Source organism: Brucella sp. 22210, assembly GCF_052045675.1.
GTDB lineage: Bacteria > Pseudomonadota > Alphaproteobacteria > Rhizobiales > Rhizobiaceae > Brucella.
Map to the genome: position 1 here is coordinate 57672 of NZ_JBQEPD010000010.1, position 56822 is coordinate 114493.

The following is a 56822-nucleotide window of genomic DNA, read 5'->3' on the forward strand; positions in this document are numbered from 1 at the left end:
TGAGCGGGTTCATGATCGGCAGAAGGCCGATGAAGACGATAGAAACATATTTGATGAAATCGATAACCAGACTCACAGCCTTGGTGCTCCAGCCTTGAAATTGAGGTGAACTTATTCCTCACAACGGGTTTGCTGCATATATACAACGCGCTTTGCTGTAAATACACGGCCAGATAACTTTCTTTTGTCTCGTCTAAGCTCGATGAGCGTTTGTTGATTTACTGAGACTTACATTGGGTTAACCATAAATCTGGCCAGAAAATTCCAGTGTTGTGTTCGAAAGCCCAGTTCGTGCATTTGATCTAATTGGTGCGGCGTTGTGCATTCAGCGCGGCCATCATCATCGGCTTGATCGAGAAACCGCTTTCGGCAGCCTTTTCCGTCAATATACGCAGATATCCGCCTGCTGAACGAATTTGATCGTAACGCTGGAGAATATAGGCAATTGCGATGGCCGTATTATAGTTTCCTAGCGTCTTTTTGGCCAAATCATAGAGCTTGGCGTCAATCCCGATGAAACTGCGTACAGTCTCGGCAGCATTAATCAGTTCATGCCATTGCCGTATAGGGCTCGATGAATAGGCTTCAATCTCTGGGCAGGCCCGCAATACCATTTCGAGCGTTACGGTCGGTTCTGCTTGCGTCTTGTCGATATTCATCTCGCGCTGGTCGATTTGCGAAACGCTGTCCTTTTCAAAATAGGAATCTGGATTCGATTCAATTTGCTGCCGCTCATTTTGAGACTCATTGCCGCTCAGAATTTCGGTATTTTGGTGAATATTCAACAGCTTATCGATTTCAGCCGACAGTGTCTCCATTGCAGTGACCAACAAGGCAAGCTCATCACGCTCTGCACGGCGTGGAATCGCATCGACTATGGCCCGAAAGCGCTGATTGATGGCTGACCAGTCACCGGAAAGTTCCTCGACCATGGCAAATTCAATCAGCTTGGCGATATCACGACGTAGCAAGGTCAAGCGTTCACGCTGCTCGCGCAATGCAGCCTTCTCCGCCTTCACCTGTTCGGCAGATGCTTCAAGTTCGTCTGCGCGCAACAGCAAGGGAGCGAGCGAAAAGCCAAAGGCAATCTGCAACTCACCCCCTTTGGTGCGACGCGCATAACGCTTGCCGTTCGGGCTATCCTGACGGGTGATGAAACCGGCATCGACCAGCGCGCCAAGATGACGGCGCAAGGTTGCGTCTGCCATGCCGTGGGCACGCAGCACCAACTGCTTGTTGGATGGGAAGACGATTAGGCCTTCATTGGCCTTGAGTTGATTGTCCGGATGAAAGGACAGCAATGCTGACAGGACTGCCAGCGAGCGATCATTCAGACCATAGATCGTCTTTGCTTCACACAACCAACGATGCAGTTGCCACTTATCGACCGTCAGGTCCTGTGGCATTTGCCGGGCATTGCGTTGCGCTGCCAACAAGGCAGTCGTCATCGGTCGACTACCAAACGGCGTCGAAGCCAAATGCATCTCCATTTTCTTTCACCTTCCACAAGGCAAAAGAAATCCACCCGCCGAAATGACGCTAATTACACTTGACAGTGATTCGTGGATTTGCGATTCTCTAGCTGCTAAACCAATGAGAAGGGCTTCCACGCGGCGACGTTTGGGGGCCTTTTTCTTTTGCTATCTCGTTCCTTTTGCCTAGAGCGAACCGGGATCAACGGAATCGTTGAAACGGCTCCTCTCTTTTTGTCACACATTTTCCAATGCAAAGCCGTTTCAGACTTCTGCTGAAATAGCTTTCAATCACGCGATACAGATACGCAGATAATCGTACTCAGATACTTGACCGGGCTGCGGAAACCGCTTTCCAATCCGAATGCTTGTTACTTCTCGTCATTCTGGAATGACGCATAAAGCGTATCCAGATTGCGAGAGAGCCATTCGGCAAAACGTGGTCCGTTGGCTGCGCCGAGAGCCAGCGTTGCCGATTTGCCGTTCTGTTTGATAGTGGCGCTGACGGACTTGTCCGAAGCGGTCCATGTCGAACCTGGGCGTAACGCTGCCTTGGTAATGGACTTCTTCTGACGCGCGCCCTTCAGATACCCATAGAGCTGTTCGAAGCGCTCACTGGACGAGGCTGCATTGAAAGCATCCGTTGCCATCAGTTCCTCGGCAGCATCTTTCTTACCGGGAATCTCGACAAGCTTGCGCAATTCAAGCCAGCGATCACGACCGATACCTTTGGCCGGACCGATGGCCAGAAGAATGGCTTCCGGTATGGCCTTGGGAATGGTCAGCATCTTCGAAAGGGTTTGATAATCGATGGTCAGAGCAGCCTGAATAGCCTCACGCTCAAAACCAAGCGCTTCCAGACGCGCTGCAAACAGAACACGCTCAATGAAGCTGAGATTGGCGCGCGCCGAGTTTTCCTGACCTTGGCTCAGAATGTGTTCCAGATCGGCAAGTGGCTTAATAACGGCTTTGACCTTCAGGCCCAGTTCACGGGCCACGCGGGCACGACGATGGCCAAAGACGATCATATAGCGGCCGCTGGCCTCAGGGTGCGGTCGCACAAGAATAGGACTGTCCTGCCCGCGATCACGAATGGCTTCAAGAAGCTCCTGATACTCCAGATCGTCGGCTTCAGGCAGACGGTCGGCTACGAAAGACGCATCGAGACTGTTCGGATCAAGTTCAACGACGGTTTCGCCATCCAGTCTTTGCGAAGCCTGCTTGGCGAGTTCATCGATCGAAGCGGAAAGCGACTTGGCAGCGCCGAACCGACGCGACGTGGCATCGACCGGCTGGGAAGGCTGTTCCGCTGCCGGTTCGTTCCGCATCACGCTGTCAAATATGTTCTTCCGTGCCATTCTCTATTCCTCAAGCCGGTCATAGACCTGATTTTATTGCGTATTTACCGTTTTAGACGGCAGTCTAACGTCCCCATGCTTCGTGGATAAGGCCGCGGATCTCCGAATTGACTGCTTCCATGGCTTCCATCGCGCGATCATAGGTGCCGCGATTCATGGAAGAGCGTTCGACTTCATAAAGCGTTTGTTTGGTGAGGCCGGCATCCGAAATGGCCGTTGATTTCAGCATCTGATGCTTGAGCATATGGGAGGCAAGCATGCTCTGCATGAAGCCCACCATCTGCGCCTGTGGCACGTCGGTCGGCTCATAACGGGTAATCAGATAGCGGAACCAGTCGAGCTGTACCGCACCACCAGCCTGGCGAACGGTTTTCAGAATATCGCCCAGCATCAGGAGGAACTGCGACATCGACATGAGGTCGAGCATCTGCGGATGAACGGTGATCAGCACTGACGTGGCGGCGGACAGGGCCGTCAGTGTCAGATAGCCAAGCTGGGGAGGGCAGTCGATGACGACGACATCGTAGGAATCGTCAACTTCGGCCAGGACCGATGCGATGCGATTCCAGAACATCTTCCCCTCGCCGCCATTTTGCATGGCCAAAGGCGTATCGTACTCATATTCCTGAAGCTCCAGCATGGCTGGAATAATGTCGAGACCGGGGAAGTTTGTCCGACGAATGACTTCGCGGATAGGCTTCTTTTCGGAATCGTAACGAATGGCTTCATAGAGCGACGGGAATTCATCCAGCTCGGGTTGAATACCATGCAAAGCCGACAGGGAAGCCTGCGGATCAAGGTCGATGGCAAGCACGCGATGACCGGTCAAGGCGAGATGCTGCGCAAGATGCGCTGCTGTCGTGGTCTTGCCCGAACCGCCCTTGAAGTTCACAACACCGATGACCTGAAGTTTTTCATGGGCCCGGCGATGCGGAACATAACGCTTCACTTCAGCGCGGCCGTTCTGATCGAGCCACAAACGCAGTTCATGCAGCTGGTCCACGCTATAGGCGCGGCGTCCACCTGTCAGAATGGTCGGCTCGACGCCTTTGCCTTCGAGATGTAGCTTCTTTAGATTGCTGGGGGAGACGCCAAGAAAGTATGCAGCTTCAGCCATGGAAAACTGGCGCAGGTTTTTCCGCGCATCCGGAGGGAAGTTTTCATGGCGCAGCAGATTGAGCTTGCGAGAGATTTCTCTCCCCTGCGTCAATATCATGTCGTCAAACGACAATGCTGCTGTTGAATTTGCGATATTCATTTACTTGGGATCCCTAGTGACGGCATCGGAACTAATACCGCCTAAATACCGTCATTATGTCCGATTCTTCTTGTATCGCAAGTGCTGCCCGGATTAACAAAGGGTTAGCAGGCAATTAAAAATTACAAAGAATTTTATCTTTCCGAATCGAATTCTTTTATCGAATTGTTTTTAAAAGCTTTTATTGGAAATAGACCGCAGTCTACCATCTCATGCGGCATGCTGACGATCATAGGTGGAGTCATTTATTGTCATCGTCCACGCTTTTAGGCGGTGGATGAGCCTTCCGAATCGTCAATCGCGCTTCCAGCGACCTGATTAACAGAAATGGAAAGATTCCAGAGGTTGGAAGTCTGGGGCGCTGTTGCGGACGTGAAATGATCCGCGCCGGTTCCGGCAGAGGTTCTGGCCAAATTATATCGGGCGAAGGGAGCTGGATTTGTGTCGGAAAACCTGCTCAACTCTAGCAGTGCACGATTTAGTCCTTAGCTGGGGTTTGTGTGCGGATTGGCAAGGAACGATGTTTTTTGTGCTTTTATGGGTTGATGCTGTAGATTTTTTAACTTCTTCACGGTACCATCTGAAGCATCGTTACAGAGATTCCTTTTATGAGCTTCCGCCTCGCCTGAACGATAAAATCTCCTCTGAAAGATTGGTTTGTGCACAGTCGCGCTAAGAAAACCTAATGCCGACTTAGCTTTCGTTTGTCGAAAAATATCGTTTAATTTCAGGTTGTTGAATTTTACCATTCCGCACTCGAAACGACCCGCTTTTCAGCCGATTTGACGCCCTACGAACGCGGCTTCGTGTTCTCTGATTTAGCTTAGACCTGGAGGCGAATCTGTACTGCCGCGCGCTATGAAAATGGACCGCATGCGGTTGCAGTGATCAACAAATGCGAAACCGTTATACGCACGTCATCTAGCTTGCTTATGGAGGCCTGATACTCTTAGGAAGGGGTTTCTATCATGCGTAAGCTTTTGCTCACTCTTGCATCCGCAACATTTCTTAGCGGCGCTGCCCATGCTGCCGATATCTATCCGCTCGACCGGGCGACCATTCTCGTCGGCTCTCCGTTCGATTTCAAAGTGGAACTCGACAAGGTCGTGAAACCGGAAGAGGTCAAGGTGACCGTCAACGGTCAGGACTATGAAGCCCTGTTCGGTTCCAAGGCCGAGTTCGTCGCAGAAGAAAAGGGGAGCGAGGACAAGGTTCTGGGTTTGGCCCTCATCCTGCGCGATCTGAAGCTCGCAGAGCCGGGCGCTTACAAGGTTGAAGTTTCGGCAGGGGACGAGACGAAGACCGTCACCTGGGATGTTTATCCGACTGCAACTGAAGCGAAAGCCAAGAACATTATCTTCCTCGTCGCGGATGGTCTTTCGGTCGCTCACCGCACCGGAGCGCGCATCATGTCCAAGGGCATGACTGAGGGCAAGGCCAATGGTCGTCTGAATATGGATGATGTCCCGCCGGTTGCCTTTATCGGCACATCGTCGACCCATTCCATCGCAACCGACAGCGCTAACACCATGTCGGCTTATATGACGGGCCACAAATCACGCGTGAATGCGCTTGGCGTTTATGCCGACCGCACTCCGGCGAGCCAGGACGACCCGAAGGTCGAAACCATTGCCGAAGCGCTGCGTCGCCAGACGAAGAAGTCTATCGGCATCGTTTCCACGGCGGAAGTGGAAGACGCAACGCCTGCTGCACTGGTTTCGCATACGCGCAAGCGTTCTGACAAGGCGGACATTGTCGGCATGTTCTACGAGGTCAAGCCAGATGTGCTTCTGGGCGGCGGCTCGGCCTATTTCCTGAGTAAAGAAGTTCCGGGCTCCAAGCGCAAGGACGACAAGGATTATATCCAGCTGTTCCGTGATGCGGGCTATGCTGTCGTCACCGACAAGAACGAGCTTGCCGCTTCCGGTCAGTCCAACCAGCAGAACCTGCTCGGCCTGTTCCACACCGGCAATATGGATGTGACGCTGGATCGCGAGTTTCTGAAGAAGGGAACCATCGACAAGTTCCCGAACCAGCCGGGTCTGGTCGATATGACCAAGGCCGCGCTCGACAAGCTATCCAAGAACCCGGAAGGGTTCTTCCTGATGGTTGAAGGCGCGTCGATTGACAAGATGAGCCACCCGCTCGACTGGGAGCGCGCGCTGGTCGACACGATCGAGTTCGACAAGGCTGTCGGCGTTGCGCAGGAATTCGCCAAGAACAACCCGGATACGCTGATCGTTGTGACCGGCGACCACACCCATGGCGTGGCAATTATCGGTACGGTCGATGACGACAAGCCGGGCGATGAAATGCGCGCCAAGGTTGGCACCTACGATGCGGCTGGCTTCCCGAACTATGAAGACAAGGACGGCGACGGCTATCCGGATCGCGTGGACGTTTCGCGCCGCCTGTTCATGGCTGCCAATAACGGTCCGGACCATTATGAAACCTTCCGCCCGAAGCTTGATGATCCGTTCGTTCCGGCCATCAAGAACGAAAAGGGTGAATATGTCGCCAATGAGGCCTATAAGAATGTGCCGGGCGCAGTGTTTGTGCAGGGCAACATCCCGAAGGACGAGGATACCGGCGTTCATGCGGTAGACGATATCGTTCTTCAGGCGACTGGTCCGGGCTCCGAAGGGCTGCGCGGCTATATGGAACAGAGCGACGTGTATCGCGCCCTTGCCGATGCCTTTGCTCTCGGCAAGCCGAAGTCCGAGTAAGCACGGTCTATCCTGAAACAGGGCAGGCGGCTTGCGCCGCTTGCCCGCAATTGATGGAGCGTCCGATGTCCAACCGGAACGATTTCAGCCGCCGACAGGTGATGCTTGGCGCGCTGGCCATGCCGCTGGTGGCAGGTCTCCCGCAAGCGCGGGCTGCCGAGCAACTCGGCTTCAACAATCTCTATAAGAGCTTCGGCGTGCTGGGCCTTGAGTTTTCCGATCAGGTCAAGCAGTCGGCTGGCAAGCAAGTTGCCATCAGCGGCTTTATGGCACCGCCCTTGAAGGCTGAAGCCAATTTCTTCGTGCTGACCGAAATACCAATGTCGATCTGCCCGTTCTGCTCGTCGGATTCCGACTGGCCAGACAATATCGTTGTGGTTTATCTCGCGGCGAAGCAGACTTTTGTGCAGTTCAACGCGCCGATCCTCACGCGCGGCACACTTGAATATGGTTCGTGGACTGATCCTGAAACGGGGTTTGTTAGCCAGCTACGCATGCGCGATGCTTCATTCACAACGGTCTGACATGCTGACTGAACAACGGTCCGGCTTGTCGCTGGACATTTCTGCGCTGGAAGTCCGCTTTCCCGGCCTTCCTGAGCCTGCGCTCGCCATTGAGACGTTTCATCTGCCGCAAGGCGAACATCTGGCCGTCGCCGGTGCGTCGGGGTCCGGGAAAAGCACACTGATCAATGCGATCACAGGCCTTGAAGGTGTCAAAAAAGGGCAGGTCTCCTGGAATGGCGAAGCCTTCAGCAGCCTATCGGCTTTTCAGCGCGATGCGTTTCGAGCCCGCAATATCGGGCTGGTCATGCAGGATTTCCATCTCTTTCCGGGCCTTTCGGCCATTGCCAATGTTCTGCTACCTGCAAAATTGAGCCGGGCGGTGAAGCCGGTACGGCGCGATCGGGCGCTCGAACTTCTCACAACAGTGGGGATTGCAAGACCCGACCAGCATATCGAAACGCTGTCCCGCGGCGAGATGCAGCGCGTGGCTATTGCACGTGCGCTGTTCCCCGCGCCGCGGGTCATCATTGCCGACGAGCCGACCGCCAGCCTCGATCAGAAAACCGGCGCGGAGATTGCGGAACTTCTGGTGCAGCTTGCCGGTGCGCAGGGGGCCACGCTGATTGCCGTCACGCATGATCCGCAATTGATGAAGCGCCTGCGGCGTCAGATTTTTCTGGAAGGCGGACGCATAACGAAAGACACCACAGGACACGGCGCGACATGATCACATTCATTCTTGCCGATCTTCGCCGGTTCTGGAGCGGAGCCGTTGCGGTGATTGTCCTGCTGGCGCTGTCCGTGGCCTTGAGCACGGTGGTGACATTGCAGGAGCGGGCCGTGCGTCTTGGCACCGCGCGCGCATCGGAGAAATTCGATCTCGTGGTGGGTGCGGCCGGAAGCGACACGCAGCTGACCTTGTCCTCGGTGTTTCTGCAGCCGTCGCCTCTGCCGCTGATGTCGGGCGCGATGCTTGGCAAGCTTACCGCCGATCCGCGCGTGGCCTTCGCCGCGCCGATTGGCTTTGGCGATAGCGCGATGGGCTTTCCCATCGTCGGGACAACGACCCAGCTCATCGCGGCCTTGTCGCCCGAACTGGCGGAAGGCAAAGTTTTTGCCCGGTTGGGCGAGGCGGTTATCGGATCAGCGGTGGATCTGCCGATAGGCAGCCGGGTCAATCCGATGCATGGCACCGTTGAAACCGGCGGTCATGCGCATACGGAACTGAGCTATCATGTCAGCGGCAAGATGGCCCCGACGGGAACCGCGTGGGATCGCTCGATCCTTGTGCCCATTCGTGCGGTCTGGCAATTGCATGGCATGAAGGGTCATGACGACGATGATGCGGATGCCCATGTGGAAACGCCAAAGGCGCAAGGCTCGCTCGCGGTGATCGGACCGATCGATACACACGATCACAATGCCCGGATTGATGTCGATGCGCCGCTTGATGAGCATTTCGATGCCAGCAGCCCCGGAATTCCGGCGGTTCTGGTCAAGCCGAACACCATCGCCGATGCCTATCGGCTGCGGCAGGAATATCGCTCTGAAACGACATTGTCGATTTTCCCTGCGGAAGTGCTAACGCGGCTCTATTCCACGCTGGGCGATGCCCGCAAACTTTTGCTGGGGATCGCCATCGGCACGCAGGTGATCGTCGTCTTCGCCTTGCTGCTGGTTGCCGTCATGCATATTGGCGCGCGCAAGCGCCAGATCGGCGCTTTGCGGGCCTTTGGTGCACCGGTCAGTGCGGTGATGACAATTGTCTGGGGCGAATTGTTCTTCCTGTTGGTGCTTGGCATCCTGCTGGGTCTCGCCATCGGCTACGCAGCCGCCCATGTCATCACGGCATGGCTGACGGCGACAACGGCAGTGAGAATGCCTGTCGAGTTTTCGATGGATGATCTTTACGGCGCTGGTGGCTTTATCCTTGTCGCGGCCATCGTGTCTCTGGTGCCAGCACTGCTCACATTGCGTATGAGCCCGGCAACGGCGCTGCGTTCCTAACGTTTGATTAAAAGAAAAGCCCCCATCCGGATCACCCGGATGGGGGCTTTTTTCGTTAGCGCTCGTGGATGATCTTACGAGCGGGGAGGCAGGATCGGCAGAGGCTCTGCACGTCCAACAATGAACGCGTAGGAGAATGCACCGACAACAGCCATGATGGCGGCCATCAGGAAGGACGGCGTATAGCTGCCGTTGAACTGATCCAGCAGGAAGCCGAACAGGAACGGGCTGATGATGCCTGCAATGTTCGAAGCGAAGTTCTGGATGCCGCCAATCGATGCCACATGGCGCGAGCTTGGTGCAACGTCGGCTGGCAGGGACCAGATCGCGGTCGCTGCGATGGCAAGGCTGCTATAGGAAATCGCCAGGAAGAACAAAGCTGCATAGAGCGATTCAACCAGCGCTGCCGGAAGGATAGCTGCGCCGCCCAGCATGCCGCCGACCATGACGATCTTGCGCACGGTGGTGACATTCGCGCCGCCGCGGATGGCGCGGTCGGCCAGAAGGCCGGCGATCCAGGCGGTGACGACAGCAGCGATGCCCGGCAGCATGCCATAAAGGCCGAGTTCTGCGAGGTTCAGGCCGCGTGCGGTCTTCAGATAGGTCGGGAACCAGGTCAGGAAGAAGTAGATGACGAAGTTCAGGCAGAAGAAGCCGAGCATCATGCCCCAGACCGTGCGGTAGCGGAACAGGTCTGCCCAACGGATTTTCTGTGCTTCTTCGCTGTCATTGTCGTCGGTGCGGGCGCCGTTCTGGATGATGTATTGACGTTCCAGATCATTGGCGCGCGGATGTTCCGACGGATCGCGATAGGTGACGTACCAGAAGAAAGCCCAGACGAGGCCGACAGCACCCAGAATGACGAAGGAATAGTGCCAGGTCGCAAAAGCGATGATCGAGGTCACGATCGGCAGCGCCAGAACTGTACCAACGCGCGAGCCGGAATCGATCACTGCCGTTGCAAAGGCGCGTTCGCTTCTCGGGAACCAGCGCGAAGCCGCCTTGGTTGCTGCCGGATAGGCCGGTGCTTCACCAGCGCCGAGGAAGAAACGGACGGTGAAGAACGACCAGAAGCTGTTGGCGAGCGGGGTGACAGCGGTGAATATCGACCACCAGATGGCGGCGAGCGAGAAGCTCTTGCGCGCGCCCAGCTTGTCGGTGATCCAGCCCGCAAACAGCATCATGCCGTCATAGGCCCAGAAGAAGGCGCCAAGGATGAGGCCCTTCTGCGTGTTGGTCAGGTTCAGGCCCAGTTCGGAATCGATGAAGGGCAGAGCCACGCTCATATTGGCGCGATCGAGATAGTTGATCGCGATGCCGATAAAACACATGAAAAGTATGAAATACCGGAAGCGGCTGGCGCCGAAAGGCGCCTTGTTTGAAGTGTTCATTCCCAATGTCCTCCCGGGATATGTCTTCGCGGTTCGAATGGTAATCAGAGCGGCTGCATTGCTGTAACCGCTCTGACGGGTTGTTTATGCGTATGTGATCTGCAAGGTCAGGCGGGCAGGGCCACGCCGTATTTTTCAGCCATTTCGCCGAATGACTGCCATGTTACCGGGTCGATGGTGACACCGGTGTGTTCGCGCTCATCGGCAACGCGCCATTCGCGGTCGCCCGGAGCCATAACGGTGCAGCCTTCGCGCGCTGGTGAGTTGCGCAATGTTTCGAGATAACGGGTCATGCCTGCGTCGAACACATCGCGCTCGATAAAGGCTTCCGGCTTGATCGCCAAAACGAAAGCGCCCATGCCGCGCGGCGTCGCAAAATCCGGGCCGCCCATCGGGGCAATATCGAAGCTGAGCTTCATGCCGGTCAGAACGGCACTGAGAATTTCCGCAACACCGGCAAGCGCTGCACCCTTGAAGCCGAATTCGCCGCCCAGCGGCGCAAGCATTTCGACCGCTTCTGCGTCGCGCGTGTCCACACCGTTGAGATCGGAGGCAACGCCCTGCGGCAGCTCGACGCCGAGGCTACGATAGAGCATCACGCGGTTATAGGGGATCGAGCTTGTGGCCATATCGAGTAGCCATGGATTTTCATCGGTGGTCGGCACGCCAACTGAAATCGGATTGGTGCCGTGAAACCGCATTGCGCCATCGTGAAGGCGTACGAAACTGTCGGAATTGCAGACCGCCACACCGATCCGGCCCTGCCGCGCGGCTTCCAGCGCATAGGCTCCAGCGGCAGCGAAATGCGAGCTGTTCTGAATGGCGACCGCGCCGATGCCGAACTGGTCGGACAGAGCGATGGCGCGATTCATGGCGGTATAGGCCGCCAGAGCGCCATGGGCATCGTCGGCATCAAGCGTTTCAATCGCGCCGAAGCTGCGCACGGCCTTGAGATTGGGGGTCTTGTTGACGCGACCGCCAACGAGAGCCGTCACATAATGCGCGAGAAGGCGAACGCCGTGGCTATCCACGCCGTAGCGTGTACCGTGCATCATGGCGCGCGTCGCCGCATCGGCGGTCGCGGCATCTGCTCCACATGCCGAAAAAACCTCACGGCAAAACCGTTCCAGCGATGCGAGCGAGAACGTGGCCTGATCAACTGCCTGTTGCACTATGAAACTCCTCCAGCCATAATGTATTGTGCATGCACTATACGAATTAATGGGGAGACGCAATCCGGGATATATTAGCGGGCAGCGCTGGTAGGGAGGATTGGAAGAATTGGGGCCTCTTAGAGTATCCCTTCACCGTTCACGTAGATGAACCATCAATCCATAAACCATACTGGACTCAATGGGTTGTGTATGAGCTTATCCGTCCCGACATAGGCGGGAGCATGCCTGTGTGTAGTTGGGGGTATCTGGGGGATATCGCGGGGCTTGCCGGACAAAATAACAAAAAGCCGGAAGCATTCAGGGGAGGAAATCGACATTATGCGGAACATCGCACCAAAACTTTATCAGCGCGCGCGTGACAGTCTGGCGGCTGATATTGCCAATGGCGCCATCCCGGCGACCAGGCGACTGACGGAAAGCTGGGTCGCGGAACTGTTCGGCATCAGCCGGGCACCAGCGCGCCAGGCCTTGGCGGAACTGGAACAGCGCGGCCTCATTCGCAAGGCGGATGGGCGCGGCTATGCGATTGCCGAGGAAGCGGCGACGAACAGGTCTGGCCGTTCAAACGGCGACCCCCTTGTCAGGCAGAGCAAGAACAGCCGCATGCAATTCATGCCCAGCTGGCAGCTCATCTATACCGAAATCGAAAGCGAGATTTTCGCCCGCACATCGCTGGACGGTTGGCGCGTCAACGAGCTGGCCCTGGCAAAGCACTATGGTGTCAGCCGCACGGTCGCGCATGACGTCATGGCCCGGTTGCAGCAGCGCGGCGTTATCCAGAAGGATGCGCGTGGCCGCTGGCTGGCACCGGCGCTGACTGACAAGCACATCCACGACCTGTTCGAGTTGCGATGGGTGCTTGAGCCGCTCGCGCTTGAAAAGGCTCTGCCGCGTTTGCCCGAGGGACTTCTGGAAAGGGTCCGCCGGAATCTGGATGAAGCGGTCGCCTCTCCGTTGGTTGCAGGCGAAACGCTGGATCGGCTGGAACAGGAACTGCATGTCGAGCTGCTTGGCCATTGCGACAGCGCCTCCCTGCTGGAGGCGGTGCGACTGCCGCAGACCCTGCTCGTCGCGCACCATTTCCTGTATCAGTGGACCTCAGGACTTTTCGCGTCGGAACCGTTTCTGCCGGAGCATGTTGAGATCGTCACGTGTCTTCAGACCAACAATCTGGCCGGGGCACAGCGCGCGCTCGTGCATCATCTGCAAATCTCGCACGAACGCGCTATGCTGCGCATCAATACGCTGGCCAGCACAATCCGGCCGCGTGAACTGCCTTATCTCGAACGGCAGTCAGGATGCTGATTTAGCCCTGAACCAGCGCCAGCGCCCGCACTGGCGATCCCGTACCAGCAACGAACTTCAACGGTGCGGCGATCAGGATCGCGCCTTTTGCCGGAAGCTGGTCGAGATTGCTGAGGCTTGCGAGGCCGTAGCGATTGGCTTCATGCAGCAGATGGTGTGCCGGGAAGGGCGGGGTCATGCCGCCAGCCGAACCAGCATCGGTGCCGATGGTTTCCTGACCCCAACCGATGATCCCCTTGGACAGGAGGTAGCGGATCGCTTCCGCTGTCGGTCCGGGCGAATGCGGACCGTTCTCGTCGGCATTCAGGAATGTCTCGGTCGAGCCATTGCGCTTGTACCAGTCGGTGCGCAGGATCACCCACGAGCCAGCTTCAATCTCGCCGTGCTCAGCTTCCCATTGCTGGATGCTTTCCACCGTGAGGAGATAATCCGGGTTGGCGGCTGCTTCCGAAGAGCGGTCGATCACATTGACCGGCGCGACGAAATTCTGCGGCGGGATGGTGTCGGTCGTGTTGTTGGAATGATCCTTGCCCGTGACCCAATGGCTCGGCGCGTCGAAATGGGTTCCCGTGTGTTCGCCCAGCTCGATCCAGTTCCAGGCCCAGAACGGACCGTCCTGATTATATTTGCTGATCTCGTGGATCTTCACATTCGGTGTGTTCTTGCCGAATTGCGGCGGAAGATAAAGCACCGGCGTGTCGGGTCCGAGCGGCGCGGTAATATCCACGACCTTGATCGATTGCGATACCAATGCGGATGCGAGACCGGTGAGAACGGATGTCTCTTTCATAGTTTCCCTCGTCTTTACCGCGCTCGACCCAGTGTGGGCGGAACTGCGGATTTGTGTAATGGCTTCTGTGAGCCTTGAGAGGAAAGCTATGCAATATCATATGACTTTGCAAGTAATTAAGCGGTCCGAAACGACTTTCCGTACAGGCTTATCGAGCCTGTAATCCTGCTTACTAGGACATTTTCTTGAATGCAGAAATCGCGGCTAGAACGAGAAATATATGCATTTAGAAATAAAATGCCGCTTGTGCTGCATTTCGTGCGGATGAAGGACAGTTTCCCCGTCCTCAATCGGCTGTCAGGTCAATTATTTAAGGCTTGAAATATTTTTCGGCAAACGCGAATCTTAAAGCATGGTGTGGCTCGATTCCTGAGCCTGACCAGCGTGCGGTTGAACAAAGGAAATTGGCGTGTCGGTGGATTTCGAGATCATAGTCAGCGAGGATCATGAAAGCGAAAAGCCGGAATTGCGCCTTTGGCTGCGCATGTTGTCCACGACCAAGCTGATCTCGCAGGAAATCAGGCGGCGTCTGCGCAACGAATTCGGTGCAACACTCCCACAATTCGATTTGCTGGCGCAGCTCTATCGCGAGCCGGACGGCTTGCGGCTGGGGGAATTGTCACGCCGCACGATGGTGACGAACGGCAATGTCACCGGGCTGGTAGAGCGGCTGGAGACCGAAGGTCTGGTCAAGCGCGAGACACCGGGTGCCGATCGCCGCGTCACGGTTGCCCGTCTGACGGATCAGGGCATTTCGGTTTTCAGCCAGATGGCCAGCGCCCATGAGGGCTGGTTGCGGGAAATGATGGCCGACGTCGATCACGATGTCATCCAGATCCTGCTGGCCGATCTCGATCCGCTGAAGAAGTCGGTGCGAAACCATCTTTCCGGAGCGGAAGACGAGTAAGCCGCCTTCCGCCTGCCGGTTTTTTACTTCGCCTGATCGCCTGTTGCGAACATTGTTGCAAACAGGGGGCCGCCCTTGATCGAGGGAAAGCCGTAGCCGTTGACCAGAACGAGATCAATGTCGTCGGAATGGCGTGCGATGCCTTCTTCAAGCAGCGCTTTTCCTTCATTCGCCATGGCGGCGAGCAGGCGCTGCATGATCGCTTCATCGCTGAAACTGCGAGGAACTATGGCGTTGCGCGTGCGGTAATCGTCGATCAGCGCGTGAACGTCCGGGTCGCTGGTGCGAACACCGTCCGCATAGCGATACCAGCCGAGACCGGCCTTGCGCCCAAAGCGCCCCGCTTCGCATAATTTGTCGGCAACGTCGAAATAGGGCAGGTTGGGATCGCGGTTTGCCGCCGCTCTCTTGCGCCGCGCCCAGGCAATTTCCAGCCCGGCCATGTCGTAAACCGCGAAGAGTCCCATCGGAAAGCCATAGGCTTCCATGGCGCGGTCGATATCTTCGGGATAGGCGCCTTCGGCCAATATTTTCTCGGCTTCGGTGCGATAGGCCGAAAACATCCGGTTGCCGATAAAGCCTTCGCAAACACCGGTAACGATGGGCAGCTTCTTGATCTTGCGGGCGAAGGCGATGCCGGTTGCCAGCGTCTCGTCGGAGGTCTCCGCGCAGCGCACCACTTCCAGAAGCCGCATAATATTGGCTGGCGAGAAGAAGTGCAGGCCCAGCACCCGGTCGGCGTGGCTTGTCACGGCGGCCAGTTCATCCGGATTGAGATAGCTTGTATTGGTCGCGAGAATGGTTGTGGCAGGCAGCAACGCATCAAGCTCGCGGAACAGCGATGCTTTGACGGTGAAATCATCGAACACGGCCTCGATGACGAGATCGGCATCCGCCAGTGCAGCCATATCGGCGCTGACAGTGAGCTTTGCACGTTGAGCGTCTGCGGCTTCGGTGGAAAGCCTGCCCGTATCGACGGCCTTCTGGATCATGTCGCTGATCCGTGCCTGGCCCTTGGCTGCTGCTTCCGCAGTCGTTTCATAGCCGATGACCTTATAGCCAGCGGCAAGACAGGCGACAGCGATGCCAGATCCCATCAGGCCGGTCCCGGCAATGCCGATCGCGGAAAGCGCCCGAGGCTTCGCCTCAATACCTTCTACTTTTCCAGCGGCGCGTTCGGCGAAAAACAGATGCCGCAAGGCGGCTGCTTCCGCGCTGTCGCGCAGGCGAATGAAGGTTGTCCGTTCTTCGGCCAGACCGTCGATAATCGCGTTCGTTGTCGAGAGTTGGACCAGCCGCGCCGCTTCACCGGGAGCGGTCGCGCCGCGCGCCTTCTTCAGAATTTTGGCCTTGGCCTGTTCAAAGGCGGCTGCATCGGGCGCGGTAACGGGCAGATCGCCGGTCCGGCGGACCGGCTTGCCGACCAGCGCATTGGCGAGCGCGATAGCGTCGGCCAAGAGATCGCCGACCGATATCTGGTCGATGAGGCCCAATTGCAGCGCTTCATCCGGGGCAATCTGGCGTCCGGTGGCGATCATATCGAGTGCTGCGAGCGGCCCGATTAGTCGGGGCAGGCGCTGCGTGCCGCCAGCGCCGGGCACGATCCCAAGCTTGACTTCCGGCAAGGCGAAGGAGGCGCTGGTCGATGCGACACGGGCATGCGCCGCAAGCGTAACTTCAAGCCCGCCGCCCAAAGCGGGGCCGTTGATCGCGGCCACCACGGGCTTGTCGGCGCTTTCGATGATCGTGATCACATCCGGCAATGTCGGTTCAACCGGCGGCTTGCCGAATTCGCGAATGTCCGCCCCGCCGATGAAAATCTTGCCTGCACCGCTTAGCACGGTCGCACGGATCGCCGCTTCGGCAGAAGCATAGCGAATGGCTGCGGCAAAACCTTTGCGCACATCAGCGGATGTGGCGTTGACCGGCGGGTTGTCGACCGTGACGACAAGAATGCCGTCGACAACTGTGCCTGTCACAGCGGGGGAGAATTCGCGTCTATCGACCATGGTTGCCTCAGTCCGGTATAACGGCAAAAGCCTGTATTTCGATCTTGGCCCGGTCTTCGACTAGCGCGACAACCTGCACCGCCGCCATTGCGGGGAAGTGCTTGCCGATCACATCGCGATAGGCGCGACCGATGCCTTTCAGATTGGCGGTATATTCAACCTTGTCGGTGAAATACCAGGTCATGGAAGCGATATGCTCCGGCTTGCCGCCAGCTTCCGCCAGAATGGCGACGATGTTCTTCAATGTCTGCTCGGTCTGCTCGACGAAATCGTCGGTCTCGAACTGTTGCTGTTCGTTCCAGCCGATCTGGCCGCCGATGTAGACGGTGCGCCCGCGGGCTTCAACGCCGTTGGCATATCCGATAGGGCGGGCCCAGCCTTGCGGCTGAAGGGTCTTATGCATGTCGTGTCTCCAGAAAATGCGCGCGGTGGCGGGCTTTAATTTGCCTTCAGTAGTTCGCGCGCGATAATGAGTTTCTGCACTTCCGTTGCGCCCTCATAGATGCGAAGTGCGCGGATCTCGCGATAAAGCCGCTCGGCGATTTCGCCACTTTTCACACCGCGACCGCCAAACATCTGCACGGCCTTGTCGATGATTTGCTGGGCGTTTTCCGTCGCAACCATCTTGGCCATTGCGGCTTCCTTGGTCGTGTTCAGCTTCTGAACGTCGCGCCGCCATGCTGCGCGATAGGTCAGAAGCGCAGCGGCGTCGATATCGGTCGCCATGTCTCCAAGCGTGGCCTGCGTCAGCTGCAAGTCGGCCAATGCACCGCCGAACATCGGGCGCGACCGCGCATGGGACAGCGCCTCGCTGGCTGCACGGCGTGCAAAGCCAAGTGCCGCTGCCGCAACCGATGCGCGGAAAATATCGAGCGTGCGCATGGCGATCTTGAAGCCCTCGCCCGGCGCGCCGAGGCGACGCGAGGCCGGGATGCGGCAATTGTCGAAGCGGATCGTAGCCAGCGGATGCGGCGCAATCACATCGATGCGCTCCGCGATGGAAAAGCCGGGATCGGTAGCAAAAACCACAAAGGCCGAAATGCCCCGTGTTCCGGGCGCTTCGCCCGTGCGTGCAAAGACGGTGTAGACATCGGCGATGCCGCCATTGGAAATCCAGGTCTTTTCACCGTCGAGCACATAATGGTCGCCATCGACTCTGGCGGCGCAGCTCATCGCGGCCACGTCGGACCCCGCCAGTTTTTCCGAAAGGGCAAAAGCCGAAATCCATTCGCCGCTTGCCACTTTCGGCAGCACGGCCTGCTTGAGTTCGTCCGATGCCGTCAGGCTGATCGCGCCGGTGCCGAGGCCCTGCATGGCAAAAGCGAAATCGGCCAGACCGTCATGATAGGCCAGTGTCTCGCGGGCAATGCACAGCTTGCGGGAATCGATCCCTTCGCCGCCCGTCAGGCTGACCGCCGCTTCCAGCAGCCCGGCTTGGCCCAGCGCTTTCACCAAAGCGCGGCAGGCATTGTCGGTATCGCTGTGATCGACATCGGCCAGCGCCGGGCTCGCTGCAAAGGCATCGAGCTTCACGGCCCAGTCGGTGTGATTTTTTTCAAAAAAAGGCCAGTCGAGATGCTCCCGCGCGAGCGGTTTTGCTGCGGAACTATCCATCGTCAGTTCCCCTCGAAAACGGGCTTCTGCTTGGCTGCGAAAGCCTCGAAGGCGCGACGGAAATCCTGCGTCGCCATGCAGATGGCCTGCGCCTGTGCTTCCGATTCCACCAGCTCTTCAATGCCCATCGCCCATTCCTGATTGAGCATGGTTTTGGTCATGCCATGCGCGAACCATGGGCCATCGGCGATGTTGCGCGCCAGCGCTTCGGCCTTGCCGATGAGGTCGCCCTGCGGATGCAGCGCATTGAAGAAGCCCCAGCGCTCGCCTTCGTCAGCGCTCATGAAACGGCCGGTATAAAGCAGTTCCGATGCGCGGCCCTGACCGATCAGTCGCGGGAGAATGCCGCATGCGCCCATATCTGCGCCCGCGAGACCGACGCGGGTGAAGAGGAAGGCTGTCTTGGCTTCCGGTGTTGCGATGCGCAAATCCGATGCCATGGCCAGAATAGCGCCAGCACCAGCGCAAATGCCGTCAACGGCGGCAATGATCTGCTGCGGACATTTGCGCATGGCCTTGACGACATCACCCGTCATGCGCGTGAAAGCCAGAAGGTCGGGCATCGCCATTTTGGTCAGCGGTTCAATGATCTCGAACACATCGCCGCCCGACGAGAAGTTTCCGCCAGCGCCGGTCAGCACGATTGTGCGCACGTCGGAGGCATAGACGAGATTGCGAAACAGGTCGCGAAGCTCGGCATAGCTTTCGAATGTCAGCGGATTTTTGCGGTCCGGGCGGTTCAGGGTCAGCGTTGCAACGCGCCCGTCTTCGCTCGTCTGCCACAGAAAATGCTCGGCCTGATAATCCTTGAAAGGCTTCAGATTGCTCGCCATCGAAATTGTGCCGTCGTTCATCCTGCCATTACCTCCCCACCGGCGATTGCTATCGCCTGTCCAGTTATCGATTGCGCGCCGGGCGATGTGAGCCACAGCACGGTTTCAGCCACTTCCTCCGGCTGTATCAGGCGTCCCTGCGGGTTCGCCTTGACGAATTCTGCCAGGACATCGTCCTCCGACCGCCCGGTCTTCGCGACAATGGCCTGGATCGAACGAGCAATGATCGGCGTATCGGTAAAGCCCGGGCACACGGCATTGACCGTCACGCCCTTACGGGCCAGTTCCAGCGCCAGCGCTCTGGTCAACCCGACGACCCCATGCTTTGCAGCGCAATAGGCCGAGACATAGGAATAACCGCTCAGCCCCGCCGTCGACGCGATATTGATGATGCGCCCGCCTTTGCCGCCCGCCTTGATGTCATCGAGGGTCGCCTGCGTCACATTGAAGACGCCGGTCAGATCGACGTCGAGAACGCGGCTCCACATATCGAGACTGGTTTTCTCGAAAGGTGCGCTCGGCGCTTCCCCGGCATTATTAACAAGAATGCTGACAGGCCCGAATGCGGCGCGCGCACCGTTCAGGCCGGTCTCAATGGCTTCGCGGTTTGTCACATCAAAACCATCGGCAATGAAGCATCGCTGCCAGTCCAACAGGGCGGCAGTTGCTTCCAGCGGTTCGCGGCGGCGGCCCGCCAGGGTCACATTCGCCCCGGCGCGCGCAAGACCGACCGCGATAGCAGCGCCGATGCCGCTACCGGCACCGGTAACCAGCGCATGTTTGCCAGAAAGGGCAAGGTCAACAGCCGGATCGTTCATCGCAATCTCTCCGTTATCTCACCGGCTCTATTTCGCGCCTTGTGGTGCTGCGGCTGCGCGGGCGAGATTGGCTTCATACTGATACTTGCTGGAGCGATATTGCTTCGGCCACGCGATGGAGTTGATACCGATCTTTGCCGCCTCATGCAGCGCCCATGCCGGATCGGCAAGATGCGGGCGTGCCACGGCACAGAGATCGGCGCGTCCAGCGGCGATGATCGAATTCGCATGATCAGCTTCCGAAATCGCACCGACGGCAATCGTCGGAATGTGGATTTCGTTGCGGATCTTGTCGGAGAACGGAGTCTGGAACAGACGGCCATAGACCGGCTTTTCTTCCTTCCAGACCTGACCCGACGAACAGTCGATCAGATCGGCGCCTGCGGCCTTGAACATATCCGCGAAGATGGCTGCATCTTCCGGCGTGTTGCCGCCTTCAAACCAGTCGTGGCAGGAAAGACGAACCGAGATCGGCTTATCCTGCGGCCAGACTTCGCGGACCGCGTGGAAGACTTCCAGCGGATAGCGTGCACGGTTTTCATAACTGCCGCCATATTCGTCGTCGCGCCGGTTGGTGAGCGGCGACAAGAAGCTCGACAGAAGATAGCCATGGGCACAGTGCAGTTCGAGCCAATCGACGCCAGCTTCTGCCGCGCGTTTGGTGGCGGCGACGAAGTCCGCTTTCACCCGATCCATGTCGGCGCGGTCCATCGCCTTCGGCGTCTGGCTGTGCTTGAGGTAGGGGAGGGCGGAGGCAGACAGCAGCGGCCACGCGCCGTCGTCCAGCGGCTGGTCAATGCCTTCCCATGCAAGCTTGGTCGCGCCTTTACGTCCGGCATGGCCGATCTGCATAGCAACCTTGGCATTGCTGTTGCCGTGCACGAAATCGACAACGCGCTTCCAGCCTTCGGCCTGTGCGTCGTTCCAGACGCCGAGACAGCCGGGGGTGATCCGCGCATCTGGTGACACGCAGGTCATTTCGGCAAAGACCAGTCCCGCACCGCCCATGGCGCGGCTGCCCAGATGCACCATATGGAAATCGTCGATCAGGCCGTCGGTTGCGGAATACATTGCCATTGGCGACACGACGATGCGGTTTGGCAGCGTCACGCCGCGCAGCGTATAGGGCGTGAACATTGGCGGCAGGCAACGCTCGTCTTCCGTCACGTTCAGCCCCTGCTTGCGGGCAAACCAGCGCTCATAGCCTTCGAGCCAGTTCTTGTCGCGCAGACGCAGATTTTCGTGGCTGATGCGTTGCGAACGCGTCAGCATGGAATACATGAACTGTTCCGGCTCCAGCGTGTCGGCATAACGTTGGCCGACGACCTCGAACCATTCCATGGCGTTGCGCGCAGCATTCTGAATGCGTGCAACATCGACCCGGCGGATCTCCTCATAGGCATGCAGCACTTCAGGAATGCCTTCCTTGCCGTGACCGAGCTTCTGGAACTGGTTGGCCAGTTCAATCGCGTCGTCGATGGCAAGTTTGGTGCCAGATCCGATGGCGAAATGCGCGGTATGGGCTGCGTCGCCCATCAAAACCACGTGGGAATTGCCGTTGAAGTGGCTCCATTTTCCGCAGATCAGGCGGTTGAAGTTCAGCCAGGCCGAGCCGCGCATATGGCGCGCATTGGTCATCAGCGGTACGCCTTCCAGCGTCTCCGCAAAAAGCTTTTCGCAGAAATCGATGGAGGCAGTCTGGTCCATCTGGTCCAGCCCGTGCGCCAGATAGGCTTCCTCGGTGGTTTCGATGATGAAGGTCGAGGTCTTGTCGTCGAACTTGTAGATATGCGCCTGGAACCAGCCGTGGTCGGTCTTGCGGAAATCGAAGGTAAAGGCGTCGAACAGCTTTTCCGTGCCAAGCCAGATATAGCGATTGGGCCGCACGATCAGATCGGGCTCGAACACATCCTCATAGCGATTGCGAATACGGGAGTTCAGGCCGTCCGAAGCGATGATGAGATCGGCATCGGGGAAATCGAGATCGCTTTCCACGTCGGTTTCAAACTGAAGCTTCACGCCCAGCGCTTCGCAGCGCAGCTGAAGAATGTTGAGCAGCCGCTTGCGGCCGATGCCGACAAAGCCATGACCGCTGGTGCGCTGGCGCGTGCCCTTGAACAGTACCTCGATATCATCCCAGTGATTGAAGGCGTCCTGAATTTCGGCTGCACTTTCCGGGTCCCAGACCTTCATGGACTCCATGGTCGCGTCGGAAAACACCACACCCCAGCCGAAGGTGTCATAGGGGCGGTTCCGTTCCACAACCGTAATGTCATGCTCAGGATGAAGCTTCTTCATCAGAAGGCCGAAATAAAGGCCAGCCGGACCTCCTCCAATACACACGATACGCATGTCGAGTTCCCTTTCCGATTTGCTGCCGAGCGATATTCGCCGAACGGAGCCGGTTAATTATTTTAAGCTTAAAATATAATTGTGTGCTCTGACACGTCAAGCGAAAAAATCGCGGCCATTCTCACATTCCGTCATGGAGCGCGGAAAACGCTTCAAACAGAAATATGCAAATGCAATAATTATAATCGTTCTGAAAAGCGCTATTGACACAGTTTAGAATTAGAAAATATGCTGATGCAAATGAATTGATATTCCGGCAAACGGAAAAGGGGAATTGTCATGGCGGAGCGCTCATTCGCCCGTGAAGTCGAGGATCTGAAGCTCGGCGAAGGCGATATTTTCAGCGGTGAAGGCATTCTCGCCATCACCAAGGCGCTGTTGCAGTCAGGCGTTTCCTATGTCGGCGGCTATCAGGGCTCGCCGATTTCCCATCTCATGGACGTTCTCGCCGATGCGAAGGACGTGATGGAAGATCTGGGCGTTCATTTCGAATCGTCCGCATCGGAAGCTGCGGCTGCGGCCATGCTTTCCGCTTCCGTGATGTATCCGGTGCGCGGTGCGGTCACCTGGAAATCGACGGCTGGCACCAATGTCGCCTCCGATGCCCTGTCCAATCTTGCCTCCGGTGGTGTAACCGGCGGCGCGCTGGTCATCATCGGTGAGGATTACGGTGAAGGCTCCTCCATCATGCAGGAGCGCAGCCATGCCTATGCGATGAAATCGCAAATGTGGCTTTTGACGCCACGGCCCAATCTGCCTTCGATCGTGGAAGCCGTTGAAAAAGGCTTTGAATTGTCCGAAGCCTCCAACACGCCGGTCATGTTGCAGGTCGGCATTCGCAGCTGCCATGTGCATGGTCAGTTTGTTGCGAAGGATAACAAGCGGCCTGCCCACACGCTTGCCGAAGCGCTGGAAAATCCGAGGCGCGACGTCAACCGTATCGTCCTGCCGCCAGCATCTTTCCTGCACGAGAAGGAAAAGCTGGAGAAGCGCTGGCCCGCTGCTGTCGAGTTCGTCAAAGCCAATCGTCTCAATGAATATTTCGGCCCGCAAGAGGGCGATGTCGGCATCATCCTGCAGGGTGGGCTTTACAACAGCGCTATGCGCGCCTTGCAGCAAATGGGGCTGGCCGATGTTTACGGCGAAAGCCGGGTTCCTCTCTATGTGATGAATGTCGCCTATCCGATGATAGACGATGAAGTCATAGACTTCGTTGCCGGCAAGAAAGCCGTGGTGATGCTGGAGGAGGGCGCGCCTGAATATATCGAGCAGGCGCTGCATACGCTGCTGCGCCGCCGCGATATCCAGACAAAACTGTCTGGCAAGGATGTGCTGCCGCTGGGCGGCGAATACACAACGCCTGTGCTTCTGAAGGGCCTGACGGCATTCTTCGATGCGCATGCACCGCAATTGCTCGGCAACCGTCCGCCGCTGCCTGATCCATCGCCGGTTCTGGCCGATGAACGCGTCAAGGCGCTGGCAGAAGTGGTGCCGCCGCGCCCCGCCGGTTTCTGCACCGGTTGCCCGGAACGCCCGATCTTTGCCGCCATGAAGCTGGTGGAGAAGGAGCTGGGCGAGCATCACGTTTCAGCCGATATTGGCTGCCACCTGTTCTCCATTCTGCCGCCGTTCAATCTCGGTGGCACGACCATGGGTTACGGCCTTGGTCCGGCCTCGGCTTCCGCTTTCAACGTGCCAGCGGGCAAACGCTCCATTTCGGTGATGGGCGATGGTGGTTTCTGGCACAATGGTCTTGCCACTTCGGTCGGCAATGCCGTCTTCAACAAGCAGGATGGCGTCATCCTCGTGGTCGACAATTACTATTCGTCGGCGACGGGCGGTCAGGACGTAATGTCCTCCAGGGCGATCAATCCGCGTCGCAAGACCAACAATTCCATCGTCGATGCGGTTAAGGGAATTGGTGCAGGCTGGGTTCGCCAGATCGACCACACCTATGACGTTGCAAAGATGCGCGACACGCTGAAAGAAGCGCTGACGACGGAAGAAAAAGGCCCGAAGATCATCGTGGCGTCGTCGGAATGCATGCTCAACAAGCAGCGCCGTGTGAAGCCGCAATTCGCCAAGGCGGTTAAAGACGGCAAGCGAATGGTCAAGCAGCGTTTCGGTGTCGATGAGGATGTGTGCACCGGCGATCACGCTTGTATTCGTCTGTCGGGCTGCCCTTCGCTTTCGGTGAAGCACACCGACGATCCGCTGAAGGACGATCCGGTCGCGGCCATCGACAATTCCTGCGTTGGTTGCGGCAATTGCGGTGAGGTTTCGGAAGCGGCGGTTCTGTGCCCGTCCTTCTATCGCGCCGATGTCATCCACAATCCGACGGGTTGGGACAAGTTCGTGCATCGCCTGCGCTCGGGCGTCATTGGCTGGCTGCAAAAGCGCCGCCGCGCATCGCGCATTGTCTTTGCGGATTGAGGAACAGGCCATGTCTACACTGAATGCATCGCCGTCCGCTCTTCTTTCGCAGGACAAACCGCTATCGATTGCCATCCTCGCCATGGGCGGGCAGGGCGGCGGCGTTCTCGCCGACTGGGTTGTGGCACTGGCGGAAAATAATGGCTGGGTTGCGCAGACCACCTCCGTGCCCGGTGTGGCGCAGAGAACTGGCGCGACGATCTATTATCTTGAGCTGTTGCGGGCCCGCGAGGGGACGCATCCGATCCTGTCGCTGATGCCAACACCCGGCGACGTCGATATCGTCATTGCGGCTGAGTTGATGGAAGCGGGGCGCTCGGTGCTGCGCGGCCTCGTGACGCCGGACAAGACCTTGCTCATCACCTCCACCCATCGCTCTTTCGCGGTGGGCGAAAAGGAAAAGCCGGGTGACGGCATCGGCAATCCGGTGGTCGTCGAGGATGCGACAGCCTTTGCTGCGCGCAAAACCATCGCTTTCGATATGGAAGCGCTGGCAACGAAAAGCGGCAGCGTGGTGTCTTCGGCTTTGTTCGGCGCGCTTGCGGCTTCCGGTGCTTTGCCTTTCGACAAAGCCGCCTTTGAAACAACCATCAAGTCCGGCGGTAAAGGCATCGAGGCAAGTCTGAGAGCTTTTGATGCTGCCTATCAGCGCGCACTTGGCGGTGCGAATGACAAGCTGGCGGCAACGCCTGCAAAGCGGCTGGATCCTCTGCCAGAGCGAGCTGAGCATCCAGCACTGGACGGGCTTATCAAGCGCATCCGCAATGAGTTTCCGGGCGAATGCCATCCGATGCTTTTCGCGGGCATCAAGAAACTGACCGAGTTTCAGGACCCGGCCTATGCCGATGAATATCTGAACCGTTGCGCCGCGATGCTCAGGGCCGATCTTGCCAATGGCGGCACGGCGCATGGCTTTGCCTTCACCGTACAGGCGGCGAAATATGTCGCTGTGGCCATGGCCTATGACGATGTGGTTCGGGTGGCCGATATCAAGGTGCGCGGCTCGCGGTTCGAGCGGGTACGCAAGGAAATCGGTCTCAAGAAAGATCAGATCGCCTATACGACCGAATATATGCATCCGCGCATGGAAGAAGTGTGCGGCACATTGCCGAGAGGCATCGGGGCATGGATCGAAAATCGCCCGAAGCTCTTTGCATGGCTCGACAAGCGCATCAGCAAAGGTCGCAGGGTGAATACGGGAACGCTGTTCTGGTTCACCGGGCTTTATGTCGTGTCGGGCCTGCGTCGTTTCCGGCGCGGCAGCCTGCGCCATCAGCGCGAGACCGAGCATTGTGAAGCCTGGCTGGCACAGGCGCTGGCCGCCTTGCCCAAGAACTATGATCTCGCGGTTGAGGTTCTTGGCTGTCGCCGTCTGGTCAAGGGTTATTCCGATACGCATTCGCGTGGCCTGTCGAAATTCGACCGCGTCCTATCCGCCTTGCCGGCTCTAAGCGAGCGGGACGATGGCGCAGCCTGGCTGCGGCGTCTGCGACAAGCGGCCCTGCTGGATGAACAGGGCATTGCGCTTGATGGCGCGCTGAAAACAATCGCGACGCTCTGATCAAAGGGCGCGCCTCGCCTATTCAAAAAAAGGGGAAAGCTATGTCTCAAGCCCAGAGCATAGACGCGCCGGCTATTGCCGGAAAGGAAATATCGGCAGGCAAGAGTCTGCTCGTCGTTGGCCTGTGCTGGCTTGCGATTTTCGCGGAAGGCTATGATGTCGGCGTTATCGGGGCCATTCTTCCCGCCTTGTCCGTCGATCCGGTCTGGCAGCTGACGCCGATCGAGCTTGGCGCTATCGGCAGCTATACGGTGATCGGCATGCTGATCGGCGGTATTCTGGCAGGCACGCTGAGCGAGCTTCATGGACGCAAGCCGCTGTTCGTCGCCTGCATCACCGTGTTTTCGCTGTGCATGATTGTCAGCGCGATGGCACCGACACCCTTCATCTTCGGATTGAGCCGATTCATTTCGGGCATTGGTCTTGGCGGAATTATTCCGGTCGCCGCAGCGCTGACGGTTGAATATTCCCCGGTGAAGAAGAAGAGCTTCAATTACGGGCTCATGTATTCGGGTTATTCGATGGGATTGCTCGCCGCCGCGCTCTGCGGCCGCGGTTTTCTTGAAGCCCATGGCTGGCGCACCATCGTTTTGATTGGCGCGGTGCCGTTGCTGTTCGTTCCGATCTTCCTCGCATTCCTGCCGGAAAGCGTGGAATCGCTGGTCCAGCGCGGCAAGCATGATGCGGCGCGCAAGACGGCGCAGCGCATGGGCGTCGGGGTTCCAGCCGCGATTGTCCGCAAGCATGGCAAGGTTGGCTGGCGCACCGTTTTCAATGAAATCTTCTCGCCGAAAAAGGCGTTCGAAACCGCCTGCTTCTGGATCGCGCTCTTCATGGGGCTGCTGCTGGTCTATGGTCTCGCGCAATGGCTGCCGCAGATCATGCGCAAGAACGGTTACGATCTCGGCAATAGCCTGCTGTTCCTTGCTGTTTTCAGCCTTAGCTCGGCAATCGGCGGTATTGTATTGGGTACATGGGCGGATCGCTTCGGCGTGCGCCGTACGGTAGCCTGTTCCTATGCGCTGGGTGCGCTCGGTATTGTGGCGCTTGCCTTCAAGGGCTCGCTGCTGATGAATTATGTGTTCGTCGCAATTGCCGGTTTCGGCACCGTATCGGCGTCGCTGGTCCTGACAGGCTTTCTGGCGCAGCGGCTCGATTCCTCAATCCGTTCTGCCGGAACCGGATGGGCGCTGAGCTTCTCGCGCATTGGCGCACTGTCGGGCCCGCTTCTGGGAGGCTTGATCGCAAGCCTCAATGTCGGCCCGCAATGGAACTTCTACATCTTTGCCATTGTGGCCGCACTGGCAGCCGTGGCGACCGCGCTGATCCCGTCACGCTCGACGGACTAGAGCGGTTCCGGTTAAAACGGAATCGTGGAACCGCTCTATCTATTTGTTTTTACGCATTATCCTACGCAAAGCCGCTACGCACTTTTGCTGGAAATGCTCTAAGCAACAAAAAAACCGATCCGCTTTCAAAAGCGGATCGGCTTATTATTCAGCATAATTTCAAAGTTCGTTTTTACGGATATTGCGCAGCATTTTCTGCAAGGTGCCGACAAAGGCGCGGTGCTCGTCCTCATCAATGCCCTCAAACAGCTGCAACAGCAGGTCATACATAGTCGGCCATGCTTCGTTGAAGATGTTGCGCCCTTCTTCAGTCATCGAAATATCGCGGATGCGCATGTCTTCGGCGCGCGCCTGACGGCGAATGTAACCCTGCTCTTCAAGCGAATCGAGCGTGCGGCTCATCGTCGATTGTTCGGTCACGGTAAAGACCGCAAGCTCGTTGATCGTGGCCGAAGGCGTGACACTAAGGACGGCAAGCGTGCGCAGCTTGACCGTCGTGATCTGGCGGCCCTTCAGCCCATCCGCGAGGTTCGCATTATAGCGCGCCATCAGGCGGTTCATCAGGTAGGGCGCAAAACTGTTCAGGCCGATCTCGCCCAGCGAACGCGCGGGATTCTCTTCCAGATGCTCGGAAGCCAGAACCGTACCTGAGAAGCGTTCCTCCATGAATTCCCTCGCTTTAGATCATGGTTGCAACAGTCATGCGCCCGATGCGGTTCGGCATCAGGCGCAACAAGGCGCTCTCATCGGTGTTAATATCGGTTGCGGAAAGAAGCCAGAGAAAAAGGCGGATGCGACCTGTCATTCGCAACCGCCGCATCCGCAAAGGTCCTGGATCAGGAACGGGAGGCCTCGCCCGAAATGCCGTTACCGCTGGCGGCAATGGCGACCTTGTCGTCGTTCAGGCTGAAGCTCTCGCGCGTGACCACCAAAATGATGGCCAGAATGATCGCTTCCATGATGGCGAAAGTCAGAAAGGCGCTGACAAAAGACCCGCCCGAAACCTTGATGACCACGCCCATGACCCAGGGCGAAATGAAGGTCGCAAGGATGGCGAAAATCTCGGCATAGCCAACTGCTGCCGTCGCCAGCTCTTCCGGATATTTTTCGCTGAGAAAGGCGAAGATCGCGCCGCCGCCGAAAAGCGCCACGCCGCTCAAAAGCGCCATCAGGATAAGCCAACCAAAGCCAAGCGGTACCGCCATGCCGAGGGTGAACATTGCCGCGACGAGAACGGCAAGCACGGTTCCGAACTTGATCATCCCCGTTTTGTTCAGGCGGTCGGCGGCGTAACCGCCGATGACGAGAAACACGACCTGCGACAGCCCCATCAAGGTGCCGATCAGGGCCGCGTCTTCCACCGGCATCTGATGCACGGCGATGTAACCGGGAATGACCCAGGTGGCAGTTCCGGCAATGGCCATCGTGCATGCCGAAATACCGAGGCTGCCGACGATGATCCATTTCGAGCGGAAGATGCTGGATAGCGACGCCGTGGAGGTCTGCTGCTTTTCCGGTTCCCAGCGAAAATCCTTGAAGCCGATATGGGCCGGATTGTTGCGGGTGAAGAGCAGTACGCCAGCTGCCGTCACCAGCGTACCGATGGCAAGAATGGCGAAGAAAGTGCGCCAGCCATAGGTGATGGAAAGCGGAATGCCAATCGCGAAGTCCAGCGTGATTGCAAGACTATAGGCGGCGAGGATCAAGCCGATCATGCTGCCGCGACGCTTCTGCGGGAACCAGCCGATGATGAGTTTCATATTGCCGAGGAAAATTGCCGCGTCGAAGAAACCGATGAACAGGCGCAGCGCAATCAGCTGGGCGTAGGTCTGGACATAGACTTGCGCCACCATGCCGATGGCGGTGCAGAACAGACCAATCAGCAGCAGCGATCGCGCATTCATGCGGCGGCTGAGTTGCGACCAGACAATCATGCCGAGACCATAGGTCAGCGCAAAGATCCCCTGCGCCAGACCGGCCTGCGCGGAATCGAGCTGAAGTGTTTCCGAAATGAACGGTATCACCGCCGCAAAGGCGTACCAGTCGGCGGCGAGAAACATCTCGCATAACAGCGCCAGCGCCAGCATGCCCCATTGCCAGCGCTTTATTCTGGATTGATCGAAGTCCGATAGGCTTTCCCATTGCATGGTCTGGTTCCCCTTATTTTTACCTGCAACTTCATGATGCTCCCAAGCGGGAGCGTGCGGTGCCCAATGCTTGAAAACGGACCTCAGACCGTCGACAGGAAATCGCGCACAAGTGTCGCCGCCGCCGGCGTCTCTTCAAACAGCAGATGGCCGGTTGCGCCCAGCTTCTCCAGCCGTGCGCCGGCGATTCCGCGCTGCCACTCTTCGGCATATTGCGCGGGGATAACCCGGTCTTCCTCGCCCCAGAGGATCAGGGTCGGCATGTTCAGCCGGTGCAGCCAATGGCCAAGCTTTTGATTGCCGCGGCCGTCGGTTGCGTGGACCCGCGCCAGCGCGCCCATTTCGCGTCCAAGCGCTGCATCGAACCGGCTGTCGGGCGCAGATGGGAAATAGCGGAGCGCGACCGCTGGATCGTGCGCCAGATGGGCAGGGATATCGGCAGGCGCGACCTGAAACAGATCGGGAAGAGGGATGGTCGGAAGGTCAAGACCGGCAGGTGCTGTAAGAAACAGCGCCGAGAGCCTGTCCGGCTGTCTGATCGCATATTCAGCGGCGATCCAGCCGCCCAGCGAAAAGCCGCCGAGGCTGAACTGGTCCAGCTCCAGCGTATCGAAGAAATCCATGTAATGGAGCACATAGTCGCCCATCTGCACGATATCAGCATCATCGTCGCTTTCACCGAAATTCGGATGAAACGGAATGATGAGCCGGTTTCGCGAAGCAATATCGGCGAGGCTGTCGAAGCCGGGAAATGTCCCGGTTCCGTGCAGAAAGACGACATCCTTGCCTTCACCTTTTATGAGATAGGTGACGGTTTTGCCCCGGATTTCGACCGTGCGTTTTTCAAAACTGCTCGAGTAATTCAACATCTTTCCACCTTATGCCGCTGGCTTGGTGTGACTGGACCAATTGCTTTCTCATCTGGTCGACGGCGCTGTCGATCCGCGCTTCGAGGGCCGGAGGCAACAGCCCGTCCGGTTCCAGTTCCGACGAACAGGCATAGATGCCGGTTGCGACGGTTCCCGCTTCGAAGAAGCCGAAGAGCGGACGCAGATGATGCTCGACGACCAGCGCGTGACGATGCCCGCCGCCCACCGCGCACAGCACGGTCGGGCGACCGCGCAGCGCCAATGGATGCACGAGATCGAACACATGCTTGAAAAGGCCGGGATAGCTTCCCTGATAGACCGGGCAGCCGACGATTAAGGCATCGCAATGCTCGATCTCCGAAATGAGGCTTTCGGATTGCCGGTCGAGCGCCTTGCGATTGACGGTAAACAGGTTCGGCCCGGCATGCGACAGGTCAAGATGCGTGATCGACACATCGTCTTCCGCTTCCAGCCTTGCGGCAATCGCCTGGGTTAGCCGGTGAACTTTCGTCGGGCGATCACACCCGACGAAGCTGACAATATTTCTCGTCATGGCCGGTCTCAGTTTTCGCTGATGCCGAAAACGGTCCACCGTGCATCGGGGCCGGGCAGGCCGAGCAGACCCTTGCCGCATTCCTCGACGATCTGGTCGGCGAGCAGGATATGCTGGGTGCCGGAATGGATATCGCGATAGAAGCGCTGCATGGCCGTGTTGTGAAGCGATGCGCCGCGCGCCGCCCGATGCGCAAAAGTCGCCACATCGGAAACGATGTCGTGCATATAGCGCAGCGAGAGCTTCACCATCGTCATCTGGTCGAGGGTTGGAACACCGCCGGATGCGGTGGTCTGCGAGACATCTTCCCATGTTTCCATGGCAAGCGCCCGCGCCGCCCGATAGCGGGCTTCGGCATTGGCAAACTGGAGCCGCAGGCTGGCGCTGTCCGCACTCTTGCCGAACGGGTCCTGCCGCTGGCGGATCACCTTGGCGAGTTCGTCGAGTATCCGGCGACCGACACCGATGGCCCAGCTCGTATGGGTGAGGGCGCTGTAGCCTGCCAGTCCGAGATGGCCCTGCGACTGACCGCGTTTCGGTGCGGATTGCGTGAAACTATAGACCATGGAATCCGGCACGAAGAGGTCTTCATCGGTTGCAAGCGTATAGTCGAAGCTGCCGGTGGCGCGCAGGCCCAGCACATCCCAGTTGCCGAGCAGCTGGATTGTGGAGCGCGGGTGATGCGCGACGATGATCTGCGGTGCGCCGGTTTCGTCTTTCAGCAACGCCTTGCCACTCGGGTCCTTGGGATCAAGCAGGAAGCAGCCGGAATGGATCCATTCCGCGTGGAAGATGGAGCTTCCATAGGCCCAGTTGCCGCGGATCATGTAACCGCCATCGACCTTGCGGGCAAAGCCACGCGGCACGCCGTTGCCTGCAATGGTGACATCGACGCCGTCCTTGAACACATTGGCAATCCCCTCGTCGTCGAGGTAGATCGCCATGGTCGTGCCTTCCATATTGTTGACCATCGTGCACCAGCCGGATGAGGCATGGGCATAGGAAAGCGCCGACATGATTTTCATGGCATCGATCGGGCGCAATTCAGCGCCGCCAACTTCCTTCGGAAACAGCATCGTGTAGAAGCCGCCCTTGCGCATCGCGTCCACGACGTCATCATGCATCCGCCCGAGTTGTTCCGCTTCTTCGGCCTTTTCTTCAATCAAAGGTAGAATGGCCTGCAGGCGGTCGTTGAAGCCCTGAATGACTGCGGAATAGTTGTCGGCGGTGTGAGCCCGGTGCACGCTGGTATCCAAAACGGTTCCCCTTGATTTAGTCGTTGTAAGCGGGAATGATACGAACAAGAGCGGGAACAAACATTCCCCCCGAATGGGGGGCTTGGGAATTCGGGAGAGAGAATGCCCAGGGAAATACTATCGATAGACGAGCGGGTCTCTGCAGCACTTTCTGTTGCGGAGAGCCGTAATTATGACGATTTTACAATCGCTTGCGATTATTTTGCGGCGCATGTTCTGCGCGTGCGCTCGCTTGGAATTTATTTGCTGGAGAATAATCGGCCGCGCCTTTTTCACAGCATCAACACGCCCACCGGCTTTCTTCTCGAATATCAGAACGGGCTGGCGGATTCAGATCCGATGATTGCGGCGGTTGTGCAGAATGCCAGCGCGGTTGCGGGCTCGCGATTGCCCCAGAATGCAGCGGGCAATGTGCCGCTGATGCGGACGCTGCTCTATCGATGGAACTACAACGATAACTTGTGCTGCCCGGTTTATGTCGGCGGCAATATTCAGGCGCTGATTTATGCCGCCGGTTTCGAGATGCACGCAACGCAGCTCGAAGAGCAGGTGTCACTGTTGTGCCGCTCGTCGGCGCTTGCCTTGCGCAATATCCAGGAAGGGCGTCCGGCGAAGACGCCCGGCGCCAATCTGACCAGCTTGCCGCCACGTCTTTCGACCGTGGCCCGGTTACTGGCTGCGGGCAATACCAACAAGCAGATCGCGCGGCATCTGGAACTTTCGCCCCATACGGTGAAGGATTATGTCGACGATCTGATCAAGCGTTTCGGTGTGCATAACAGAACCGAAGTGGCCGTGATGATCAACCGCATGAGCGGCGGGGCAAAAGCCGAGCCAGCAGGGTTTGCCCTGTCAGGGCATGAGCGGCGCGGCCTTCCGATAGAACATTTCTGAAAACGCTTTCCGCCATAAGCGAAAAGCGTTTCGCTTTCTCGGCCTTACGGACAAAGAAATTTAACGGCGCGGCTTTCGGGATCGCACAGCGTGTCGATCACATTGCAATGATGCGTTCCGTCGATTTCCCAGGCGCTGGTCTCGATCCCCAATCCGTGCCAGATGTTTGCCAGCAACGCATTTTGCCGCCGGAATTCCATCAGTTCGTCACCACCGACACAGCAATGCACGGCAATATCAGCGCGTGGGCGCTGTAGCGCGGCGCTTTCCGCGACGGCTTCTTCCGCATCCATGTGGAAAATGTCGTTCATCGCGGTTTTGAGCAGCGGGCGCAGATCATGCAACCCGCTGATCGAAAGAACACGGCTGATCCGTTCCGCTGTTGCCGCCGCAATGGGTGCGTTCTCGCAAGCCATGCGGCTGACCAGATGGCCGCCTGCGGAATGGCCGGTCAGCGCAATGTCGCCGTCCACTTCCTGCGCCAGCCGGTCGATGAAACGACCGATTTCCAGCGTGATGCCGGAAATCCGCGCTTCGGGGCACAGCGTATAGCTCGGCATGGCCACGCGATAACCGCGCGTGAGCGCTCCCTGCGCCAGATGCGACCAGAAGCTTTTGTCCAGCCCCTTCCAATAGCCGCCATGGACATAGACGAGCGTACCCTTGGCCGTGCCTTCCGGCAGGAAGAGATCGTAATGGTTGCGCGCACCCTCGGCATAAGCGATGTCAGGGATCAAGCGGCCCTGATCGCGCATTTTTGCGCGAAAGCCCGAGGCCAGTTCCGTCCAGCGCGGCGGATACGTGGCGGAATCGCTGATGGCTTTCATGTTGTCATAGGCGGTATCGAAATCTTGAAGCACTGAAGTCTCCTGCATGTTTCATGCGTGAAGCCGCGTCAGGCGCGGGCTTCGGTTGCCGCCTGCGCGCGCAGGGCGGATCGCTGCAATTTTCCGGATTCTGTCTTGGGCAGGCTGGAAACCCAGCATATCAGGCGTGGATATTTATAGGGCGCGAGTTCGCTTTTGACATGGCGTTGCAGTGTTTCCTGCAAATTCGCATCGCCATTATAGCCCTCGTTCAGCACCACATAGGCTTTTACGATGCAGCCCCGTTCCTCATCCGGCGCTGCCACCACGCCGCATTCCGCCACAGCCGGATGCGCGAGCAGGCTGGCTTCGACCTCCGGTCCGGCAATATTGTATCCGGCGGAAACGATCATGTCGTCGTTGCGGGCCTGATACCAGAAATAGCCGTCCGCATCCATGACATAGGTATCGCCGGTGATGTTCCAGCCGTTCTCGACATATTTGGTCTGGCGCGGGTCGGCCAGATATTTGCAGCCGAGCGGCCCGCGAACGGCAAGACGTCCGGGCGTGCCGGGCGCGCATTCCTGCCCGTTGTCATCGATAACACGTGCTTCATAGCCGGGGATTGGCTTGCCGGTCGCGCCGGGGCGAATGTCGTTTTCCGGCGCGGAAATGAAGATATGCAGCATTTCCGTTGCGCCGATGCCGTCTGCAAGCGAAAGCCCGGTTGCGCGCTTCCACGCTTCGAAAGTGGGGAGCGGCAGAGCCTCACCGGCTGAAACGCATTTGCGCAGTGAAGACAGATCATATTGATCAATTTTCGAAAGCATGGCGCGATAGGCCGTCGGCGCGGTGAAACAGACAGTCGGCTTATATTCGCCGATGGCGAGCGCCAGATCATGGGGTGCGGTCTTTGCCGGAAGCACTGTCGAAGCACCGATCCTGAATGGAAAGAGAACCAGTCCGCCAAGACCGAATGTGAAGGCCAGCGGCGGCGAGCCGATGAAGATGTCGTCTTCTGTTGCGTCCAATATGTGATGCGCATAGCAGTCACAGACGATCAGCAGGTCGCGGTGGAAATGGATCGTCGCTTTCGGCAAGCCGGTGGTGCCGGATGTGAAGCCGAGCAGGCACGGATCATCCGCCCGCGTTGCCACTGCATCGAAATCGCCGGATGCATCGGCCAGCAATGCGCCAAGTTCACCGCCCGCATTGTCCTCCCAGGTCACCAGTGTCTTGACGAAGCTGGTCTGCGCCACGGCATTTTGCATTTCGCCGATCAGCGCGTGATCGCAAAAGGCAATGCTGATCTCGGCCTTGTCGATGATCTGGACCAGCTCCCGGGCGCGCAAAAGCGGCATGGTCGCCACGACGACACCGCCTGCCTTGATGATCGCCAGATAAAGCGCAATCTTGGTCGGGTTATTGCCCGAGCGGATCATGACGCGGTTGCCGGTTTTCATGCCGAGCTCGTCTGTCAGCACATTGGCGATCTTGTTGATCATGGCGGCAAGATCGCGATAGGTCCAGCGCACGCCCGGTGCCTGCAAGGCGACGCGGTCGCCCTTGCCGTTTGCCAGATGCGCATCCACCAGTTCATAGGTCGCGTTCAGCTGTTCCGGGTAGCCGAGTTCGTCGAGATTGATGATATCCGGTAGAAGTTCCGCAGCCGGGAGATTATCCAGAACGAATGTGTCCACATGAGCGCTGGGGTGCATGCTCTTCTCCTGTCAATGCCAGTTTACGTTCGGCTGCTAGAGCGGCATCAGTGGAGGCTGAACCGTTGTAGCCGTTCTAACTATTTGTTTTTACGGACATTCTGTCCGAAAGGCGCATCGCCTGTTTCGGGATGTGCTCCCGATCAAACGTGCAAGTAACGTTCCTTGATGTCCGGGGTGTTCAACAGCGCGGCGTTGTCACCGCTCCACACCACACGACCTTTTTCGATAACGACGTGACGGTCTGCAAAGCGCGCCAGCGCATCGACATTCTTGTCGATGACGAGGATCGCTTCGCCCTCATCCTTGATGTTGCGCAGGCAGGACCAGATCTCTTCGCGCATCAGCGGCGACAATCCTTCCGTCGCCTCGTCCAGCACGACCATTTTCGGATTGGTCATCAGCGCGCGGCCAACGGCCAGCATCTGCTGCTCACCGCCGGAAAGCTGGTTGCCCATATTGCGTCGCCGTTCTTTCAGGCGCGGGAACATCCGGTAGATGCTCTCCAGCGTCCATTTGGACGAGCGGGCATCCGTGCGCCGGGTGGCCAACAGGTTTTCCTCAACGCTGAGCGTTGGAAATATCTGCCGCCCCTCCGGGACCAGCCCCAGCCCCTCGCGTGCAATCGCATGGGGCGGTTTGCCGGTAACATCCTGGCCATTGACGAAAACCTTGCCGCCCTTCGGCGGCAGCAAGCCGAAGATCGACTTGATGGTTGTGGTTTTGCCCATGCCGTTTCTGCCGAGGATCGTAACGACCTCTCCCGCTCCGACTTCAAAGTCGATGCCGAACAGAATACGGGACTGGCCATAGGCGTTCTGGAGCCCTTCGACTTTCAGCATTATGCGGCCTCCTCTTCACCGAGATAGGCGGCGCGCACGTCCGGATCGGAGCGCACGGCGTCGGGTGTTCCGGATGCGATCACGCGCCCGTAGACAAGTACACTCACCTGATCGGCCAGCGAGAAAACGGCATCCATGTCATGCTCGATCAGAACCAGCGTATGGGTCTGGCGCAGTGCGCGCATCAGCTCGACCAGCACCACGGATTCCTCGTGACTGGTGCCAGCCAGTGGCTCGTCGAGCAACAGCATCCGTGCTTCGGTGGCAAGCGCGATGGCAATCTCAAGCTGGCGTTTTTCACCATGCGAAAGTGCTCCGGCCCGGCGATGGGCGCGATCGTCCAGCCGTACGCGGGTGAGCGCTGCCATGGCTTGCTCGTTGATCCCGGTTTCCTTGCTTGCCGCCTGAAAGAAGCGGAAGCTCGAACCGGATCGCGCCTGAACGGCCAGCGCAACATTTTCCAGCACGCTGAAGCCTTCGAGAACCGAGGTGATCTGGAACGAGCGCGCAAGCCCCAGATGAACACGATCGGGCATGGCGAGACTGGAAATATCGCGTCCATCGAAAATCACCGAGCCACGGTCGCTTTTCAAGTTGCCCGAAAGCTGGTGGATCAATGTGGTCTTGCCAGCGCCGTTCGGGCCGATCAGCGCGTGAATCTCGCCGCGTTTGACGGTGAGATTGACACCGTCCGTGACCTTGAGCGCGCCAAAGCTTTTGTGCAGGTCATGGACCTGAAGAAGTTCATCCGACATCGGAACCTCCACGCAGCTTGCGGATCAGTCCGCCAATACCGTCGCGGCTGAACAGCACGACGAGAACGAGGAAAAGGCCGAGGCCGAGTTTCCAGTGCTCGGAAAAGTGAGCCAATACTTCTTCCAGCACGATGAAGGCGGTTGCGCCGAGGACCGGGCCGATCAGCGTGCCCATGCCGCCCAGCACGACCATGACGATCAATTCGCCGGAGCGCTGCCAGCTCATGAAGGCAGGCGAAACGAACTGGATCTGGTTGGCCAGCAGAACACCTGCAATGGCCGCCGCCACACCGGCGATGACATAGGCAGTGAGCTGAAACGAGAAGGGCGAGAAGCCGATGGCGCGCATGCGCACCGGATTATCCCGCGTTCCGCGCAGGACGCGACCGAACCTTGAATGCACCAGCATGCGGAAGGTGAGAAACGCCCCGACAAGCAGCGCCAGCACGAAATAGAACAGCACCAGATTGCCGGAAAACAGCGCATTGCCGAACAGCGTGGAACGCGACGACAGCGTCATTCCGTCGTCGCCGCCAAAGGCCGAAAGGGACACCATGAAGAAGAAGGCCATCTGACCAAAGGCCAGCGTGATCATGATGAAATAGACGCCACTGGTTCTCAGCGAGATATAGCCGGTGACGAAGGCGAAGATCGCTGCGGCGACAATAGCCGCGATCAGCTGAAGGATCAGATCATCGATACCATAGCTGGACAGGATGCCGACCGCATAAGCACCGATCCCGATATAGGCCGCATGACCAAAGGAAACGAGCGCGCCGTAACCCATGATGAAGTTGAGCGAAAGCGCTGCCAGCGCAAAGATCATGATGCGGGTGACGATCACCAGAAGAAAGCTGTCGCCGAGAGCGGACGCAAGAAGCGGAACGATTGCAAAGGCGGCGAAGACCAGCCACGGGCCTGCATCCAGCAAAGGCGATGGTCGGTTTTTGACCTTTTCCGGCATAGCGGTATCGCGGGTGCTGTTATGGGTAATCTCGCTCATCGCGTTCCTCCCTGTGCCGGGAAGAGACCGGTCGGGCGGAAATAGAGCACGGCTGCCATCAGAATATAGGTGAGCATCGGCACCAGCGTGCGGCCCATCTGGGAGGCGGCGGCCGGATCAAGCAGATTGCGGAGCAGCATCGGCCCGAAGGTGCGGCCAAGCGTATCGACGAGGCCGACAGCGATGGCCGCAACAAAAGCGCCGCGCACCGAACCGACGCCGCCGATCACGATGACGACGAAGGTGAGGATCAGGATGGAATCGCCCATGCCCGGATCGACCGAGAGGATGGGGGAGACCATGCCGCCGGCAAAGCCCGCAAGCATTGCGCCAAGTCCGAAGACCACCATGAACAGGCGACGGATATTGATACCGAGCGCCGAGACCATATCCCCATTGGTTGCTCCGGCGCGCAGCAGCATGCCGATGCGCGTGTGATTGACGAGGACATAGAGACCAGCCGCCGTGAGAAGGCCAGCCGCGATGATCAGCAGGCGATAGACGGGATAGCGCAGGTTTCCAAAAAGCTGGATGGAGCCCGACAGGGCGTCTGGCATCGGCACGCTGAGCGGCGCTGCACCCCAGATGATCTTCACCAGTTCATTCACAATCAGGATCAGTCCGAAAGTCGCCAGAACCTGATCGAGATGGCTGCGTTCGTATAATCGTCGAAAGACCAGCACTTCCAGCACGATGCCGATGACGAGCGTGACGGGAAGGGCGATCAGGATGCCGTAGAAGAAACTGCCGGTCATGGCAGTGAAGGTCGCGGTCAGATAGGCGCCGACCATATAAAGAACGCCATGCGCCAGATTGATGAGATCCATGACGCCGAAAATCAGCGTCAGCCCGGCGGCGACGAGAAAGAGCAAAATGCCAAACTGAATCCCGTTAAGGGACTGCAGCAGAAAAAGATTGAGCATGGGGGATGTCCGGAACTCGTTGTACTGAAGCCCGGTTCACGCCAGACGGGCTGGCGTGAACTGTTTCAGACTTGGAAATTGAGAAGACTGGGCTCATCGGAGCGCCCTTCTTCCACCGGGTTACATCTTGCATTCAGCTGCGTAGTTGTCCTTATAGTCGTTGAAGACCGTTTCAACGTAGGACGTGGCGAACTGGCCGTCATCGCGCTTGACGACTTTGGTCAGGTAGAAATTCTGGATCGGAAAGTGGTTGTCGCCAAAGCTGAATTCACCGCGCGGCGAGGTGAATTTCGCGTCCTTCATGGCGGCCCGCAAGGCGTCCTTGTCGGCCAGATTGCCATTGACCTGCTTGACCGCCGCGTCGATCAGCATGGCGGCATCATAGGCCTGCACGGCAAAGGTCGCCGGAATGCGCTTGAACTTGGCTTCATAGGCAGCGGCGAATTCCTTGGCGGGTGCGGAATCGAGATCCGGCGCCCAGTTCGAACCGGCGAAGAAGCCGACCGCTGCATCCTGCTGCGCAGGCAAGGTCGTTTCGTCCACGGTGAATGCCGAGAGGAACGGCGTGCCTTCAAGACCGGCCTGACGATACTGCTTGACGAAATTCACGCCCATGCCGCCGGGCAGGAAGGCATAGACCGCGTCTGGCTGTTCAGCGGCGATCTGCGCCAGTTCCGCCGAATAATCCAGCTGGCCGAGCGGCACATAGATTTCCTGCGCGACCTGGTTCTTATAGGAGTGTTTGAAACCGGCGAGTGCGTCCTTGCCTGCCTGATAGTTCGGGGCGATCAGGAACACGCGCTGGTAGTTCTGCTTTTCGGCATATTTGCCGGAAACTTCATGCATCTGGTCGTTCTGATAGGACGTCACGAACAGATTGGGATTGCAGTCCTTGCCGGCCAGATTGGACGTGCCTGCATTGGTCGAGATCAGGAATGCGCCGGATTCGGTTGCCGGCTTGACGATTGCGTTCAGGACATTGGAGAAAATCGGCCCGATGACGAAATCCACCTTGTCGCGCTGGATCATCTGCTGGACCTTGTTGACGCCGATATCCGGCTTCTGTTCATCGTCCTGAACGATGATTTCAGCATCGAGGCCGCCGAGCTTGTTGCCCAGCTTGTCCATGGCAAGCAGAAAACCGTCGCGGGACTGTTCGCCCAGCAAGGCCGATGGCCCGCTTAACGTATAGATCAAACCGATCTTGATCTTGCCGTCTTCGGCCTGTGCGGTTCCGTTCAACATGGTTGCGGCGAGCAGCGCCAGGGCTGCTTTCGTCGAAATTTTCATTGTTCCACCTCGATTGCAGATTTTTGCTTTGTTTTCTTTTTCTTTCGCATTGTCCGACACAAAAGTGCGAAGCGCTTTTGCTGGAAATGCTTAATACCCGGCAGATGTACTCCCATACATCTGCCGGGCGGATGCATTATTCTGCTGGCGCGGGCAAAAATTCAACCTCATGAGCCGGTGCAACGCGAACTATTTCAGCCGGATCACCGACATTATTGATGCGAACGAACAGGTCCCAGAGTTTTGCGGTCGGCGAAACCCAGAAAACGCACTTCACCGGCTGTTCGGATTTGTTGAAAATGCCGTGCGATATGTTGCGCGGCAGGCAGACGAGATCGCCAGCTTCGGCAACGGCATCCTTGCCGTCGAGCAGCAGGTCGAGGCGGCCTTCCAGCACATAGATGAATTCTTCCTGCGTGGTGTGGATATGCGGCGGAACGAAGGTGCCGGGAGGGAAGGTTGCATGCCACGACATGGAGCTTTCGCATACATGCTTGGGCACATAGGTCTGGCCCAGAATGTGCCAGACAACACCGTCCACGGAGGAGCCGGATTTGGTCACGCCAGCTGGAAGATCAGTCACTTGGATTCCCTTTCATGTGAGCGCATCCCGAAAAGTGTGAAACGGTTTTCGGGAAAGATGCGCGTTTAGAAACTATTCAGACGCAAGTTTTCAGGCCGTCGCCCGGGTTGCTTCCCGGTTGACCTGCTGTGTTGAAAAGCCTGCCTTTGCGGCATAGCCGCGAACAATCGCCTCGCGTTCGGCAAAGCTGATGACGCCGTCCAGATCGGCAACACCGGACGGTGCGCGCCGTTCGACCTCATCAATGACGCCTTCCGGACCGCCCAGCCGGTTAAGTCGGACGATCTCCGCCGTCGCGGGCAGCCGGATGGCCTGATAGGCGGCAAGCGCTGCACGACCGTGTTCGGCGGCGGCCAGATAATCGGCAAGCGTGCGGGCGTCGATGATGGCCTGGCTCGCGCCGTTGGACCCGACCGGATACATCGGATGGGCGGCATCGCCGATCAGCGCCACGCGGCCATCGGTCCACCAGCGGGCGGGATCGCGGTCGCACATGGGATATTCGAAGAATGTATCGGTTGCCCGCACCAGCGCGGCGAGATCCACCACATTGATGCCGAACTTCTCGACATGCGGCATCAGCTCTTCATGCGTGCCACGACGGCTCCAATCCTCGCGCTTCGGTGCAGGCGAACCGTCGGCGCCCGGACGATAGGTGACGACCCAGTTGTTGAGGATTTTGCCGGGTGTCGAGCCCTTGGCAATAGGGTAAAGCACCAGCTTGTAGGTGAAGCCGCCCGCGACGATCATTGTGCGACCGTCAAGGAACGGGTCGCTTTCAACCGCGCCGCGCCACATCATGACGCCGTTCCATTTAAGCCCGGCTTCGTTCGGGAACATCTGATGCCGGATGACGGAGTGAATACCATCCGCGCCGATGACAATGTCGCCAGTTGCAGAAGCGATCTTCGACCCTTCTGCGAAATGCACTGTCGCCGAACCTTCGCTCTGGTCATAGCCGACGCAGCGCTGGTTGGCGACGATGGCGTCTGGGCCGAGACGTTCGATCACGGCATCATAGAGCAGTTTCTGCAAATAGCCGCGATGGATGGAAAACTGCGGTACATCATAGCCTGCATCCACGCCGCGGGGCTCGCGCCAGATTTCCTGACCCTGCCGTGTCGCGTAAATCAACTCACGGGTGCGGATGCCGGTGGCGTCGAGGGCTGGCAGAAGACCAATCTCGGCCAATTCGCGGATGGCATGGGGAAGGACGTTGATGCCAACGCCCAATTCGCGGACTTCAGGTGCTGCTTCGAAAATCTGGCAGTCAATGCCCCGTGTATGCAGCATCAGTGCCATGGTGAGGCCGCCGATGCCTCCTCCGACGATAATCGCTTTCATTCGCGGTTCCCTTTTCCGTGGCTGCTCTCTGGCGCCTGGGACCAACGATAAAAGCGGGAACGGTGCTGTCTATCACCAAATCGCCATCCCTAACAGGAAACCGCCAGAAACGCGTTTTCCGGCAAAATTTTCACGGTGCTTGCGCTCTCGCTACGGCATGATACTTTAATCTTAAAATAAAATGCTCTCTAAATGAGATACGGGGAATATCGTGATGCTGACTACGAGCTATATGCACCGGCTTTCGCCGTCCATCGATTCGTTCCAGGACACCATGTCCGGGCTGCTCCGGCCTTGCCGCATCTCGAAAAAATCCAGCCGGACCTACCGCACGGAAGTCGCCCACGGGCGCATGCGGCCCTTCGGCCTGACGGCGATCCGCATTGGCGGTCATGCCCGCATCGAAGTCGAAGCGCATAACGATATGACTTTGTTGCAGGTTCCGTTGCAGGGCATCTTCGTTTCGCGCGACCGGCGCGGTGACGAACTGCTGTATCAGTCGGGCATGAATGCCCAGCTGGTTGATGCGCATTCGGCAATCGACCTTGAGTTTCACCCGTCCACGCGCATGCTGATCTTTAGCCTGAACGATACCCAGATTGATATTCTGGGCGGCAAGGAATTCATCGAGCAGTTCACCCATAACAAGCGGGTTGTCTCGTTTGACACCCCGGTTGGCCATGCTTTCTATCAGCTGGCGCATTTCGTCATGAACGAGATCGAGAAGGACAAGGAAGCCTTCTTCCATGGCGGTCTGTCGGAGCGGCTGGAAGACAGCCTGATGGCGTCGCTTGCGGCGGCGCTGGATACACAGCCCCGCGCAAGACCGCTGATGAGTGCGGTGCCGAGCTATGTCCAGCGCGCTGAAAAATTCATGCTCGACAATCTCGACAAGCAACTGACCTTGCAGGAGCTTGTCGATGCAACGGGCACCAGTGCCCGCACCTTGCACCGCACCTTCCGCAGTGTCCGGGGCAACACACCGCTCGGCGTGTTCAAGAATATGCGGCTGGACAAGGTGCATGCAGAGCTTGCCCGCGGATATGCCGGGCCCGGCGATATTACACGCATCGCCATGGCCTGGGCCTTCAACCATATGGGTCTGTTTTCAGCCGATTATCGCCAGCGCTTCGGCTATCTTCCGTCTGAAACCGTGCGCCGCGCGCAGTAAAGCTTCTATCCGCTATCTGCGATTTGCCAGCGCCTGATTGGGCTGGCGCAGGCTCGGATCGAACGGGCTGATCTTGTGGGAAATGATCGCCGCTTCCCGGCGCAGCAGTTCCACGACAGTTTGCAGCCGCTGTTCGGTCAGGCGTGAGGCCAGTGTGCCGACGCTGAAGGCCGCGACGGCTTCGCCGCTATGATCGAGAATGGGCACGCCGACACCGGCCATGCCGTCGATCATATTGAAGTTGAAAGTTGCAGCACCTGTCTTGCGCACGTCATCGATCAGGATACGCAGATCAACTTCGTCGATGGTGGACTTGTCCAGAATGCGGGGCATGTTGAAGCGGATGATCGCTTCGCGCTCTTCTTCCGGCAGGAAGGCGAGAATGGCGAGACTGCCCTGGCCGATGCCAAGCGGGACCTTGCCACCAATATCGCCGGTATAGGAGCGGATCGGAAACGGTCCCTCGACACGATCAAGACACACAGCATCGAAATTGCTGCGCACGAGCAGGAAAACCGTATCGTTGAATGTGGTCGACAGCCGCAGCAGCGACGGGCGCGCGATATTCAGTATCCCGTCGCGTTGCCGGGCCTGCGCTGCCATGGCGAAAAACTCCAGGGACAGGCGATAGGCCTTCTTGTCGGCGATCTGCTCGACAAGGTTTTCGGCTATCAGCGTCTTCAGCAGGCGATGGGTGGATGGCTGGCTCAATTCGAGATCGCGGGCCAGATCGATCAGCCGCACGCCATCCTCGGCGCTGGCGGCCAGACCTTTCAAAATATGGATTGCCTTCACCAGACTTGAGTTGAGAGCAGCGCCAGATTTCGAATTCTCTGATATATCATCCATAAAATTGCTTCCAAATTCTGTATTTTGAAAGATGTATATAATTTCTTCCGGATTTGAAAATTATAATTTGTAATAGCAGAAATTTTTCTGCCATCTGAAAGCGTCGCCAATGGGAAGGTCCGGCAAGGCACCGAAAAGGTGCTGCAAACGGATCGGCGGTTTTGCTTCAGGCGTTGTTCAGGGAACGATGCAGCCGCGAAAGCGGCTGGCCAATAAAGTGTTGCTGCGCAACCGAGCATGAATGACCGCCCCGCCAGCCAGCCCTGTAAAGAGGCGACGTGAGACAACATCACGGCGCTTCCGCTCCCCCGCACATGTCTGCGGAAGTCAGGCCGAGAGGGAGACGCAATGAGCTTTTTGACCCTTTCCGGAATTTCCCGCCACTACGGCAAGTTCGCGGCTGTCGATAAATTCAATCTGACGATTGAAAAGGGCGAGTTCATTTCGCTGCTCGGCCCTTCCGGCTGCGGCAAGACCACCACCTTGCAGATGATCGCCGGGCTGGTGCCCCCGACCGCCGGTTCGATCACGCTTGATGGTCGCGATATTACCCGGCTGGCCCCGGCCAAGCGCGAACTCGGCGTCGTCTTCCAAAGCTATGCGCTGTTTCCGCATATGACGGTGGCGCAGAATGTCAGCTTCGGCCTCGAAATGCGCAATGTGGCCAAGGCCGAGCGCGAAAAACGTGTGCGCGAGGTGCTGGAACTTGTGCATCTTGGCGCTCTGGCGGATCGCTATCCGCGCGAGATGTCGGGCGGTCAGCGCCAGCGTGTTGCGATTGCCCGCGCGCTGGTCATCAATCCGCCCGTGCTGCTCTTGGACGAGCCGCTCTCCAATCTTGACGCGCAGCTGCGCGAGGAAATGCAGTTCGAGCTGCGCCGCATTCAGCGCACCGTCGGCATCACCACCATCATGGTGACCCATGATCAGGCCGAAGCGCTGTCGATCAGCGACCGCATCGTGGTCATGGAAAAGGGTCTCATCACGCAGGTCGATGCGCCGTACAAGCTCTACGAGCATCCGCACAACCATTTCATTTCCAATTTTGTCGGCAAGTCCAACTTCCTCAAGGCGCGCGCCGAGGGCGAGATGATCGCGCTTGCGGGCACAGCGATCCGCTTCCCGGCAGGCGAAACCAAGCTTTCCGGCGATGTCTCGGTGTTTATCCGTCCGGAAAAAGTGCAGCTCGTGAATGACGGCGAAGGCCATATCGCAGGTGAAGTCGCAACGCGCTATTTCATGGGTAGCCAGTGGTTGCTCGGGGTCAATACGGCAGCAGGCCCGCTTTCGGTGGCACTGCCTAATCTCGGCAATCCGCCGCCAGCCGAAGGCACACAGGTCGGCCTCAACTGGAACCATGAAGACTGCCGTATCCTCACCGCAGGGGTGAACTGAGCATGGCTTCGGTGATCTCAGAGGATACATCCGCAGCCCCGAAGGAACCGCGCAATCTGATGCCGCTTTTCCTGGCCGGGCCGTCGACGCTGCTTTTCTTCGCGCTGGTGCTTTTGCCGCTGGGGCTGACGATCCTGCTGTCGTTCAACAGCTACAGCTATGACAAGGGCATCGAGAACGTCTATTCGCTCGCCAATTACGCGCAGGTTCTCAAAGACCCTTATTATCTGTCGATCTTCTGGCGAACTCTCAAGCTCGCGCTCATCACAACCGTCATCACGGTGCTGATTGGCGTGCCGGAAGCCTATATTCTTTCGAATATGCGCAAGCCGTGGCGCTCGATCTTCCTGCTGGTGATCATCGGACCGCTTCTGGTTTCGGTCGTGGTGCGCGCCTTCGGCTGGAGCATGCTTCTCGGACGCAATGGTCTGGTAAACAGCCTGCTGCAACTGGTCGGCCTGCCGACGACGCAGATCCTTTATAGCGAGACCGCCATTGTGATCGGTCTGGTGCATATCATGCTGCCCTTCATGGTGATCCCGGTCTGGACCGTGCTGCAAAAGCTCGACCCGTCAGTGGAAGCGGCCGCGCTTACGCTTGGCGCATCGCGCCTGACAGCATTGCGCCGCGTGGTGTTCCCGCAGGCCGTGCTGGGCATTCTTTCGGGCAGCCTCATCGTCTTCGCCCTGTCGGCAAGTTCGTTTGCCATTCCGGGCCTGCTCGGCGGACGCCGTCTCAAGATGGCAGCTACCGTCGTCTATGACGAATTCCTGATCGAGCTGAACTGGCCGCTGGGTGCAGCCATTGCCATCATCGTTCTGGTGGCCAATCTCATCATCATGATCGCCTATAATCGCCTGCTCGAAGGGCAGGCCAAGAAGAAACTGGGGTAAGCACCATGGTCAAGAACGGTCCTTTCGCCCTTTTCTTCCACACGCTGGTCGTCATCTTCATGCTGGCGCCGATGCTGGTGGTGTGTCTGGTGGCATTCACCCCGGAAAACACGCTGACCATGCCGTGGAACGGCCTTTCGCTTCGCTGGTTCAAGGCTGTGTTCGAGCATAACGACTTTATGACGTCGTTCTATAACAGCGTGAAGCTTGCCTTCTTCTCGGCCACGATCTCCACATTGCTGGCGGTGCCGTCCGGGCTTGCCATTGCGCAGTATAATTTCCGTGGCCGCGATGCGCTCAATGCGCTGTTCCTGTCGCCGCTGATCATTCCGCATCTGGTGCTGGGCGTCGCATTCCTGCGCCTGTTCTCCCTGATGGGCTTCACGGGTTCATTCGTCTGGCTGGTTGCCGCGCATTCCATCGTGATTACGCCTTATGCGCTGCGCCTCATTCTCGCTTCGCTCGGCAGCATGGACCGCAATGCAGAAAATGCTGCGCGGACGCTCGGTGCAGGAGAGTGGACAGTGTTCCGCCGCATCACCTTGCCGCTTTTGCTGCCGGGTCTGTCGGGCGGCTGGCTGCTTGCCTTCATCAATTCCTTTGATGAGCTGACCATGTCGATCTTCGTCACGTCGCCCTCGACGGTCACGCTGCCCGTCCGCATGTATATGTATGCAAGCGAATCCATCGATCCGATGATGGCTGCAGTCTCCGCCTTGATGATCCTCGTCGCGACCGTCACCATGATCATCATTGACCGCATGTTCGGCCTCGACCGTCTTCTGGTAGGCAAGGGCTGATCCGATCATGACGATCCCGGTTTCACCTTCGGCGGCCCAGTTCCGCAGACGGTATCGGCTGGCCGAACAGCCGCTCAGCTTCTCGCTTGACGGCGTGCCCTGCGAAGGACGCCGTGGCGATACTGTGCTGACCGCCATTCTGTCGGTACAGGGAAAGCTGCGTCATACCGAATTCACCGGCGAACCGCGCGCAGGTTTCTGCCTGATCGGCGCTTGTCAGGACTGCCATGTCATGACGGCGGAAGGTCGCCGGCTGCGCGCCTGCACAACATTGCTGGAAGAAGGCATGGCGTTTGTGACGGAGCCTGCGACATGAGCGCTGTTGCATCCCCTCTCTTGGCACCTGTCATTGTCGGCGCAGGACCTGCGGGCATTCGCGCCGCCGAAATTCTCGTCAAGGCTGGTCTTCGGCCTGTCGTGCTGGACGAAGGCATGCGCTCCGGCGGGCAGATTTATCGCCGCCCGCCGATTGATGACGGGCGCAGCTATCGCAGCCGTTATGGGTCCGAGGCCAACAAGGCCGAAGCGCTGCACACGACATTCGACACGTTGCGCGGCTCTATCGATTATCGCCCGGAAACGCTGGTCTGGAATATTTCGCGCAACGATGGCGATCATCTCGATCTGCTAACGGATGGCGTGCATGGTCAGCTGCCCTATAGCCATCTCATTCTTGCAACCGGCGCGACGGATCGTGTGCTTCCCTTCAAGGGCTGGACGAAGCCCGGCGTCTATACGCTTGGCGCATCGCAGACTGCGCTCAAGGCGCAAGGCTGCACCGTTGGCGAACGCGTCGTGTTCATGGGTTCCGGCCCACTGCTTTATCTGGTGGCATGGCAATATCACCATGCAGGCGCCAAGGTGGCGGCTGTTCTGGATACGGCGCCCTTTGCTGCCAAGTTTCATCTCGCGCATCTGGCGCTGCACGCGCCGCGCATCGTGGCGCTTGGGGCCTATTACGGCCTGCGTCTGAAACTGGCGGGCGTTCCGATCCACTATGATGTTCGGCCCGATTGCGTGCTGGGCGACGACCATGTCGAAGGTCTGCGTTATCGCACGGGCAAGAGCGAGCGTGAAGTGGCCTGCGATGCGCTGGCCTATGGTTTTGCGCTCCGCCCGGAAACGCAGCTTGCCGATCTTGCCGGTTGCGATTTCCGCTTCGAGGACCGCGACCGCGCCTGGTTGCCGATGACGGACAAGCTTGGTCGCACCAGCCGCATCGGCGTCTATGTCGCCGGTGATGGTGCTGGTATCGCCGGTGCCGATGCCGCCGAAATTCGCGGCCAGCTGGCCGCTATCGCGCTTCTTCGCGATCTTGGATTGCCATTCGATAACAGGACCGAACAGCGTCTCATTCACAAACTGAATGGGATTTATCGCGAACGCCTGATTGTCGAAAAGGCATTTCCGTTTCCGCTCGACTGGTTCCAGACGGTGGCAGGCGATGTCACGCTTTGCCGTTGCGAAGAGATCAGCCTTGGCGAAGCGCGGGATGTGATCGGCGCAGGCAACACGCAGGAAATCAATCGCCTCAAGGCCTTGAGCCGGGTTGGCATGGGGCGCTGTCAGGGCCGTATGTGTTCGGCAGCGGCAGCGGAACTTCTGGCTTCCATGCGCGACACGTCACCCGCTGATGGCGGACGTATCCGCGCCCAGGCACCGGTCAAGCCGATCCCGCTCGGTTTTGGCGCTGCGGCCCGCGAGGACATTGCGTCATGAGCCAGCGTCTTCAGGCCGATGCGGTCATCATTGGCGGCGGTATCGTCGGCGGTTCCGCAGCGCTTTTCATGCGTCAGGCTGGCCTGTCGGTTATCCTGCTCGACAGGGGCTTTTGCGGTGCGCAGGCAAGCGGCGTCAATTATGGCGGTGTGCGCAGGCAGGGCCGTGCGCCCGAGCAGATAGCCTTGTCCCAGCGTGCGCATGAGATATGGGCGCGGCTGCCGGAGCTGATTGGCATCGACGGCGAATATATCCGCAGCGGCCATTTGAAACTGGCGCGCACTGAAGAGCATTTTGCAAGTCTGGAAGCCTATGCGGCGACTGTTCGCCCATTGGGCCTTGCGGTGGAACTGATCGGCGGCAATGCGGTCAAGGACCGGTTTCCATGGCTGCCCGGCAATGTGGCCGGCGCTTCGCTTTGCGCCGATGACGGCCATGCCAATCCGCGTCTTGTGTCGCCTGCTTTTGCACGCGCTGCCAAGGCGGCAGGCGCGACGGTGCTGGAAAATACGCCAGTGCATGACGTGCAGACGACCGGCGACGGCTTTGCCATTCTGGCGGGAGCCGATCTTGCGGGTGAACGGATCGAGATCCGCTCGCGCCTGCTCTTCAACTGCGCCGGTGCATGGTCTGACCGTTTTGCGGCTTCGTTTGGTGAGCCTGTTCCGTTGAAGCGCGTTTATCCATCCATGGTCGTGACCGAGCCGATGCCGCTTCGCCTGCCGATGAGCCTTGGCGAAGAAGGTGGCGGCTTTTATGGCCGTCAGGTGACGCGCGGAAATTATGTGATGGGCGGCGGGCGCGGCACAGCGCTTGAGAACCCGGATTTTTCGCGTCCGTCGGTCAATGCGGCGTCATCGGTGATGTTGCGCGCCATCGAACTCTTTCCGCACCTGAAAAATGCCCAGGTTATCCGCTTCTGGTCTGGCACCGAGGCCGAAATGCCGGATGGAAATCCGGTGATCGGGCCAAGCAGCCGGGTCAAAAATCTCTATCACGCCTTCGGTTTCTGCGGCGCCGGTTTTCAAACCGGGCCAGGGGTCGGAGCCGTGCTGGCCGATTTCGCCGTGAACGGAGAAACGAAAACGCCGATCGGCGCTTTCGCCATCGACCGTTTTGCGCCCGAAAACAATCCAACCTCAAACCACAAAGGGGAGTAGCATGAACACCAACCGGATTATGAAAACCGTTGCAGCCGCGCTTGGCCTGTCGGTCGCTTTCGCTTCCGCCGCATCGGCAGAAACGAAGACGCTCTATATCGGCATGAATGGCGGCAATATGGAAAAGGCTTATACCGAGCACGTCCTGCCGGAATTCGAAAAAGCCAATGATGTGAAAGTCGTGGTCGTGCCGGGCACGTCGGCAGACATTCTCGCCAAGGCTACCGCCCAGAAAGACAATCCGCAGATGCATGTCATGCTGCTTGACGATGGCGTGATGGTTCGCGCGATCAATGGTGGCCTGTGCCAGAAAATCTCCGACGATCCGGTTCTGGCCGATATCCAGCCCGCCGCCCGCATCAAGGATGATATGGCTATCGGCGTTGATATGGGCATGACCGGCATTGCCTATAACAAGAAGCTTTTCGACGAAAAGGGTTGGGCTGCGCCGACCTCGTGGATGGACTTCGCTGACGAAAAATACGCCAATGCCGTTGTGTTTCAGTCGGCTTCGGCCTCGACTTTCGGTCTGCATGCATTCCTGATGTTCAACCGCATTCAGGGCGGCGACGACAAGAACCTCGAGCCGGGCTTCGAGAAGTTCCCCGACATGATCGGCAAGAATGTTCTGGAATATATCCCGTCGTCGGCCAAGATTTCGGAAATGGTCCAGACCGGTGAAGCCGCAATCTTCCCGCTGACGCCAACCGGCGTGAACAACCTGAAGGACAAGGGCATTCCGGTTGAATATGCACAGCCGAAGGAAGGTTCGGTCGTTCTCGCCGTGACCGAATGCGTGCTGGCAGGCAACAGCGAGCCTGAACTGAGCCAGAAGCTGGCGCATTATCTGCTGTCAGCCGATGCGCAGAGCAAGGCTCTCGATCATGGCAATGTCATCCCGTCGAACGAGAAGGCCAAGGCCGGTACGCCGGAAGCACAGGCCAAACTTGATGCGTTCCGCGGTTATATGCAAACCGCAAACACGCTCGATTGGGACGCCGTCAATGAAGGCCGCCAGCAGCTCAACAGCCGCTGGAACCGCACCATCGAAAAGTAAGATTCAATCTTTGATTGAAAACCCGCCCCGCGAAATCGGGGCGGGCCTTTTACGCCCTGTTTCGAATTGCAAATCGATCAGGTCGCGATTGCTACAGGCCCCCCTACCGATAACAAAATGTTGCGCAATTGCGCCGGTCGGTGGAAACAGCTCGTGCTTGCCGTCGCGGGATCAAGTCCCTTAAAATTGGGGTTCGAAACTGCTTCGGGAATGAACGAATGACACGACAGTTACATCTTACCGCCTTCATGCGCCCCGTCAGTCTGCACACCGGCGCGTGGCGATATCCGGGAGCCTATCCCGACGCCAATTTCAATTTCCACCATCTGAAGTCTTTTGCGTTGAAGCTTGAAGCCGCCAAGTTCGATGCTTTCTTCATGGCCGACCATCTGGCCGTGCTCAACATGCCGGAAGAGGCGCTGAAGCGCAGCCACACCGTCACGTCTTTTGAACCGTTTACCCTGCTGTCAGCGCTGGCGGCGGTGACAGACAAGATCGGTCTGGCCGCAACGGCGTCCACAACCTTCGACGAGCCTTACCATATCGCCCGACGCTTTGCCTCGCTCGATCATATCAGTCAGGGGCGGGCGGCGTGGAACATCGTCACGACCTCCAACCCGGATGCGGCGCTCAATTTTGGCAAAGAGGAGCATCTCGTTCACGATGAACGCTACAAGCGCGCGCGTGAATTCTTCGATGTCGTGACGGGATTGTGGGACAGCTTTGCCGATGACGCATTCCTGCGCGATCAGCAATCCGGCATTTATTTCGACCCGTCGCGGATGCATGTCCTTGACCACAAGGGCGACGATTTCAACGTGCGCGGGCCGCTCAATATTGCGCGCCCGGTGCAGGGCTGGCCGGTGATCGTACAGGCGGGGCAGTCGGAGCCGGGACGCCAGCTGGCCGCCGAGACAGCCGAGGTTGTCTTCTGCGCGCCGCGTGGATTGTCCGATGCCAAGAAACTCTATGCCGACCTGAAGAGCCGCGTTGCTGCTGTCGGGCGAAATCCCGACCACCTCAAAATATTGCCTGCCGCCTTTATCGTCATTGGTGAGACGGTTGCCGACGCAAAGGAAAAACGCGCAAAGCTTGATAGTCTGGTGCATTACGACAGCGCCATTGCGTCGCTATCGATTGCCATCGGGCACGATGTATCCGGTCTCGATCCGGATTCATATCTGCCGGAACTTCCTGACACCAATGCCAGCAAGTCGAGCCAGGAACAGGTGTTGAAGCTGGCACGCGAAGAAAACCTGACGGTGCGGCAGCTTGCCCAACGTTATGGCGGCTATTCGGGTCTCGCTTTCGTGGGAACGCCGGACAGTGTCGCCAACGAAATGCAACAATGGCTGGATGAGGCTGGTTGTGACGGCTTTACGGTGGTGTTTCCGTTCGTGCCACAAGGGCTGGACGATGTGGTGGAAAAGCTGGTGCCGGAATTGCAGCGGCGCAATATTTTCCGCAGCGACTATGAGGGTTCTACCCTGCGCGATCATCTCGGACTGCCGCGGCCGCGGAACCAGTTTTTCGACTGAAAAGCCTGAAATGCAAACACCGCAACCGGTCAATTCTGATCTGTTGCGGTGTTTTGGATAGAGGGCTCAGATCAGTTTGCCGCGGCAAAGACGCTGTAACAATTGCGTCCCTTGCCTTTGGCTTCATAGAGCGCGATGTCGGCATTGCGCGCCAGATCCTGCGGCGTGAGGCCGTCGCGTGGCGCGACAACAGCGCCGATACTGGCGGAGACATCCAGAACAATGCCGTTAATGATGAAGGGCTCGCGGAAGGCTGCCACGATCTTTGCCGCGACGGCTTCAATTTCGTTTTGGCCGTTTGCATTGGGCAGAACAACCGCGAATTCATCGCCGCCGACCCGTACCGGCAGATCGTCGGTCCCAAGGGCAGAGCGCAGACGCCGCGCGGCCTCGATCAGCAGTGCGTCGCCCATAATATGTCCATGGGTGTCGTTCACGGCCTTGAAGCGGTCGAGATCGATCAACAGCGCTCCAACCGATCTGCCGTTCTTCAGAGCATCCTCGATCATCGGGATTGCCAGCTCGTAAAGCGCGCCGCGATTGTAGAGTTTGGTCAGCCGGTCGGTCAGGGCCAGACGCTTGAGGGCAATGGAATCGTCATTGAGGAACTTGTTGGTCTTTTGCAGGCGCAGAAGGCCGCTCGCAACGCGTGCAAAGTCTTCAAGCTTGGCCAGATCGCTCTGGGAAATATGCCGGGGTTTGTTGTCGAGAATGCAAAGCGAGCCAACGGTCAGGCCCGCATCGACCGAAACCGGCGCGCCGGCATAGAACCGGAAAAGCGGTTCGCCGGTGACATAGGGCATGGTGCAGAAGAAGCGGTCTTCAACCATGTCTTCGACCACAAAGCTCTTGCCGCTTTCAACCACGAATGTGCAAGCGGTCATCTCGCGCGGGCAGCTGCTGACTTGCTGCCCGGCATTGGCCGCGACGCGTTGCCAGTCCTGATCGACGATGTTGAGGGCGGATGTGCTCGCGCCAAACGCGTCCTTGACGAGACCGACAAGCGTGTCGAGTTCAGGCAGACCGATGCTCGAAAGGGAGACAAGGCTGCGAACGCTTTCGAGCCGTTCGACTTCATTGGCCGGAACGGAAAAGTTTCGCTCTGGATTTGAGAAGCCCTGGACGTTTGTATTCATCATCTTCACCATCATGCATGCATCGACCCGCCCCGGTTATAGATAGGGAATACGACAGCAACAGCAAGCAAAGCATGCCGATGGTGAAGACGTTTGAACAAATTTTGTAATGTTTTTAGGCGGCCTCGATATCGCGAACCGGCGGATTGCCATAGAGGCGGCTATATTCACGGCTGAATTGCGAAGGACTTTGATAGCCCACGCGGTGGCCAGCCGTGCCGGCATCCAGTCTCTCGACTAGCATCAGCCGGCGCGCTTCGCTCAGGCGCAGCTGCTTTTGATACTGGATCGGCGTCATGGCAGTGATCGACTTGAAATGGTGGTGAAATGACGACGGGCTCATATTCACATGCTCGGCCAACTGTTCGATGCGCAAAGGCAGCGCAAAATGCTGGCGCAGCCATCCGATGGCGCGCGCGATCCGGTTTGCCTGACTGTCCACGGTGGCGATATTGATCAGACGGTCGCCGCTTGGGCCTGTCAGCAGACGATAGAGGATTTCCTGTTCGATCAGCGGCGCCATCACGGGAATATCTTCCGGGCTGTCGAGGAGACGCAAAAGCCTGATCACCGCATCGACCAGCCCGGCAGGAGCCGCATTGACGCTGATGCCCCACTGGTTTTCCGAGAGAGCAATGCCGCGGCGAATGTCGCTGCGACCGAGAAGATCAACCAGCTTTTCACTGTCGATGGCGAGCGACAAGCAAAGATGCGGTGCTTCGGCGCTTGCTTCTACCACGCGCCAGGTCACCGGCAGGTCGAGCGAAGTGACCAGATATTCCCCGGTTGCGTAGTTGATCGTGGCGGAGCCAAGGCGCAAGGATTTTGCGCCTTGAAGAACCATGGCCAGACACGGGCGATAGCTGCCATGGCAGGGCACGCTTGGTGTCGAACGTCTGCTTATCGACAGGCCGTCGATCGCGGTTTTGCGCTCGCCATCGGTCTCGATGAAGCGCTCGGCAAGCGACGCCAGTTCCCTATATGCATCGATGGGTAAGTTCATGGGCACCTTGCTTTGTCAACGATCCGACACGGTCCTTATTTATCCTTTTCGGAAATCGAAACCAAGGGACAGGGTTGGTCGAGCACATCAGATTTGCAGGATTGTGCAAGAAGCTTGCAGGATCGGTCTACCCTGTTTTCCCGGTTCGGAGCATAGTTGATCATCTCATCCTCCCCCAATTTTCCCCTGAAAAACGGAGTTTATTATGGCTATTGCAAGAGGTTATGCCGCCACCGATGCGGATCAGCCGCTGGCGCCGTTCACATTTGAACGCCGCGAACCCAATGCCGACGATGTGGTCATCTCGATCCAGTATTGCGGTGTGTGCCATTCCGACATTCACACGGTTCGCAACGAGTGGAAAAATGCCGTTTATCCAATCGTTCCCGGTCATGAAATTGCGGGCATCGTCACGGCTGTCGGCGACAAGGTGACGAAGTTCAAGGTCGGCGACAAGGTTGGCGTCGGCTGCTTTGTGGATTCCTGTGTCGGCTGTGCGACGCGCGACGTCGACAACGAACAATATCTGCCGGGCCTGATCCAGACCTATAACTGCGATGATGCCGAAGGAAAGGCGCGCACACAGGGCGGCTATTCCGACCAGATCGTCGTCAAGGAAGGCTATGTGCTTTCCATCCCGGACAATCTGCCGCTTAACGCTTCGGCACCGCTGCTTTGTGCTGGCATCACGCTTTATTCGCCGCTTCGTCACTGGAACGCCGGTCCCGGCAAGCGCGTCGCCATCGTCGGCATGGGCGGGCTCGGCCATATGGGCGTCAAGCTCGCCAATGCGATGGGCGCGCATGTCACGGTGCTCAGCCAGTCGCTGTCGAAAAAGGATGACGGCCTCAAGCTTGGTGCGAAGGAATATTACGCTACCAGCGATGCCTCGACCTTTGAAAAACTGGCGGGCAGCTTCGATCTGATCATCTGCACAGTGGGCGTTGCCATCGACTGGAATGCCTATCTGGGTCTGCTCAAGGTCAATGGAACCATGGTGAATGTCGGCGCGCCGGAACATATGGTGCCGGTCCATGCCTTCTCGCTTATCCCGGGCCGCAAGAGCCTGTCCGGTTCGATGATCGGCTCGATCAAGGAAACCCAGGAAATGCTGGACTTCTGTGGCGAGCACAACATCGTCTCGGAAATCGAGATGATCAATATTCAGGATATCAATGAAGCTTACGAGCGCGTTTTGAAAAGCGACGTGCGCTATCGCTTCGTGATCGATATCGCTTCGCTGGCAGCTTGATA

General features: G+C 58.1%; 52 protein-coding genes (1 of these 52 only partly in view). 20 read left to right on the forward strand and 32 right to left on the reverse strand.

Going from position 1 to position 56822, the window contains the following annotated elements:
- The 4 genes from ACTJKP_RS14390 to repA form a co-directional block, all read right to left on the reverse strand.
- Positions 1–76: the 5' portion of a MarC family NAAT transporter gene (locus tag ACTJKP_RS14390; RefSeq protein ID WP_440631119.1), read on the reverse strand. It extends 587 nt beyond the left edge of the window; 76 of the gene's 663 nt are visible here — the first part of the coding sequence; its start codon is at positions 74–76; its stop codon lies off the left edge, out of view.
- A gap of 226 nt (positions 77–302) precedes the next feature.
- Positions 303–1490, reverse strand: a complete 1188-nt coding sequence (gene repC / locus ACTJKP_RS14395) for a plasmid replication protein RepC (RefSeq protein ID WP_440631120.1) — start codon at positions 1488–1490, stop codon at positions 303–305.
- Positions 1491–1843: 353 nt separating this feature from the next.
- The gene (gene repB, locus ACTJKP_RS14400) at positions 1844–2830 is read right to left on the reverse strand and encodes a plasmid partitioning protein RepB (RefSeq protein WP_440631121.1); all 987 of its coding nucleotides are present in this window, start codon (positions 2828–2830) and stop codon (positions 1844–1846) included.
- A 64-nt stretch (positions 2831–2894) separates the two neighbouring features.
- Positions 2895–4088, reverse strand: a complete 1194-nt coding sequence (gene repA, locus ACTJKP_RS14405; protein ID WP_138786203.1) for a plasmid partitioning protein RepA — start codon at positions 4086–4088, stop codon at positions 2895–2897.
- Positions 4089–5056: 968 nt separating this feature from the next.
- Between repA and ACTJKP_RS14410 the strand changes: the two genes are divergently transcribed.
- From ACTJKP_RS14410 to ACTJKP_RS14425, 4 genes are all read left to right on the forward strand, one after another.
- Complete coding sequence (locus ACTJKP_RS14410) at positions 5057–6814, forward strand: alkaline phosphatase (RefSeq protein WP_440631122.1); 1758 nt, start codon at positions 5057–5059, stop codon at positions 6812–6814.
- Positions 6815–6879: 65 nt separating this feature from the next.
- Entirely contained in the window at positions 6880–7338 is a 459-nt protein-coding gene (locus tag ACTJKP_RS14415; RefSeq protein ID WP_113534368.1) for a hypothetical protein, read from the forward strand.
- A 1-nt stretch (position 7339) separates the two neighbouring features.
- Positions 7340–8047 (forward strand): ABC transporter ATP-binding protein, encoded by a 708-nt coding sequence (locus tag ACTJKP_RS14420; protein ID WP_440631123.1) that lies wholly within the window; start codon positions 7340–7342, stop codon positions 8045–8047.
- A complete protein-coding gene (locus tag ACTJKP_RS14425) occupies positions 8044–9327 on the forward strand; it encodes an ABC transporter permease (RefSeq protein ID WP_440631124.1) in 1284 nt (427 codons plus the stop codon). The genes ACTJKP_RS14420 and ACTJKP_RS14425 overlap by 4 nt, the downstream gene beginning before the upstream one ends.
- Before the next feature lie 74 nt (positions 9328–9401).
- On the opposite strand, the gene ACTJKP_RS14430 is transcribed toward ACTJKP_RS14425, so the two are convergent.
- Together ACTJKP_RS14430 and ACTJKP_RS14435 are read right to left on the reverse strand one after the other, a co-directional pair.
- Entirely contained in the window at positions 9402–10718 is a 1317-nt protein-coding gene (locus ACTJKP_RS14430; RefSeq protein WP_078338185.1) for an MFS transporter, read from the reverse strand.
- Between the two features lie 107 nt (positions 10719–10825).
- Positions 10826–11890 carry an Ldh family oxidoreductase gene (locus ACTJKP_RS14435; RefSeq protein WP_440631125.1) on the reverse strand — a complete coding sequence of 355 codons (1065 nt, stop codon included), beginning with the start codon at positions 11888–11890 and terminating at the stop codon, positions 10826–10828.
- A gap of 321 nt (positions 11891–12211) precedes the next feature.
- Between ACTJKP_RS14435 and ACTJKP_RS14440 the strand changes: the two genes are divergently transcribed.
- Entirely contained in the window at positions 12212–13198 is a 987-nt protein-coding gene (locus ACTJKP_RS14440; RefSeq protein ID WP_440631126.1) for a GntR family transcriptional regulator, read from the forward strand.
- Position 13199: 1 nt separating this feature from the next.
- Here ACTJKP_RS14440 and ACTJKP_RS14445 read toward each other — a convergent pair whose 3' ends face one another.
- Positions 13200–13988 carry a cyclase family protein gene (locus ACTJKP_RS14445; protein ID WP_138786196.1) on the reverse strand — a complete coding sequence of 263 codons (789 nt, stop codon included), beginning with the start codon at positions 13986–13988 and terminating at the stop codon, positions 13200–13202.
- Positions 13989–14403: 415 nt separating this feature from the next.
- Here ACTJKP_RS14445 and ACTJKP_RS14450 point away from each other — a divergent pair, with 415 nt between their 5' ends.
- Complete coding sequence (locus tag ACTJKP_RS14450; protein ID WP_235889847.1) at positions 14404–14895, forward strand: MarR family winged helix-turn-helix transcriptional regulator; 492 nt, start codon at positions 14404–14406, stop codon at positions 14893–14895.
- 23 nt (positions 14896–14918) lie between these two features.
- Here the strand turns inward: ACTJKP_RS14450 and ACTJKP_RS14455 are convergent, their stop codons facing one another.
- The 6 genes from ACTJKP_RS14455 to ACTJKP_RS14480 are packed head-to-tail and all read right to left on the reverse strand — an operon-like array spanning position 14919 to position 22521.
- Positions 14919–16904 (reverse strand): 3-hydroxyacyl-CoA dehydrogenase NAD-binding domain-containing protein, encoded by a 1986-nt coding sequence (locus ACTJKP_RS14455; RefSeq protein WP_440631127.1) that lies wholly within the window; start codon positions 16902–16904, stop codon positions 14919–14921.
- Positions 16905–16911: 7 nt separating this feature from the next.
- Positions 16912–17307 (reverse strand): RidA family protein, encoded by a 396-nt coding sequence (locus tag ACTJKP_RS14460; RefSeq protein WP_138786194.1) that lies wholly within the window; start codon positions 17305–17307, stop codon positions 16912–16914.
- A gap of 35 nt (positions 17308–17342) precedes the next feature.
- Positions 17343–18518 (reverse strand): acyl-CoA dehydrogenase family protein, encoded by a 1176-nt coding sequence (locus ACTJKP_RS14465; protein WP_440631128.1) that lies wholly within the window; start codon positions 18516–18518, stop codon positions 17343–17345.
- A 2-nt stretch (positions 18519–18520) separates the two neighbouring features.
- The gene (locus ACTJKP_RS14470; protein ID WP_138786192.1) at positions 18521–19372 is read right to left on the reverse strand and encodes an enoyl-CoA hydratase family protein; all 852 of its coding nucleotides are present in this window, start codon (positions 19370–19372) and stop codon (positions 18521–18523) included.
- Positions 19369–20169, reverse strand: coding sequence for an SDR family NAD(P)-dependent oxidoreductase (locus ACTJKP_RS14475; RefSeq protein ID WP_078338193.1), 801 nt, complete (start codon positions 20167–20169; stop codon positions 19369–19371). Before ACTJKP_RS14475 ends, ACTJKP_RS14470 begins: the two co-directional genes overlap by 4 nt.
- Positions 20170–20196: 27 nt before the next feature.
- Entirely contained in the window at positions 20197–22521 is a 2325-nt protein-coding gene (locus tag ACTJKP_RS14480; RefSeq protein ID WP_440631129.1) for a bifunctional salicylyl-CoA 5-hydroxylase/oxidoreductase, read from the reverse strand.
- A 279-nt stretch (positions 22522–22800) separates the two neighbouring features.
- Between ACTJKP_RS14480 and ACTJKP_RS14485 the strand changes: the two genes are divergently transcribed.
- Genes ACTJKP_RS14485 through ACTJKP_RS14495 form a run of 3 tightly spaced genes read left to right on the forward strand, consistent with a single transcriptional unit; the run spans position 22801 to position 27864 of the window.
- Complete coding sequence (locus tag ACTJKP_RS14485) at positions 22801–24954, forward strand: indolepyruvate ferredoxin oxidoreductase subunit alpha (protein WP_138786189.1); 2154 nt, start codon at positions 22801–22803, stop codon at positions 24952–24954.
- Positions 24955–24964: 10 nt separating this feature from the next.
- The gene (locus tag ACTJKP_RS14490; RefSeq protein ID WP_440631130.1) at positions 24965–26515 is read left to right on the forward strand and encodes an indolepyruvate oxidoreductase subunit beta family protein; all 1551 of its coding nucleotides are present in this window, start codon (positions 24965–24967) and stop codon (positions 26513–26515) included.
- A 41-nt stretch (positions 26516–26556) separates the two neighbouring features.
- A complete protein-coding gene (locus tag ACTJKP_RS14495; RefSeq protein ID WP_440631131.1) occupies positions 26557–27864 on the forward strand; it encodes an MFS transporter in 1308 nt (435 codons plus the stop codon).
- A 159-nt stretch (positions 27865–28023) separates the two neighbouring features.
- Here the strand turns inward: ACTJKP_RS14495 and ACTJKP_RS14500 are convergent, their stop codons facing one another.
- The 6 genes from ACTJKP_RS14500 to ACTJKP_RS14525 all read right to left on the reverse strand — a co-directional run bounded on the left by ACTJKP_RS14500 (position 28024) and on the right by ACTJKP_RS14525 (position 32677).
- Entirely contained in the window at positions 28024–28530 is a 507-nt protein-coding gene (locus ACTJKP_RS14500) for a MarR family winged helix-turn-helix transcriptional regulator (protein ID WP_078338198.1), read from the reverse strand.
- Between the two features lie 13 nt (positions 28531–28543).
- A complete protein-coding gene (locus ACTJKP_RS14505) occupies positions 28544–28669 on the reverse strand; it encodes a hypothetical protein (RefSeq protein ID WP_280993381.1) in 126 nt (41 codons plus the stop codon).
- A 31-nt stretch (positions 28670–28700) separates the two neighbouring features.
- A complete protein-coding gene (locus ACTJKP_RS14510; RefSeq protein ID WP_440631132.1) occupies positions 28701–30011 on the reverse strand; it encodes an MFS transporter in 1311 nt (436 codons plus the stop codon).
- An 83-nt stretch (positions 30012–30094) separates the two neighbouring features.
- A complete protein-coding gene (locus tag ACTJKP_RS14515; protein WP_440631133.1) occupies positions 30095–30880 on the reverse strand; it encodes an alpha/beta fold hydrolase in 786 nt (261 codons plus the stop codon).
- The gene (locus ACTJKP_RS14520; protein ID WP_440631134.1) at positions 30855–31433 is read right to left on the reverse strand and encodes an NAD(P)H-dependent oxidoreductase; all 579 of its coding nucleotides are present in this window, start codon (positions 31431–31433) and stop codon (positions 30855–30857) included. The genes ACTJKP_RS14515 and ACTJKP_RS14520 overlap by 26 nt, the downstream gene beginning before the upstream one ends.
- 8 nt (positions 31434–31441) lie before the next feature.
- Positions 31442–32677: an acyl-CoA dehydrogenase family protein gene (locus tag ACTJKP_RS14525; protein ID WP_440631135.1), complete on the reverse strand. Its 1236-nt coding sequence runs from the start codon at positions 32675–32677 to the stop codon at positions 31442–31444.
- A gap of 114 nt (positions 32678–32791) precedes the next feature.
- On the opposite strand from ACTJKP_RS14525, the gene ACTJKP_RS14530 reads away from it, so the two are divergent.
- On the forward strand, positions 32792–33583 hold the full coding sequence (locus ACTJKP_RS14530; protein WP_440631136.1) for a LuxR C-terminal-related transcriptional regulator: 792 nt from the start codon (positions 32792–32794) through the stop codon (positions 33581–33583).
- A gap of 44 nt (positions 33584–33627) precedes the next feature.
- On the opposite strand, the gene ACTJKP_RS14535 is transcribed toward ACTJKP_RS14530, so the two are convergent.
- From ACTJKP_RS14535 to ACTJKP_RS14575, 9 genes are all read right to left on the reverse strand, one after another.
- Positions 33628–34443 (reverse strand): alpha/beta hydrolase, encoded by an 816-nt coding sequence (locus ACTJKP_RS14535; protein ID WP_440631137.1) that lies wholly within the window; start codon positions 34441–34443, stop codon positions 33628–33630.
- Positions 34444–34478: 35 nt separating this feature from the next.
- The gene (locus tag ACTJKP_RS14540; protein WP_440631138.1) at positions 34479–36107 is read right to left on the reverse strand and encodes a benzoate-CoA ligase family protein; all 1629 of its coding nucleotides are present in this window, start codon (positions 36105–36107) and stop codon (positions 34479–34481) included.
- 143 nt (positions 36108–36250) lie between these two features.
- Complete coding sequence (locus ACTJKP_RS14545) at positions 36251–36949, reverse strand: ABC transporter ATP-binding protein (RefSeq protein ID WP_440631139.1); 699 nt, start codon at positions 36947–36949, stop codon at positions 36251–36253.
- On the reverse strand, positions 36949–37704 hold the full coding sequence (locus ACTJKP_RS14550; RefSeq protein ID WP_440631140.1) for an ABC transporter ATP-binding protein: 756 nt from the start codon (positions 37702–37704) through the stop codon (positions 36949–36951). Before ACTJKP_RS14550 ends, ACTJKP_RS14545 begins: the two co-directional genes overlap by 1 nt.
- On the reverse strand, positions 37694–38707 hold the full coding sequence (locus ACTJKP_RS14555; RefSeq protein ID WP_440631141.1) for a branched-chain amino acid ABC transporter permease: 1014 nt from the start codon (positions 38705–38707) through the stop codon (positions 37694–37696). Before ACTJKP_RS14555 ends, ACTJKP_RS14550 begins: the two co-directional genes overlap by 11 nt.
- Positions 38704–39630 carry a branched-chain amino acid ABC transporter permease gene (locus ACTJKP_RS14560; RefSeq protein WP_440631142.1) on the reverse strand — a complete coding sequence of 309 codons (927 nt, stop codon included), beginning with the start codon at positions 39628–39630 and terminating at the stop codon, positions 38704–38706. Before ACTJKP_RS14560 ends, ACTJKP_RS14555 begins: the two co-directional genes overlap by 4 nt.
- 120 nt (positions 39631–39750) lie before the next feature.
- Complete coding sequence (locus ACTJKP_RS14565) at positions 39751–40920, reverse strand: ABC transporter substrate-binding protein (RefSeq protein ID WP_078338408.1); 1170 nt, start codon at positions 40918–40920, stop codon at positions 39751–39753.
- Positions 40921–41056: 136 nt separating this feature from the next.
- Entirely contained in the window at positions 41057–41503 is a 447-nt protein-coding gene (locus ACTJKP_RS14570; protein WP_078338209.1) for a cupin domain-containing protein, read from the reverse strand.
- A gap of 90 nt (positions 41504–41593) precedes the next feature.
- Entirely contained in the window at positions 41594–42847 is a 1254-nt protein-coding gene (locus ACTJKP_RS14575) for a flavin-dependent oxidoreductase (protein WP_440631143.1), read from the reverse strand.
- Between the two features lie 214 nt (positions 42848–43061).
- Here ACTJKP_RS14575 and ACTJKP_RS14580 point away from each other — a divergent pair, with 214 nt between their 5' ends.
- Complete coding sequence (locus tag ACTJKP_RS14580) at positions 43062–44018, forward strand: AraC family transcriptional regulator (RefSeq protein ID WP_138786252.1); 957 nt, start codon at positions 43062–43064, stop codon at positions 44016–44018.
- Positions 44019–44030: 12 nt separating this feature from the next.
- Here ACTJKP_RS14580 and ACTJKP_RS14585 read toward each other — a convergent pair whose 3' ends face one another.
- Together ACTJKP_RS14585 and ACTJKP_RS14590 are read right to left on the reverse strand one after the other, a co-directional pair.
- Entirely contained in the window at positions 44031–44867 is an 837-nt protein-coding gene (locus tag ACTJKP_RS14585; RefSeq protein ID WP_440631144.1) for an IclR family transcriptional regulator, read from the reverse strand.
- On the reverse strand, positions 44810–45157 hold the full coding sequence (locus ACTJKP_RS14590; protein ID WP_440631145.1) for a hypothetical protein: 348 nt from the start codon (positions 45155–45157) through the stop codon (positions 44810–44812). Before ACTJKP_RS14590 ends, ACTJKP_RS14585 begins: the two co-directional genes overlap by 58 nt.
- A gap of 58 nt (positions 45158–45215) precedes the next feature.
- Here ACTJKP_RS14590 and ACTJKP_RS14595 point away from each other — a divergent pair, with 58 nt between their 5' ends.
- The 8 genes from ACTJKP_RS14595 (at position 45216) to ACTJKP_RS14630 (ending at position 53429) form a co-directional block, all read left to right on the forward strand.
- A complete protein-coding gene (locus ACTJKP_RS14595) occupies positions 45216–46262 on the forward strand; it encodes an ABC transporter ATP-binding protein (RefSeq protein WP_078338212.1) in 1047 nt (348 codons plus the stop codon).
- A 2-nt stretch (positions 46263–46264) separates the two neighbouring features.
- Positions 46265–47155, forward strand: coding sequence for an ABC transporter permease (locus tag ACTJKP_RS14600; protein ID WP_440631146.1), 891 nt, complete (start codon positions 46265–46267; stop codon positions 47153–47155).
- Between the two features lie 5 nt (positions 47156–47160).
- On the forward strand, positions 47161–47955 hold the full coding sequence (locus tag ACTJKP_RS14605) for an ABC transporter permease (RefSeq protein ID WP_078338214.1): 795 nt from the start codon (positions 47161–47163) through the stop codon (positions 47953–47955).
- Positions 47956–47962: 7 nt separating this feature from the next.
- Positions 47963–48271, forward strand: coding sequence for a (2Fe-2S)-binding protein (locus tag ACTJKP_RS14610; RefSeq protein WP_440631147.1), 309 nt, complete (start codon positions 47963–47965; stop codon positions 48269–48271).
- The gene (locus ACTJKP_RS14615; protein ID WP_440631148.1) at positions 48268–49674 is read left to right on the forward strand and encodes an FAD-dependent oxidoreductase; all 1407 of its coding nucleotides are present in this window, start codon (positions 48268–48270) and stop codon (positions 49672–49674) included. Before ACTJKP_RS14610 ends, ACTJKP_RS14615 begins: the two co-directional genes overlap by 4 nt.
- On the forward strand, positions 49671–50834 hold the full coding sequence (locus ACTJKP_RS14620) for an NAD(P)/FAD-dependent oxidoreductase (protein ID WP_440631149.1): 1164 nt from the start codon (positions 49671–49673) through the stop codon (positions 50832–50834). Before ACTJKP_RS14615 ends, ACTJKP_RS14620 begins: the two co-directional genes overlap by 4 nt.
- 1 nt (position 50835) lies before the next feature.
- Positions 50836–51891: an ABC transporter substrate-binding protein gene (locus tag ACTJKP_RS14625; RefSeq protein WP_440631150.1), complete on the forward strand. Its 1056-nt coding sequence runs from the start codon at positions 50836–50838 to the stop codon at positions 51889–51891.
- A 218-nt stretch (positions 51892–52109) separates the two neighbouring features.
- Complete coding sequence (locus ACTJKP_RS14630; protein ID WP_440631151.1) at positions 52110–53429, forward strand: LLM class flavin-dependent oxidoreductase; 1320 nt, start codon at positions 52110–52112, stop codon at positions 53427–53429.
- A 71-nt stretch (positions 53430–53500) separates the two neighbouring features.
- Here ACTJKP_RS14630 and ACTJKP_RS14635 read toward each other — a convergent pair whose 3' ends face one another.
- A complete protein-coding gene (locus ACTJKP_RS14635; RefSeq protein ID WP_440631152.1) occupies positions 53501–54565 on the reverse strand; it encodes a diguanylate cyclase domain-containing protein in 1065 nt (354 codons plus the stop codon).
- A 115-nt stretch (positions 54566–54680) separates the two neighbouring features.
- On the reverse strand, positions 54681–55568 hold the full coding sequence (locus ACTJKP_RS14640; RefSeq protein ID WP_440631153.1) for an AraC family transcriptional regulator N-terminal domain-containing protein: 888 nt from the start codon (positions 55566–55568) through the stop codon (positions 54681–54683).
- A gap of 205 nt (positions 55569–55773) precedes the next feature.
- Here ACTJKP_RS14640 and ACTJKP_RS14645 point away from each other — a divergent pair, with 205 nt between their 5' ends.
- Positions 55774–56820, forward strand: coding sequence for an NAD(P)-dependent alcohol dehydrogenase (locus ACTJKP_RS14645; RefSeq protein ID WP_440631154.1), 1047 nt, complete (start codon positions 55774–55776; stop codon positions 56818–56820).
- The last annotated feature ends 2 nt before the right edge of the window (positions 56821–56822 follow it).

Excerpts from the sequence above, each read along its gene's own strand:
- repC (WP_440631120.1), bottom strand. The coding sequence starts at position 1,490 with ATGGAGATGCATTTGGCTTCGACGCCGTTTGGTAGTCGACCGATGACG.
- repB (WP_440631121.1), bottom strand. The coding sequence starts at position 2,830 with ATGGCACGGAAGAACATATTTGACAGCGTGATGCGGAACGAACCGGCA.
- repA (WP_138786203.1), bottom strand. The coding sequence starts at position 4,088 with ATGAATATCGCAAATTCAACAGCAGCATTGTCGTTTGACGACATGATA.
- ACTJKP_RS14410 (WP_440631122.1), top strand. The coding sequence starts at position 5,057 with ATGCGTAAGCTTTTGCTCACTCTTGCATCCGCAACATTTCTTAGCGGC.
- ACTJKP_RS14415 (WP_113534368.1), top strand. The coding sequence starts at position 6,880 with ATGTCCAACCGGAACGATTTCAGCCGCCGACAGGTGATGCTTGGCGCG.
- ACTJKP_RS14420 (WP_440631123.1), top strand. The coding sequence starts at position 7,340 with ATGCTGACTGAACAACGGTCCGGCTTGTCGCTGGACATTTCTGCGCTG.
- ACTJKP_RS14425 (WP_440631124.1), top strand. The coding sequence starts at position 8,044 with ATGATCACATTCATTCTTGCCGATCTTCGCCGGTTCTGGAGCGGAGCC.
- ACTJKP_RS14430 (WP_078338185.1), bottom strand. The coding sequence starts at position 10,718 with ATGAACACTTCAAACAAGGCGCCTTTCGGCGCCAGCCGCTTCCGGTAT.
- ACTJKP_RS14440 (WP_440631126.1), top strand. The coding sequence starts at position 12,212 with ATGCGGAACATCGCACCAAAACTTTATCAGCGCGCGCGTGACAGTCTG.
- ACTJKP_RS14445 (WP_138786196.1), bottom strand. The coding sequence starts at position 13,988 with ATGAAAGAGACATCCGTTCTCACCGGTCTCGCATCCGCATTGGTATCG.
- ACTJKP_RS14455 (WP_440631127.1), bottom strand. The coding sequence starts at position 16,904 with ATGGTCGATAGACGCGAATTCTCCCCCGCTGTGACAGGCACAGTTGTC.
- ACTJKP_RS14460 (WP_138786194.1), bottom strand. The coding sequence starts at position 17,307 with ATGCATAAGACCCTTCAGCCGCAAGGCTGGGCCCGCCCTATCGGATAT.
- ACTJKP_RS14465 (WP_440631128.1), bottom strand. The coding sequence starts at position 18,518 with ATGGATAGTTCCGCAGCAAAACCGCTCGCGCGGGAGCATCTCGACTGG.
- ACTJKP_RS14470 (WP_138786192.1), bottom strand. The coding sequence starts at position 19,372 with ATGAACGACGGCACAATTTCGATGGCGAGCAATCTGAAGCCTTTCAAG.
- ACTJKP_RS14475 (WP_078338193.1), bottom strand. The coding sequence starts at position 20,169 with ATGAACGATCCGGCTGTTGACCTTGCCCTTTCTGGCAAACATGCGCTG.
- ACTJKP_RS14480 (WP_440631129.1), bottom strand. The coding sequence starts at position 22,521 with ATGCGTATCGTGTGTATTGGAGGAGGTCCGGCTGGCCTTTATTTCGGC.
- ACTJKP_RS14485 (WP_138786189.1), top strand. The coding sequence starts at position 22,801 with ATGGCGGAGCGCTCATTCGCCCGTGAAGTCGAGGATCTGAAGCTCGGC.
- ACTJKP_RS14490 (WP_440631130.1), top strand. The coding sequence starts at position 24,965 with ATGTCTACACTGAATGCATCGCCGTCCGCTCTTCTTTCGCAGGACAAA.
- ACTJKP_RS14495 (WP_440631131.1), top strand. The coding sequence starts at position 26,557 with ATGTCTCAAGCCCAGAGCATAGACGCGCCGGCTATTGCCGGAAAGGAA.
- ACTJKP_RS14500 (WP_078338198.1), bottom strand. The coding sequence starts at position 28,530 with ATGGAGGAACGCTTCTCAGGTACGGTTCTGGCTTCCGAGCATCTGGAA.
- ACTJKP_RS14505 (WP_280993381.1), bottom strand. The coding sequence starts at position 28,669 with ATGACAGGTCGCATCCGCCTTTTTCTCTGGCTTCTTTCCGCAACCGAT.
- ACTJKP_RS14510 (WP_440631132.1), bottom strand. The coding sequence starts at position 30,011 with ATGCAATGGGAAAGCCTATCGGACTTCGATCAATCCAGAATAAAGCGC.
- ACTJKP_RS14515 (WP_440631133.1), bottom strand. The coding sequence starts at position 30,880 with ATGTTGAATTACTCGAGCAGTTTTGAAAAACGCACGGTCGAAATCCGG.
- ACTJKP_RS14520 (WP_440631134.1), bottom strand. The coding sequence starts at position 31,433 with ATGACGAGAAATATTGTCAGCTTCGTCGGGTGTGATCGCCCGACGAAA.
- ACTJKP_RS14530 (WP_440631136.1), top strand. The coding sequence starts at position 32,792 with ATGCCCAGGGAAATACTATCGATAGACGAGCGGGTCTCTGCAGCACTT.
- ACTJKP_RS14540 (WP_440631138.1), bottom strand. The coding sequence starts at position 36,107 with ATGCACCCCAGCGCTCATGTGGACACATTCGTTCTGGATAATCTCCCG.
- ACTJKP_RS14545 (WP_440631139.1), bottom strand. The coding sequence starts at position 36,949 with ATGCTGAAAGTCGAAGGGCTCCAGAACGCCTATGGCCAGTCCCGTATT.
- ACTJKP_RS14550 (WP_440631140.1), bottom strand. The coding sequence starts at position 37,704 with ATGTCGGATGAACTTCTTCAGGTCCATGACCTGCACAAAAGCTTTGGC.
- ACTJKP_RS14555 (WP_440631141.1), bottom strand. The coding sequence starts at position 38,707 with ATGAGCGAGATTACCCATAACAGCACCCGCGATACCGCTATGCCGGAA.
- ACTJKP_RS14560 (WP_440631142.1), bottom strand. The coding sequence starts at position 39,630 with ATGCTCAATCTTTTTCTGCTGCAGTCCCTTAACGGGATTCAGTTTGGC.
- ACTJKP_RS14565 (WP_078338408.1), bottom strand. The coding sequence starts at position 40,920 with ATGAAAATTTCGACGAAAGCAGCCCTGGCGCTGCTCGCCGCAACCATG.
- ACTJKP_RS14575 (WP_440631143.1), bottom strand. The coding sequence starts at position 42,847 with ATGAAAGCGATTATCGTCGGAGGAGGCATCGGCGGCCTCACCATGGCA.
- ACTJKP_RS14580 (WP_138786252.1), top strand. The coding sequence starts at position 43,062 with ATGCTGACTACGAGCTATATGCACCGGCTTTCGCCGTCCATCGATTCG.
- ACTJKP_RS14585 (WP_440631144.1), bottom strand. The coding sequence starts at position 44,867 with ATGGATGATATATCAGAGAATTCGAAATCTGGCGCTGCTCTCAACTCA.
- ACTJKP_RS14590 (WP_440631145.1), bottom strand. The coding sequence starts at position 45,157 with ATGTTGTCTCACGTCGCCTCTTTACAGGGCTGGCTGGCGGGGCGGTCA.
- ACTJKP_RS14595 (WP_078338212.1), top strand. The coding sequence starts at position 45,216 with ATGAGCTTTTTGACCCTTTCCGGAATTTCCCGCCACTACGGCAAGTTC.
- ACTJKP_RS14600 (WP_440631146.1), top strand. The coding sequence starts at position 46,265 with ATGGCTTCGGTGATCTCAGAGGATACATCCGCAGCCCCGAAGGAACCG.
- ACTJKP_RS14605 (WP_078338214.1), top strand. The coding sequence starts at position 47,161 with ATGGTCAAGAACGGTCCTTTCGCCCTTTTCTTCCACACGCTGGTCGTC.
- ACTJKP_RS14610 (WP_440631147.1), top strand. The coding sequence starts at position 47,963 with ATGACGATCCCGGTTTCACCTTCGGCGGCCCAGTTCCGCAGACGGTAT.
- ACTJKP_RS14615 (WP_440631148.1), top strand. The coding sequence starts at position 48,268 with ATGAGCGCTGTTGCATCCCCTCTCTTGGCACCTGTCATTGTCGGCGCA.
- ACTJKP_RS14620 (WP_440631149.1), top strand. The coding sequence starts at position 49,671 with ATGAGCCAGCGTCTTCAGGCCGATGCGGTCATCATTGGCGGCGGTATC.
- ACTJKP_RS14625 (WP_440631150.1), top strand. The coding sequence starts at position 50,836 with ATGAACACCAACCGGATTATGAAAACCGTTGCAGCCGCGCTTGGCCTG.
- ACTJKP_RS14630 (WP_440631151.1), top strand. The coding sequence starts at position 52,110 with ATGACACGACAGTTACATCTTACCGCCTTCATGCGCCCCGTCAGTCTG.
- ACTJKP_RS14635 (WP_440631152.1), bottom strand. The coding sequence starts at position 54,565 with ATGAATACAAACGTCCAGGGCTTCTCAAATCCAGAGCGAAACTTTTCC.
- ACTJKP_RS14640 (WP_440631153.1), bottom strand. The coding sequence starts at position 55,568 with ATGAACTTACCCATCGATGCATATAGGGAACTGGCGTCGCTTGCCGAG.
- ACTJKP_RS14645 (WP_440631154.1), top strand. The coding sequence starts at position 55,774 with ATGGCTATTGCAAGAGGTTATGCCGCCACCGATGCGGATCAGCCGCTG.